The sequence below is a fragment of the Parabacteroides acidifaciens genome, from assembly GCF_003363715.1.
Lineage (GTDB): Bacteria > Bacteroidota > Bacteroidia > Bacteroidales > Tannerellaceae > Parabacteroides > Parabacteroides acidifaciens.
In genome coordinates, this window is the sequence record NZ_QREV01000034.1 from 1 (window position 1) to 51826 (window position 51826).

Here is a 51826-nt window from a genome sequence, read left to right on the forward strand (position 1 = left end):
AAATGACTAAAATAAACGTACGTTTTCATTCGTCATTTTAAAAGTGCTTCCCAGCCCTTATCAATAGAGGGTTACAGCCCTTCCACAGTACCTCTTTTGAAGGGTAATTGCAGTTTCGTAACAGCCTGATAATGAACCTATCCTTTTGTCGTATTTTGGGCTTTTTTACGTTTCGGGCAGATTTGGGGGTTTCGGGAGGTACGTGTTTTTTTGTATCTTTGTGCACAAAATGATACAAAAATGTATAGGCTAATTCATTTATTGGTACTTTTAGGGGTTACCTCTTTCATTTCATGCAATAGTAAAAAGCAATATTTCGAAGAGAGCGGCACTGTGTTTCATACCTTATACAACATCAAGTATGAGGCGCCGCAGATCCTGACAGACAAAATCGACGCAGAGTTGCAACAATTTAACCTGTCTCTTAATCCGTTCAATCCCAATTCGATCATCGCAAAGGTCAATAACAACGACACGGTGGAGGTGGACGATTGGTTTACGGAAGTGTTCAACAAATCGATGGAAGTTTCGCGCAACTCGGATGGCGTTTTCGACATCACCTGCGCCCCATTAGTCAACGTCTGGGGATTCGGGTTCAGCAAGAAAGAGAGCGTGACGCCGGAGATGATCGACAGCCTGCGGGCGTTCGTCGGTTACCAAAAGGTGCATCTGGACGGCCGGCGGGTGGTGAAAGACGACCCGAGGCTGCTGCTCAACTGTTCCGCCATCGCCAAGGGGTATTCGTGCGACGTGATCGCCCGCCTGCTCGAACGTGAGGGGGTGGAGAATTACATGGTCGACATAGGCGGCGAGGTGATGATGAAGGGCGTCAACCAGAATGGCGCGTGCTGGCGTGTCGGTATCAACCTGCCGGAAGACGACTCGACGGGCGTCGTGAACAAGTACGACGAGGTCATCCAGTTGTGCCGGAAAGGGGCGATCGCCACTTCGGGCAACTACCGCAACTTCTACATCAAAGATGGCAAGAAATATGCCCATACGATCGATCCGCGAACCGGCTATCCCGCCCAGCAGAGTGTGTTGAGCGCAACAATCGTTGCCGACGACTGCATGACCGCCGACGCCTATGCAACGGCTTTCATGGCGATGGGATTGGAGAAGGCACGGCAGATGGCTGCCTCGTTGCCGGATATCGAATACTACGTAATCTATGCTGATGATAATGGAAAGCACCAGATTGAATATTCAAAAGGGATGCTCCAGTATCTGCCCAAACGAAAAGCGATGCTTAGCTCGGATAAACCCTGATTGATTAAATATGATAAAACACTTCCCTAACCAGTTCGAATGTAGAATGGCAAAGGCAGGCGAGGTTTTATGCAATACCGAAGACACCGGCAATGTGTTACTGTTTGTTTCGTCCGGAAAGGTGGCTGTCCTTAGCAGGGAACAGGCCCCGGTCATAGAAGTAGACGAAGGATATTTTGTATTATTACCTGCCGAAAAAAGCTTTATTGCCACAGCTGTTACCCCGGCGCAGACCGTGCTTATGCAGGCCGGTCCGCTTTCTGAAATAATAACGGACGACCCGGAATGGGATCCGGATCGTCCTGTGATACTCCCTATATTCCCATCTCTTGCCAAAACCTTATATCTGATCGAACATTATCATAAGGAGGAACGGAACAGGTTGAATTGAATGATGTGCTAAATCATCATTTAATTTATGATGCAACTGACCTTGTCTGTTATGTTATCCTGGTGCAGGGTGACGAGCACCTTGTTGTTGTCGCTGTACTGCCAGTCGGTTACGGGGACGTTGTTTACCTGTACTTGGGTGGGGCGCTGCGGGGCGTCGATCTCCAGTTCGTATGTCCGCGACCGGTATATGCCGTCGTATGAGCCTTCGACGGGGAAGACGGTGAACTCGATCTTTTGCCCGCTTTGCTTGCATTCGAAGCGGGTGGCGGCGATGGCGCCCGTTTCGAAGTTGTAGGTGAGGCCGTCGTCTTCATACATCGTGTAGGAAGTGGTTCCTTTGGGGAAGACTTTCACCATTAATGTGTCCAGGGGCTTCTCGCCGATATACTGCATTTCCTTCTGGAACGGGATGATGGCGCCTTCGCGGACAAACAACAGGCCGGCCCTGTTGTCGGGAACCGTATGCTGCACCTCGCGGCCTCCGGCGAGCTTCTCGCCTGTCCAGTAGTCGATCCAGTTGCCTTTCGGCAGGTAGATAGAGTCGCTGAATATACCGACAAGGAAGTTCTCGCCGAACATATATTGATAGACCATATCGTCCGTCTTGCGGTCGTCTGGGAACATCAGCGGCATGGAGCGGACGATCGGCATACCGGTCTGTGCGCCTTCCAGGGCTGCCGAATAGATATAGGGCATGAGGGAATAGCGCAACTTCACATAGTCGCGGTACATCTTCTTTTCCTTTTCCGGGAAGTAGAAGGGCTGGTGCAACGAGTACCAGCTGTTGATCTGCACCCAGGGCAGGAAGAGGCCGAAATGCAGGCTCTGCAATTCTTCGTCCTTATTCACATTCATCACGTCGCAGGATGTGTTCATGAAACCGCTCATCCCGAGGTTCAACTGGTCGAAGAGGGCGGTGCGCCCGCCTCCGTTATCGCCGCTGGTCGAGGCGCTCCAATGCTGGGTTCCGGCCCAGCCGGCGGTGTAATGATGCCAGGAACGGCGTCCGGTATGCTTGCGGGTCATCTTGTACATTTGTTTCGGGAGAAGGACCTGGTTCAGGTTGTGCATTTCCTTATCCGTACGTCCGTTATAGTATTGGAAGTTCGGGTGTTCGTCGATCGTGCGGGCGGGGTCCAGCTTGAAGCCGTCTACGCCGTTGTCCATGAAGTGGGTCAGGTGGTCCATCCAATGTTCCAGCCCGGAAGTGTCTTTTCCGGCTGCGGCGGTCAATGCGTCCTCTTCGGCGATGCTCAGGTCATATTCTTCGCACAGCCAAAGCCCCAGGTGATAGCCCATCCCATGCAGGCGGCCGATGAGGAGGCGGTGGTTCTCCTTCTTCGGATAGCGGGTCGAATCCCAATAGGCTTCTGCCGAGAACAACTTATAGTTCCATTTCTTCTTGGTCGAGAAGTCATAGCGTTTCTCCATCCACTGGGGTTCGAGCCAGAAGAGGTCGCAGGGTACGCCCATGTCGCGGAACCGGACGGCATCGTTCAGGATATCGAACTGGTTTTCGAGCATGTTCGGGCCGAAGCATAAGCCGTACGCCCATTTCGGAAGCAGGTAGGGCTTGCCGGTAATAGTCGTGTAATGGTTGATCACGTCGGGCATCGAGTTACCGAACATCAGGTAGAAGTCTGCCTCGTCCGTCGTGTTATAGATGGAGAAGACATCCGGCTGGTAGCTGCCGATATCGAAGAAGTTCTTGCGTGTCGTATTGTTGAAGACGCCCCAGTTTTCGGAGCTGATCATAAAGGGCATCGGTATCTCGGTATGCTGGTAGGTGGTCCACATGCGGAGCAGTTCGCCGCGGTGCTGGATATGGTCGCGGCTCGTGCTGCCGCCGCCATAAAAACGTTCGCCGTCTTTGAGGGAGATGGAAAGGATGCTGGTGTTTTTATAGTCACCGGTTTCCGCCATGTCCTTGGATGATCCTTTGCTGCTGTCGTCGCCGATGATCGTACCGTTGTTCGGCACTTTCATATCCTTATATTTGGCGTTGATGACTTTGCCTAAGTTCGTACAGAGCGGATCGGCGGAGGTCAGGAAGACGGCTTTTTCGATAATCACCCGGCCCTTGCGGTCGGCGACGGTGATGGCACCGGTCTTTTTATCGACTTTCAACCGGTAGGCGCCGGTCGATACTTCAAACTGCTGTTTGTTGTCTTTCGGGGAGACCGCTACGGGTTCCCAATCCGTTTTAATGATGCCGTAGCGTTGCATCAATGACTCTGAAAAGGCTGGACGAGGCGTAATCCGTATCCGGAATATTCCATCCGTGCATACCTCCACATTCATATTCAGCCCGTTCTGCAGGCGGACGTCAAAGGTCTGTTTTCCATTCGCCGCAAAGACGGACTGCAGGAAAAACAGGCTTACAAGCAAATAGTAGATCTTTTTCATGATACTCAAAAGTTAATATCACAAAAGTACAGACTTCCTATTTGCCTTACCTTCAATAAATCACCTTAAAACATAGAATTTTGTCAATTCTTTACAGCTTCTTCAACTCCTGGTAGAGAAGCCGGACGGGCAGGCCCATGACATTGTAGAAGCTGCCGTTGATAGCTTCGACCGCCACATACCCGATCCATTCCTGTATGCCGTAGCTGCCGGCTTTGTCGAAGGGATGGTATTTATCTACATAATATAGGATTTCCTCGTCGTCCAACTCGGCAAAGCAGACTGCCGACGCGGCGGAGAAGGAGATGGTTTTCTCCTTTGTCGTGATGCAGACACCCGTTACGACCTCATGGACACGGCCGGAGAGTTTCCTCAGCATGGCGATAGCGTCTTCACGGTCTTTCGGCTTCCCCAGTATCTCATCAAAGGTCCACACAATCGTATCGGCCGTTATCAACAGCTCGTTGTCGGGCATTGTTTGCAGATAGGCTTCCGCCTTTTTCCGGGCCAGATAGACAGGGATGTCTTCCGCCTTTAATGTCTCCGGGTATGATTCGTCTATGCCGGGGATCACCTGCACTTCAAAATCAATATCCAATCCCGCCAGTAACTCACGCCGGCGGGGGGAGTTGGAGCCCAGGACGATCTTATATTTCTTTAAATTAGGTAATACCATATCTCATAATTCATAATTAATATCTCTCCTTTTCCTCTCTTACCAACCGAACGCCTCATCCCCCATCCAGTGCCCCTGTGCCTTCATCGTCTGTTCGATGATATCGCGGGCAACACCTTCTCCTCCGTTTTTATGGGAGATATACTTGGCTATGCGTTTAATCTCCGGTGCGGCATCGGCAGGCGCCACAGGCAAACCGACTAACTGCATCACTTCGTAGTCGGGGATATCGTCACCCGCATACATCACCTCTTCGGGTTGCAACCCTGTCTTTTCGAGGAAATCCCGGTAGTCATGGACCTTGACGGCGCTCTTCATATATATATGGGTAATGCCGAGACGGGAGAAACGAATCTTCACTGCCTCCGTATAACCGCCGGTAATGATCGCTACCTGGTATCCCTTCTTGACGGCAAGCTGCAAGGCGTAACCATCCTTTATATTGACAGTGCGCATGGGATCGCCGTTGGGATGCAACGAGACTACGTCGCACGACAGGACACCGTCCACATCAAAGACAAATGCCTTTATCTTATTCAGGTCATAATTGATACTGCTCATATTTGTGCCTCCTTATGTATGCTTTGGCTGATCAGCTGGTAGACAGACCGCATATCGGGGTCGTCCAGCATGGCCAGGTGTTTATTGATTACATTCTCGTCATAGCGGATAGCCGGACCGGTCTGCGCCTCGGCGGGCGTCATCGTATGCACCTTGGCTGCCGTCTCGTCGATAAGCGGCAGCAGGACATCGGCCGGTATCTCCTGCCCCTGTAATATTTTAACAGCTAACGCATAAATATGGTTGGTGAAATTACAGGCAAAGACGGCGGCCAGATGGAGGCTTTTACGTTTGTCGGACGACAGGAAACGGACATTCCCGGAAAGCGCTCCGGCTATCTGTTGCAGTTTGCCGGCGTTCTCCGGCGTATTGGCCTCCAGGAAAAAGGGGATCACGCTAAAGTCTACGGGACGCACTTTGCTGAAGGTTTGCATGGGATACATGACTCCATAATCGGCTGTATATCCGCTGAAGACATCCATCGGCATACTGCCTGCCGTATGCACCCACAACCCGTTGTTCGGCCTGATCCGGGCGATCACGTCTGCCAGTACCGTGTCTTTCAGGGAAAAGACATACAGGTCGGCGTCCGTATCGACCTCTTCAGGAACGGTTGTCCAGGGACAGCCCAACTGCGCTGCCAGTCGCTCGGCGTTTTCCGGTGTATGGCTATATACCTGCCCGATCCGCATTCCTTTCCGGTGCATTTCGAGCGACAGGCGGGTCGCCAGGTTGCCGGAACCTAAAAAGATGATCTTCATGCTTCTTCCGGTCCGTTTTCGCCCGGCATGGGATATGAGCCTAAATGTATCTTTTCCCATTGCAGGTGGGATTCGTCAAACGGTTTCCGTTCCTGGTCCTTATATCCGAAACCGATAATGGAAAGAACTTCTAACTGGTACGGGATATTCAACAGGCCGCGTACATACTGGGCGGCATCCGCATCGTCTTCCGTCTGGCGGTTCCGGATCTGACACCAGCAGCTGCCCAACCCGAGGTCTTCGGCCTGCAACTGCATATAGATGGAGGCGACGGAAGCGTCTTCCACCCAAACATCGCTTTCCATCACATTCGCCAGCACCACGACAGCCAGCGCGCAATCTTTCAGGAAGGCGGCGCCCACCGGTTTGCATTCCGACAGCTTTGCCAACATATCCTTGTCTTCCACGACAACGAACTGCCAGGGGTTCTTCCGCTTGGAAGCGGGTGCCATAAGGGCGGCTTTCAATATCATTTCCACCTGTTCCGGATTCAATAACCGGTCCGTAAACTTACGGGTACTTCTTCTGTTTTTTATCAGTGTTGCGAAACTTTCCATTTATATCTTACTTTATATATATTGCTAAACAGATAACAAAGGTAATTATTTAGCTGATAAAGAACAAAAGAATGAACAAGTTTGGGGCATACGGAAAATAAATCCTTATTTCCTGCGTTAGTAAAGCTATAACTATAATAGATTATGAAGATTCGTGCAATAGCTGCGCTACTATTTATATTATTTTCGATACCTGCTTTCGGACAGGGACGTGCAAAAATCAGCGGTTATGTCCGCGATGCAGACGGAAACCCGCTCGAGCTGGTCAATATCCGGGTGAAGAATACGTTGAACGGAACGATGAGTAATGAAAAAGGCCACTACTCACTCTCGGTTGCGACCGGGGATTCGGTCACGCTTATCTATTCATGCCTCGGCTACAACAAGGCAGAACGGATTATTCCACAGGTAACTAAAGACATGCGGCTCAATGTCCAGATGAACTATACCTCCATCGAACTGGGGGAAGTCACCACCACCGCAATCCGCAAACAGACAACAACCCTTGAAACGCTGAATGCCGACCGGGTGAAGCTACTTCCCGACCCTGCCGGGGGGAGCATCGAAAGTCTGGTCGTTACGTTTGCCGGCGTCTCCTCCAACAATGAGCTTAGTTCGCAATACTCGGTCCGGGGCGGAAGCTATGACGAGAATATCGTCTATGTCAACGGCCTCGAAGTATTCCGTCCGCTCCTGATCCGTTCCGGACAGCAGGAAGGGCTCAGCTTTATCAATCCGGACCTGACGGAATCCGTCAATTTCTCCGCCGGAGGGTTCGAAGCACGTTACGGGGATAAAATGAGTTCCGTTTTGGATATCACATACAAAAAGCCCAAAATGTTTGAAGGGTCGGCTTCTGCCAGTCTGTTAGGCGCCAATGCCTATATCGGAAGTTCTTCGGGGAAATTCACACAAGTGACCGGCTTCCGTTACAAGACAGGCCGTTCGCTGTTAAAGACCACCGACACGGACGCCGAATACGACCCGAACTTCATCGACCTGCAGACCTATATGACCTACCAGCTTGCCCCTAAATGGGAAGTGAACTTCCTGGGTAACTTAGCGATCAACAAATATACATTCATCCCCCATACGCGGGAAACGTCTTTCGGTACGGCAACCAATGCAAAAAAGTTCATGGTGTATATGAACGGACAGGAACGGGACAGGTTCGAGACCCTGTTCGGGGCACTGACACTGAAACATAACCCCAACGAACATACCGAATTGGGCCTGCAAGCCTCCGCCTTTACCAGTAAAGAAGAGGAAGGGTATGACATTGCCGGTGATTACTGGTTGGGAGATGCCGCCGAAGAAAACGGCGGAGATATGCAAGAGCTGTCCGTAGCCCGCTATAACGAACATGCCCGCAACCGGTTACATTCGAATATCATGAACGTCGGCCACTATGGAGTCGCCCGCCTGAAGAACAACACCTTGAAGTGGGGCGCAACCGTACAGATGGAGAAAATCAACGATAAAATCAATGAATGGGAAAAGCGGGATTCCGCAGGTTATTCGCTCCCGCAAGGCGGCGGAACGGTTAATGTGATCGCCAACCTGTTTTCCGACAATGAACTGGAAAGCACCCGCATCTCCGGCTACCTGCAGGATATATTCAAATTCCGTACCAAGCAAGGATTATTCACGTTAGTAGGCGGTGTACGCGGCAGTTATTGGAGTTATAATAAGGAATTTATATTCAGTCCGCGTGTTTCGCTCGGGTTCATTCCGAACTTCGACCAGAACCTGACTTTCCGCCTGGCTTCCGGCTTGTACTACCAGTCTCCGTTCTATAAGGAGCTGCGCACTACCGTACAAGACGAATATGGCAACAGCATCATCCAGCTGAACGAGAATCTGAAATCCCAACGCTCCATACATGTCATTGCCGGTGGCGATTATACCTTCCGGGCATCGGGCCGTAACTTCAAGCTCAGCGCCGATATGTATTATAAAAAGCTGGACAACCTGAATCCTTACACCGTAGATAATGTAAAGATCCGTTACTATGGGGAGAACTGCGCCCAAGGCCATGCGATGGGACTCGATGTCAAATTCTTCGGAGAGTTTGTTCCGGGCACAGACTCCTGGATCAGCTTCTCGCTGATGAAGGCGGAACAGAGCATCCGGGGCAGCAAATATGTTCCGATGCCGAACAGCCAGGGATATAACGTATCGGTCTTTTTCCAGGATTATTTCCCCGGCTACAAGCGTGTCAAGCTGAATTTGAAAGGCGTATTGTCCGGCGGCCTTCCCGTCACAGCCCCACGTACAGGCTATGAAGACGGTTATTTCCGCACGCCGGCCTACAAGCGTGTAGACCTCGGTTTCTCTTATCAGCTTGCCGGAGGAACGGATGCGATCATGGACCGGGGCTTCTTCCGCAACCTGAAAAACATCTGGCTGGGACTCGATGTGTTCAACCTGTTCGACATAAAGAATACAAGCTCTTATTATTGGATCACGAACATCGACAACCATCAATACGCAATCCCGAATTACCTGACCGGGCGCCAATTGAATGTCCGTCTTATTGTAGACTTCTAAAAAAGCGCTTGGTTAGTCATTCCACAATCACCAGCACCGGGTTAGCATCTTCGACCAATGTATCGATAAACGTCGGCCTTTCCGCACCCGGGTGCTTTTCCAGCCATTCGTCAATATCCTCAATTGTCATCACGCCTACCAGCTGTCCCTTGTTGTTAGTACGTACAGGATAGAACGGTGCAAAACCGGTAAGGTCATCTTGAAAACCTTTTTCTATTTTACTCATGGCAGTGGCTCCTGTCTTTTTATTGTAGAGCCCCACATAGCCTTTGTTGCCCTCTCCAAACCAGCCATTGCTTACGGCAAACACTATTTTGTCCGTAGTTTCTGTCATATCTGTTACAAAAACGTGATCGGACGTCATTTCCGTTTTTCCTGTTTCTTCAACCGGATAGCGCCATTTGCCGGTGTCAAACACATAGGCAATGGGAGTGTTTTCGGCTGTCATATCATAAATAGAGTCGTTAAACGCCTGATGGAAGCGAATATATCCATCGGTCTGCCACATTTGGTCTGAACCTTTTATTTCCACAACCGCTCCCACATCTTCACGCCGTCCTTTAATCCTACTGTATTTTAGGCCGCTATAAGGCATCAAGCTCGGATAATTTTGTATGGATACATCAAAATACCTGACACGCGCGTTTGGGTCAATGGGCTTTCCCTGTGTTACCACTGCCGTAGAATCGATCAGGTTCCCTTCCAGATTCATGCGCAGGAGAGAAATGTATCGGTCGCCTTCAGGACTGCTACCCGACAGTACTGTTGTCATCACCGTATCGTTGATCAACGGATAAGAAGTGAGCCTGCGGTTCATTATTGTCGAATTTATCGAACCCAGAAAACGACCGTCCATACTATATTTCACAATTCCTGTCGGTTTAAAGAAATAGAGTACGTCATTCCCTGATGCATCTAAGACCGGAACACTGCTTCCGTATGCCTCCGGATCTTGCCCCGGATGCCCTATCGTGGCTATGTATTTGCCTGTATTCAGATCAAAGGTCATACATCTTTGGCTACTGCCACGCCCCACGTTGCTTACAATGACATATTTGTCGGTTACCCAAAAATCCCAATGGTCAGCCACCAAGACACTATCGCTGGTTTCCAAAGGCACAAACCTGATTTTACTTCCCAGTTGAGATACTTTTAGTTCCTGGAGGTTCTCCATGGCCCCGGCTACATCTATAGTGTTCATATTAACCGTTCTGTCTACACCCGAACATGATATGAGCAAAAGCCCGGTCAGCAAACCTGCATATTGTTTTAATCTTTTCATTTTATAATAATTCATTATACATTTAATGTTATTCTTCTTTTCTATCTCATCCTAAGCCATAAAAACCAACTACGGCTGTAAAGGTAGAGAATTAATCCGAAATACTAACAAAGGCTTGATTTCAACTTGTCATAAACCTACCCGGAAATTACAATAACCCTCATTTCAACCGTTTTTCTATTTCATCCGAAATCTTGATCGATTTTGGATTGACACTTTTCACGGTTTTTAGACTTCCCGACTGACAACAGATGGAGCGAGGTGCCGGACCCATTCCAAAAAGTATGCAATTTGATTATTGAAAACCGAAAACGCCAGCAAAGTGATAAAGCTTAACTCCCGGAGAATCGCCTGTAGCAAAACAAAGACGGGCGGTGTTCCAAATATCCCAAGGAAATTCCGGAGGCTTGTCGCCATGACGACCGTCTTCATCGCCGTCGCGACCGTGTTCATTTGAATGGCGACCGTCTTCATAGGGTATGACGACCGTCTTCAGGGCGATGAAGTTCCGGGAAAATGAAATAAAGGTTGACTTCCCGGGAGCTTATTGCCGGGAAAGAGCAAAAAGTCCCTTTTTGATGCCTGAAAAGAGGGTTAACATTTATTTGATTTCGGATACCTTTTGAGACTGAAAAATACGTTTTATACAATAAGCCCTTTGGGTATTGAAAAAAGTATCCATGCCCATCCATCCTTAATTCCATGCCCATGCAATCCGATTTCCATGGGCATTGGATCCGGTCTGTTTACATTTGCAATCGTGAATCACCCGTTTCTGACCCCAATAAAGGCTTTTAAACATATTCAAATCATGCTGATAAATATTAATGAATTATTTCTCTATTCACAAAAAGAGTGTACCTTTGCCCGCATAGAACAAAAAACAATATTAAATTACTAAATTATTATTGACATGGAACTTACACATATCGAACATCTGGGTATCGCAGTGAAGAGTATTGAAGCTTGCCTACCGTATTACGAAGAAGTATTGGGTTTGAAATGCTACAACATCGAAGAAGTAGCCGACCAAAAAGTTAAAACCGCATTCTTCAAAGTTGGTCAGACTAAAATCGAATTACTGGAACCGACCAGTGAAGACAGCACAATCGCTAAATTCATTGAAAAGAAAGGTGAAGGCATCCACCATATCGCATTTGCAGTGCCCGATGTACAGGCTGCTCTGGACGAAGCTGAATCAAAAGGCGTTAAGCTGATCGACAAAGCTCCCCGCGGAGGAGCAGAAGGCTTAAGCATTGCTTTCCTTCATCCGAAATCTACATGCAGTGTATTGACAGAACTTTGCATGCCGGGAAAGTAAAAAAAGTAGTTCATTTCTAACAACAAATCAAAAATACAATGAGTAACCAACTTGAAAAAGTAAAGGAGCTTATCGCCCTTCGCGAAACAGCTCGTTTAGGTGGTGGAGAGAAAAGAATTGAATCTCAGCACAAAAAAGGAAAATACACGGCACGCGAACGTATTGCCATGTTGCTGGATGAAGGAAGTTTTGAAGAATTCGATATGTTCGTACAACACCGTTGTACAAACTTCGGTATTGAAAAAACTAAGTATCTGGGCGACGGTATCGTAACAGGTTACGGTACGATCGACGGACGCCTGGTATATATTTATGCACAGGACTTCACCGTATTCGGTGGTGCTTTGTCTGAAGCTTTGGCCATGAAGATCTGTAAAGTAATGGACCAGGCCATGAAAATGGGTGCTCCCGTTATCGGCTTGAACGATTCTGGCGGCGCACGTATCCAGGAAGGTGTAAACGCTTTGGCCGGCTATGCCGAAATTTTCCAGCGTAACATCCTGGCTTCTGGTGTTATCCCTCAGATTTCCGGAATCTTCGGTCCGTGTGCCGGCGGTGCAGTTTACTCTCCTGCTCTGACTGACTTCAACATCATGACTCGCGGAACAAGCTATATGTTCCTGACAGGTCCGAAAGTAGTAAAGACTGTTACAGGTGAAGACGTAACCCAGGAACAACTGGGTGGTGCAAGCGTACACACGACAAAATCCGGTGTGGCTCACTTCGCTGTAGACACAGAAGAAGACGGTTTGCAGTTAATCCGCAAATTGATCAGCTTCCTGCCGCAGAACAACCTGGAAGAAACTCCGTTGATCGAATGTAAAGATCCGATCGACCGTCTGGATGACAACCTGAACGACATCATCCCTGATAATCCAAACCAGGCTTACGATATGTACGAAGTGATCGGTACGATCATCGACAACGGCGAATTCCTGGAAGTACATGCAGACTACGCTAAAAACATCATCGTAGGTTTCGCACGTTTCAACGGTCAGACAGTCGGTATAGTAGCCAACCAGCCGAAAGTTATGGCAGGATGTCTGGATAGCAACGCTTCCCGTAAGGCAGGCCGTTTCGTCCGCTTCTGCGACGCATTCAACATTCCGTTGGTAACATTGGTAGACGTACCGGGATTCTTGCCGGGTACAGGCCAGGAATACAACGGTGTGATCCTGCATGGCGCCAAATTGCTTTACGCTTACGGCGAAGCTACAGTGCCTAAGGTAACTGTTACACTGCGTAAATCTTACGGTGGTGCTTACTGTGTGATGAGTTCCAAACACCTGCGCGGTGATATGAACTATGCTTGGCCGACGGCTGAAATCGCTGTTATGGGCCCGAGCGGTGCAGTAGAAGTTATCTTTGCAAAAGAAGTGGCTGCCGCAGAAGATCCGAAAGCTTGCGCTGCAGAAAAAGAAGCCGAATACAAAAAAGCATTTGCCAACCCGTACAATGCCGCTCAATATGGTTATATCGACGATGTTATCGAACCGCGTAACACTCGTTTCCGTATTATTCGCGCTTTACAACAGTTGCAGACTAAAAAGTTAAGCAATCCTGCTAAGAAACATGACAATCTGCCTCTATAATTCTTAAAACAGGAAATGAATATGATGAATAAGAAAATAGGGGTCTTGCTGTTGTTTGCTTTGCTCGTTTCATTCGGGGCAAAAGCACAGCGTGCAACCTCCATGCGAATAAATGAAGTGTTGGTCGTCAACGAAGACAACTTCGTTGATGAATACGACAAGCGTCATGCCTGGATCGAATTATTCAATAATTCGGCCGGTTCGGTAAACATTGCGGGATGTTTTTTGACAAATGACAAAAACAATCCGAAGAAGTATCCGATTCCAAAGGGTGACGTGCTGACTATTATTCCTCCGCGCCAGCATACGTTATTCTGGGCGGACGGAGAACCTAATCGCGGTACATTCCATGTTAACTTCACTCTTGACCCGTCTAAAGAAAATTATGTGGCACTTTACGATGCCGACGGGAAAACACTGATTGACGAGATCGTTATCCCTGCTTCACAAAAAGCGGATATCAGTTACGGTCGTATTATTGACGGACAGGAAGAATGGGCACAGTTGACGAAAGTGACCCCCAGTACGAACAATAAGACGCTGGACTCAAACGAAAAGATCGACAACTTCAAGGCAAACGATGCTTGGGGTATCGGTATGACACTGACAGCTATGGCTGTTGTGTTTACCGGGCTCTTCCTGTTGTTCTTTATCTTTAAACAAATCGGTAAATTCTCTATTGCGGCCAGCAAACGTAACGCACAGAAAGCAGCAGGTTCAACAACTGTTGCAGCTAATGCAGGACAGGAATCAGGAGAAATCTTCGCGGCTATCGGTGCTGCTCTGTATGAAATGAGCGACGATAACCACGACATCGAAAATACGGTTCTTACGATCCGCAAGGTACAAAGAACTTACTCTCCTTGGAGCTCTAAGATTTACGGTCTGCGCGAAGTACCCAAAAAGTAATTATCTTTAAACATAAACAAGAATGAAAAGTTTCAAATATACTATTAACGGTAACGTATATAAAGTACATATCAATTCAGTGGTAGACGACATTGCTGAAGTGGAAGTAAACGGTACTCCCTATCAGGTTAAGATGGAGAAACCGGCAAAAAAACAGATGGTCACACTGAAACGTCCGGCCCAGGCTCCAACGACAGCAAGCGGCGAACCTGTTGTTTCACGTCCGGCTGCTTCAACAACCAAAGGAGCTGTCAAATCTCCGCTGCCAGGTGTAATCCTGCAGGTTAACTGTAAAGTCGGCGATGCTGTGAAGAGAGGCCAGAATCTGCTCGTCCTCGAAGCCATGAAGATGGAAAACAACATCAATGCCGATCGTGACGGTAAGATCATTGAAGTAAAAGTAAACAAAGGGGATTCCGTACTGGAAGGTGCTGACCTCGTCGTAATAGGATAATATTATGTTAGGATCAGTATTATTACAAGCAGCAGGCGCAGCACAGGAAAGTTTCCTCCAGTTTCTGGGAGAAAACCTGCAGTTGTTCCTCACTTATACAGGGGTTTACAACGCGACACCGGGTCATCTTGCAATGATCCTTATCGGTCTGTTGTTCATCTTCCTGGCTATTAAATATGAATTTGAACCTATGCTCCTTATCCCTATCGGATTCGGTATTCTGATCGGTAACATTCCTTTCAAAGATGCCGGATTGCAAGTAGGTATTTACGAACAAGGTTCTGTGCTCAACATCCTCTACCAGGGTGTAACCTCCGGATGGTATCCGCCGTTGATTTTCCTCGGTATCGGGGCTATGACCGACTTTTCCGCTTTGATTTCCAATCCAAAGCTGATGTTGATCGGTGCAGCTGCCCAGTTCGGTATCTTCGGTGCTTATATCATTGCTCTTCAGATGGGATTCGAACCGAACCAGGCTGGTGCTATCGGTATTATCGGTGGTGCTGACGGTCCTACGGCTATCTTCCTTTCTTCCAAACTGGCACCGAACCTGATGGGTGCGATTGCGGTATCCGCTTATTCATATATGGCGTTGGTACCTATCATCCAGCCACCGTTCATGCGTTTGCTGACTACTCAGAAAGAACGTTTGATCCGCATGAAACCGCCGAGAGCAGTTTCTTCTACGGAAAAGATCGTTTTCCCGATCGTAGGTTTGTTGCTGACTTGCTTCCTGGTTCCTTCCGGTCTGCCTCTGTTGGGTATGCTGTTCTTCGGAAACCTGTTGAAAGAAAGTGGTGTGACACGTCGTTTGGCTGAAACAGCCCGCGGTCCGCTGATCGATACGATCACAATCCTGTTGGGTGTAACAGTTGGTGCTTCCACTCAAGCAACTCAGTTCCTGACATGGAACTCTATCAAGATCTTCGGTCTGGGTGCCCTGTCATTCGTGATTGCGACTTGTGCAGGTATCCTGTTCGTGAAGTTCTTCAACCTGTTCCTGAAAGAAGGCAACAAGATCAACCCGCTTATCGGTAACTCTGGTGTATCCGCCGTACCTGACTCGGCCCGTATTTCTCAGAATGTAGGTTTGGAATATGATCCGACCAACTATCTGTTGATGCACGCTATGGGTCCGAATGTGGCCGGTGTAATCGGTTCTGCTGTTGCAGCCGGTATCTTGCTGGGATTCCTCGGATAATCGATTTTATTCTACATAAAAAGCCTCCGCATCGTCGATACGGAGGCTTTTTTATATCCGGGCCTTATCAGATATTTTGTTCTATTGTCAGTGGGTCCGTTTCCGGATTGGCCTCCTGTTCCAATGTCGTTCCTAAAAATAGCCAAATCATCAACAAGACAATCGCTATCACAACTCCAAAGATCAACAGTACATTTACATTCTTCCGTCTCATATGTATTCTTTTCCTATTTAATTTGGAAATAGAACAAGACGTTTACTTGTTTAGTTTAGCTTTCCTCTACTTTTGTTCTTTATTCAATTGAGTAAATATCTTGGAAAAAGTTTCCTGTGTCATGTCCAGATAAGAAGCGATGTTATAACGGGGAACATGTTTCATCAAATAATGTATCTCATGTGTATCCATATAATGCCGGACTCTTCCTTCAGCCTGGTTACTGCGCATCCGGAATATCTTTTCTTCACTCTCGATGGCATACATTTCAAGTATCCTGCATATAACAACGATAAACTCAGTGCTCTCATCCCACAGCCTGTCAAAATGCTCCCGGGTAAAGCAAACGGCCATCGTTTCTTCCGTTGCTTTGATATTAATCAGAGAACGCTGCTTTCCCAAAAAACTATGCCATGACGTACAAAAGTTTCCTTCCCCGGCAAATCGCATAATACATTCTTTCCCGTCTTTATTATAGAAGCAGGAACAAAACCCGCTTGCTATGAAAAACAGCACATTACACTCCCGGCTCTCGGTCAGCAACAATTCACCTTTAGAAAAATGGGACGGGACACTATTATCATAGATCATCTCACGAAGACTTTCGGAAACCGGATGGTAACGGTTCATCACGGCAAACATTTTCTCATAAGCCACATCATATAGCATCTTCCTACTATCTTCCATTTGTTTTCTTTATTTTAGTTCAATAAAAATCTTATCTCTTTTTTTATTTGAGATAAAAAGACTTTTTGTGACAGAAAAACCTCGCTGTTATTTTATGCGAAGCTAAAAAAGTCTGTACTAATTTCTATTGATGTAAAATAAGAAATGCTAATAGAGGACAAAAGAACCGTCCCCATAAAAGCAAGGAGTCTGCTCTTGATAGATTTTTTTGGAGTTTTCTGAAACATTTGAGTAAATATACCGATATAATTCATCGGCCGTCACATGCCCGTCCTGATTCATATCCGCTCTCCCACGCAACCCCATTGCCAGAAAATAAGTAAATAATCCGGTACGCGCTTCATCCAACACTAATGAAGCCTGATTGGTTGCAGACGAAGTAAACACTCTGAAATTCGGATTCCGGAGCCAAGGCTGGAAAAGCAAAGGTCTTACTTTTACCCCTTTGGTTTGCATAAGATTTAGAGGAGAACCCGCTTGCGAGAACTTACCTAACCCGCTGAAACAGGCATCAATAAAGACTGTTGTACTCTTCGTCGGCAGCTTATCCAGCTGTTCGAACAGAGCGTTCAGGCTATAACCCTGTTTCTCTATCAGCCTCATTTTGCTGTCTACAGGAAGCATATAAACATCTTTTCCATCGGCAGCCGAAACACCGTGACCCGAATAATAGACAAACAAATCGGTCTTTCCTTTTTCAATTATCCGGGATAATTCACCTTCTTCGGCATTGAATAAATTCTCAAAAAAGAACCCGGACACCTCTTTGTTTTTATGGACAATAACCTTGTCAACCCCCAATAAAGCTTTAAAATAACGGGAAATCAGTTCCGCATCATGAGCGGCATAAGGTGCAGCCGGAATAAAGTCATATTGCTCCACTCCTATTATAACCGCCACTGAATAAGGACGTACAGTCACATCTTCCGGTAATGAATCCAGGTCAGCAACCTGTATGGACGATACATAATTGTTCTTCAATGAGCCTCCCGGCACATTCGACTTTGAAGACGGTTCAACCATGCTGAACTGCACCGGAACGGAACGGCCGGATATCTTCTTTTGCGCTGTAGCTTCCGGTAAACAACCCAAACAGAGCAATAGTATAAATGATAATATTAATTTCTCCATTCTTCTTTTTCTTTCATTTGAAATACGAAACAATAACAGGCTTTAAAGAAGCACAGGCCGGTATTACTTTTCCCGGTGCAGCACCTTTATAAGAAGGGTCGCAAATCATATATTCTTTATTCCGGTACTTCAACGTCCCACCCTTATATCCGGGACGGCTTTCAACTGCAAGAGCCACATGAGCGGGATAATATAAGACCAAGACGTCACCGCCCACATACCGCCGTATCAACCACGACAAAAATACAGATAAATCTTCACAATCCGCATAGGGGTAAAAGGCTGTTTCTTCCGGAAAATAATAAACCTCCGAGCCATGTACCTCTATATCGGGTTTATGCGTAAACGTATGCTGGACAAAATTCAGCAGCCACGTAATCTGTTCCAAGCCCGGTTTTCCCTCCAAATGATTCTTGACAACCGTATCCATATATCCGGCAAAAGCTTCGGAAGGGGACGAACTGAAATAAACAGATAAATTACAGAACGGATATGTAGCATAAAAATTAAGCAGATTCCGGTTTACATGCTTTACGTTATCTTCCGGGAACACTAATGCATCCCGTATCTTCAATGATACGAGATGTTCCGCCTTCGGATAGTCGGAAGATATAGAATAAAGTTTCTTCAAATGTCCGGAACCAGCATCCAACACATAATATTTTTCTTCTCCCACCCGGATAAACGGAAGCCTGTAAACCTCTTCGGCAAAAGGAAGCAGCAAGACCAGCGAGGCTTTCCCCGTCCGGCCGATTTTTACTCTGTAACCGGCGTTGCTCAATGTATAAAATAAGAATAAGGTCCGTTCCCGTTGTGAATATGATGTATATTGTTGTTGGCTAATCTGTTTAAGCAACTGATAATTGCCCCAGTCATTCAAATGCAGTTTCCGGGAATATCCCCGATAAGTTCCAAAAAAAGAAGTAAAATCTTCTGCTGCCAGCTTCCGCCACCCGTCTGCCACTGCCTTTTCCGACAATCCGGACAGAGACAAAGACTTTGCCGGTAAAACAGGCAGTTGCAAGGTACATCCGAAAAAAGTGTTATGCGGACTACCCGCTGTTTTCTCTTCCATCACCTGAATTGATGACGGAGCAAGAGCACTCTCACCGCCTCCTGCATAAACGGGAGGTTCCGTTCCTTCATACACCGTAAACTCCTGCCACGCCTGTTCCAGATAATCGGCAAAATCACGGTTTATGCTATCTTGAAAAGTATAAAAGTCCTCTTCTATAGCAGATAAATAATTTTCAAAATCGTCCTCCGCACTCACTTGGGCAGTGAGGGAGTCCGTATGCCCGACACTCCACAAGCTAACAATCAAAAACCAGCCATATAAAGAAAGACTTTTCCCCATATCCGCACTTATTCAGAAAGAAAAGAAAAATACTGTTCGCTCTTCTGCCCTTCCGGGATACGGCGCAACCATCCCAAGACACCGCTGACTGTCATTTCACCGGTATAAGGGATATCATCCCGGGTAGCGACTACCAGCAATATATTCTGCTCATAACGGGCCGGACGATTCCCTTTCTCGACACTATAGGCGACCCACTGACTCCGTGGAAACGAATACTCCACTCCTTTCCGGAAGAGAGAACGTTCTTCATATTCACCCGGATATAACAGATCAACGCCAACAGCGTCAAAAACAAACAGATGGTAATAGCAATCCTGCCCGGCCGTCAGAGAAAAACGCAATGACTCACCCGTACGATACGTATTATTCAAACCAGTCAAAGTAAAGCTAAATGAACCGGGCTTGGAAGAACATTGTGCAGCCTCAGCCGAGATGACAGCCCAGGCAATCTCACTCGCCCACTTCCGGTCACATCCCATTACGAGCTGGACTTCCACACTTCCGTCCGAACATTCCTTATACACTTCCATAAGCGGATAGAGATTGGATAGCCGTGTCGTAACCAGGTTCTTACTGCTTGCAATCGTCTGCATCACCGTATTTCCGTCCGAAGTTTCCATGCGGTTCGTCACAAGTTGTCCGACACGCGTTTCCATCAGTCCGGCCAGCTGCACTTTTGCCAGACTTTCCGCCTGCATACGGGCAGCATCAAAACTATCGCCTTTCGACCGGACCGAGACAACAAAAAATCGAGCTTCACCCTCGGCGTCTTTTTCCCGCTGATAACGCCAGGATTCGGCCAGCTGCTCTTCCAACGGGAGCTTTCCGGCCAATGTCCGGTAACCTTCGGTCAGCAGCTGGCGACTTGCTTCCTGCAATTGCTCGTCTTTCGCAATCCGTACAGTTCCATTTTCCGGTTGCCGGGCCTTACAGGCAAACAGGCATAATAAAACGAACAGGGAAATCCATTTACTCCGCATCCTGTTCCTCCTTCTCTTTTGTTTCGACAACCGTACTGTCCGTGTCCATCACTACGGAATCGCCCGAATGAAAAACAGGCGGCTCGTTCATCTCCAAATGCAAGTCTTCATCCGATGGAATATGTGTAAAATAATAACCTCCGCCTGCCAGTAACACCAACAAGCCGGCAACAGCAGCTACACGGGTAAAGAGAGAGAAGTCTAAACGGCGTGCAGGAGAAACAACCTCTTCCTCCTCATTCGCCAGCCGTCGCATACGCTCCAGCTTTATCCGGCAAGCCTCACAATGAAGCAGATGAAACTGAAAAGATGCCGTTTCTTCCGGGCTTAACCTGTTCAGGAAATAATCCTGCAACTGCTTATCTTTATGTTCTTTACAATCATCCATGTTTTTTATTTCTTTTCAGAAGTTCGACAAAACGCAACTTTAATGTGCGGCGGGTACGGACCACATCCTGTCTCAATTTACCGGCCAGCCGATCTTGCTCTTTACCTGGCATATCTACCCCTTTTATCGCTGCAATCGCGTCATACGACAATCCTTCCACATAATGGAGAAAAATCAACTCCGTCTTTTCCTCTATATCACGGGTTAGCTCCGTATACCAAGGTTCCAGCTTATCCCACAGAATGACAGTCAGACAACGTCCGACCTCGTCTTCATTTTCGCAATCGATATCCGCAAGTCCATTCGCCAGCAAACAGGTCTCCGGAATTTCCTCTCCCGCAGATTGAAACAGATCGGCTGTCACCTCTCCCGTCTCGGTCAGCGAAATATCCGGAAGATTATGTTTCCGGAATGCTTCCCTGCACTTATTCAAGCAAATGCGAGCAATATAATTACGGAAATGGAGGGAGGTTTCAAATTCAGGAACAGTCTCTCCCATTACCTTATCATGCAATAACAAGGAAGTATCACTCCAAGTATCCTGTAAAATCTCCTTTCTATATAGTATTGATACGGATTGCCCGGATGTGACATTCTGAGCTATCTTTTTTATTTTCAGATATAAACCATTCCAGAATTCCGGATCATCTTTTTTCAACCGGACAAGCAACCCGTCCAAACCGATCGGAAAACGATTCCGGCATGATTCGCGGCACACCTCCTCCAATTGTGCCGGACTATCGGCCGAGAGAAACCAGGGATAGTCATTCCTGAACAGTTCATCATCCAGCATAGCCGATAGTTTGAAAGCAAGTGTCTCCGGCGGGACAGCCAGATCTTTATCTATCGTAGGCTCTTTGCACTGTTCACGCAGATATCCTGTAATCCGCTTCTTTAAATAAAACAGGAAACGTCTGAAAGGCGCATTCAATCCTTCCCTACGAATAAAACCGGCATAGTCCAACTGTTTATAAAACAAATGCAGCACCTCTTTACGCCAAGCAGAAAATCGGGTATAATCGTTAAAGACAAAAGAATCAACCTTTCCCAATAGTGGCAATAGCCGTTCAACCCCCTCTTCGACAGAAGAAAGCAAACCGAATCCGATCAATTGATAGGCTTCACATTCCTTTCGGATCAATTCTGTTATCACTTCCCGCTCCGTCATTCCCTGCATTAAAAAAAGAATCCGACAGCACCGTTTACTTCAAAGAAAGAAAATGCTACTGTATTCATACCCAAAGATACAGCAAGTTTCTTATACCGGAAAATACCTCCCAACTCAGCCTCAACACCTTCCGCACTGTTTTGTGTGTTGACAGCCCACAGATCACCGGTCCGCTGCTCATTCGAATAGTCGAACGTTTCCGCATGCCATATTAAGCGCCGGTATCCGTAGCCGGCTCCGGCATATAGATAAAGAAAGCCGACAGGCCGGTACAGTACCCCGCCGGTTATTCCCAAACGGCTCCGTTTCGCGGTTTTATCAACCACATAATAATCAGTTTCCCCCTTATAATTGAAAACGCCTGAATTATCACAAGTATAAGGCGCATCGTCAAAAGAGAAATTTGTTTTCCCCCTTACATAGCCACCCCAACGGGCCACACGCCCATACATCAGGCCAAAACAGGACGAACCGGAGACATTATACATCAGCAGATTTTCCATCTTCTGTTTTTCCTTTACCACTTCTCCCCTCAGTTCAAAGACAATTTGCCCCTCCAGCTGACCCATCTCGTCCATCGCCTGCCAGATAACCGTCTTCTCTCCGTTGGTCTCCACCTTCCCGATATCCCCCTGTACCTGTACCAAAGGACCGGCAAAACTCTCCCCTCCATTCGTGCTGACATACAAATTCAAAGCCGCAAACGAATCAAACGGCAGACGACCCAACGTATAATGCACCTGCACCGCCCGCCCGAAAGGCTCGAAACGGACGTTGGTAATACGTTGCGCATGAGATTGCCCCATCACAAACCAGCTAAAAAAGCAAATGATCCAAATTATCTTATTTTTCATATATTAAGAGACAAAAGTAGTGGAAATATATGAAGTTAACAAAGAGACCAATCAATCACTTACTTCTTAACAACACGTCCCATTCGGCATACAGCTGTTAAGAATCATGCAAGAGAAGCCTATTTCTTATTTTACATCAAGATTTATCCTATATATATGCCCTATTTTTGCAAATTATAATATTACAAAAAAGATGTTTTCTTTTATTGGAGATATAATCGGATGTATTGTATGGGGTATTGCGATAACAACCTTGTTGATCGGGATTGTTATCATAATACCAAACTTGCTGTACAACAGATTCCAACTATCACCAGGTAATATCGTATGTATCATTTTAGTCGCCTTTTTCTTTTTATTCCAGTCAAGCTTGCTCGTTGGCGGAGTCAAAACTAAAAAGTATATTAACACAGCAGGACTGTTCATCCAATCCTTTGCCAACGAAAACAACGTCAATTCCATATCGTCAAACGAGGTGCAACAAATCTGTCACAGGCTGACCAGTCAATATCCGGTTCTGGAAAAATATATAGAAAAGATGGAGTCCGACATTACATCTTCACAAACAATCGTTCGCAATTCTGCAGATTTCACCTATATAATATGTCACAATCTGAAAAATCAAATCAATTATTATATATGGAGAAGGATCGGGTGGATGATAATGGGCATGATAGTTTGTCTGATATTGCTATACATCAATAACAAACAGACACACTCAAGAACAACCGGACGCAGGATTTACCAACGGCAATACACCCCAAGAAGAATAAGAAAATGAATATTTAAACTTAATAATTATATCATGGAACATTTAGATCCCAAAAGTCCGAATCATATATTGATCGGTTTAGGAGGTACAGGTGGGAAAGTGCTCAAAGCCATCCGTAAAAGATTATTTCAGGAATTTCCTAATGAAGAAGATCGCAGCAAACTTTCTATCGGATTTATATATGTGGATTCCACGCGTGAGATGATGAACCCAAACGATCCTACATTCAGGGTTTTAGGAAAAGATGCATCATTTACTGAAAGTGAATTTGTGGATATCAAATCTGTCGATCTTAATCAAATACTTGACAATCTGTCTAATTATCCAGGCTTGAAATATATTGTCAAGAATGGCAATTCCATGAAAAACACATTGGGAGAAGTCGGTAAAGCGGCAGGCCAGAAACGACGTGCCGGACGCATTTTGTTTGCAGCCAACTGCAATAAATTTCTTTCCGCACTGAACGCGCAATATAACAAAGTTGTAAATATTTCAAAAGACAATAAAGTCAACCTCCATGTATTTACAGGATTAGCCGGAGGGACCGGCTCAGGTGCCATTATTGACGTCATAGCCCAAATCAGAGCGCAACAAGTATTTAAGCATGCGGAACTGACAGTCTATGCAATGGTACCCGAACTTACTATTCCGGAAGGATGTCAGGCCGGAAGATACCATCAAAACGGATATGCCGCGCTTAAGGAGTTGAGTGCGCTCAATGCAGGCCGCTTCTTACCAAGTGACGTGATCAATGGTAATGAACATGTAAATATCGATACCACACCACTAAAGCAGTTCGGACTGGTTTTATACTCCAATATCAACGAAAACGGACTTAGCGTAAACTCTTTTACCGAACTTCCCCAGTTATTAGCAGATATGGTGTATTTCAGGCTTTTCTTAGAAGAAAAAAATACTATAACTGATGATTTCATTCATTCACTGGAATCTGAAAATTACAATGATTTCCTCATTGAATACAGCGCTAAATCAAAAGGATTGGACAAAGAGAGAGCAAGAACAAAAGGAATTAGCACCTTCGGTATCAAGCGAATCATTTATCCGGAGAAACGAATCTTGGAACATATTACTTATTCCATTGGCCAACGGATTCTTAGGCAAATGCAATACAATAACTTCAAAGAAGATTTCGGATTCGTAGCAGAAGGAAACCCTATCGATTACCGAGAAAAATATATCGACGGAAAAGAGGGAGATAGAAATCTGCGTGAATGGCTTTTAGATGACAGCCATTTACAACTGGAAGAAAAAATCTTTGACACAGACAAGAATTGTGAGAATTTCAATAATTTCTGGGCTACAGTCACAAATGACTACACGTATGAAAATGCGAAAAAAGTAGACAGCGAGCCGCTTAACTTCTTAGAGGGATATTGTGATGACATTTACAAACACCAATTCAGAAATAAAAAAGGAGTCGAAGAGTATTTCAAAGACAAGAGCGATGACAAACTACTTAAAGAACAAGCCGGATTTATTGTAGAACGAATCGAAAGACACCTCTACACACAATGGTTTGAGGGGCAGTTATCCATGTTCGATCTTTTGAATATCTGCGAAGTCATCCTCAATTACATTAAAAAGAAATTGAAGGAAATGGAAGGCCGCATTTCCGAATGTGACGATAAAATCAAAAACGGCATACTGGATGCAGACGATATAAAAAGCGAATTCAATAATCTTGGATTATTACAACGGGCCGCCGGTAAATCGTCGAAGTTATATTCGGAATTCCAAACTGCGCTTAAAGACATTTATACCATCCGCACACATCGCGTGGCCATGCAGTTCGAGGGACGCCTTTTGAGTAAATTAAAAGTCGCTTTCGAAGATTTCAGTACAGAGGTCAGTGAGTTTATCGGTAAACTGCTTAGCTCTATGGAAACAGCAGAAATTCGTATTTCAGATCGAAACAAAAATATAAAGGGAATCGCAGACCTCTCACAGGTGATTGTAGAAGTGAGTGAGGACGACAAAATGCTCCGTATAGAGAAAGAGCTTATGCTTGATAGAAGCGTACAAGACACATGGGCGGGATTAGTCAGAAAAGCGATTGCCGGACAACGCACATTCGCACACTTCAATGAATTAGCGAACGCAACAGACGATAACACCATATTTGAAATTTTCGATACTGTTTTAAGTCCTGTGATTAAAGTCAAACACGATGAGAATTATAAGAATGACCGTGTTTTAGGGCTCAATGTACTACAACAGCTTCAGAAAGTACTCACAACGGAAGCTGACATTAAGAAGTTTGCACTTAATGTAATAAACCAAAGTGGAACATTCTTGAAACTTGATGATGGCCAATTAAGTAAGTATATCAAAAACAACCCAAACCCTGTCAGTGAGCCTCACAGCATCAATCGGAAATCCATTCTTATTTCCATGCCATCCGATGAAGGCAACGATAGTCTGAAAGCTTTTTCTGAAAAACTAAAAGCCCAATTCAAAAGTGCTTTTGGCAACTCTACAGCGGGATACAACCTGAAATTCGATACTTCAAGTGAACGTAAAAACGAAATCACGATTGCTTCCGTCAAATGTTGCTTCCCGATACGCGCCATCGAATGGTTGCCGGACTACGAACGGGAATACAACAATATGGTCGACAACCCCAACCCTACAGAAGCAAAAGAGGCTCGCATCTTGTTGCACTGTGAAGGAGACGGATCGCTACTGCCGGATTTGATGGGAGAGAAAAAAGTTACAGCCAATGAAATGATCTCTTATCTTTTTGTAGCTGCCGCTATTAATCTGATCGGTATCAAAGAAAACGAACAAGAAGAACGAGGCTGGTGTATTGTCAACAAAGACAAATGGGGATCAGAAATTATCACTTTACTATCGCCACACTTCACGGAAATCATCAATAGCGAAGAGATAGATGAAGATATTCTGGACAACATCAAAGAGAAAGTTGATGAAGTTTTAAAGAATCCTGATTTGAAAATGAGTGAACGTAAAGAAATGGCAGACCGCATCATCGTCATTATGCGCGATCATGTCAGCAAAGAATGTTCCAGCCCAACATCTCCTAAATATAACCAGTATGGCAAAGAGGCTGATAAAGCATTAGATATGATCAACAAAAAATAAACAAAAATATGGATAGAAAAAACGATAGAAGCAGATACAAATATGGTATTTGCACCAATAGAGAAAATAGAGAAAACGGACAACCCTGCCCAAAATATAAAAATAAAGAAGTCCAACAAATCAGAGCCGGACAAGATTTCATTTGCGAAGAGTGCAAAGAACCTCTACGCGAAGTTCCTGCCCCACCTGCAAAAGTAAACAAAAAGCTCATCGGCACGGTGGTAGCCGTTATTGTTTTCGGCAGTATCGGCACCTATTTCTTACTGCCCAAAGAACCGTCCTTGACTGACATCGACCTCAGCCAAACCACAGTCGAACAAACCGCCCCCAGCACAGATACCCTGCAGGTAACATCTGAGCCTCAAGAAGTAAAGCCTGAAATACAACAACAGCTTACTTCTGATCCTGACAGTGAAACACTAAATGGTAAAGGGACTATCGATCTGGGGTACGGGATCTATACCGGTGAATTAAAAAATGGCAAGCCACACGGATATGGCAAAATCACCTATAAGACTAAAAGTAAGATTATCTCTTCAAAAGATTTTATCGCAAATCCGGGTGACACCTTTGAAGGAGATTTCCGGGACGGCAAAATCAGCGGCTTAGGTTATTGGGATCATGATGGAAATAAAACAGCTGTAAAACCATGATCCGATGCATCCTCATAGTCATGATAACGATGACAGCATTCACATTGGGTGTGGATGCTGCTACATCATTTCGTACCCATTGCCTGGAAGCTCTCTCTAAAGCAGTCAAGATCGACCTGCCCGAACGTATCGATAAAAACATTGATAATGATTCGACTTGGAGTTTTGCAGGCAAACAGTTGCGCGTACGAACCAATGCCTATGGAGATGTATCGCACATCGGATACAAATTATTCGACAGCCATTGGATAAAGGACTATGAAGCACTACCGCTTCTTGACTTCATAGAACGTTATGCATTAGAACAAGATGTGCATATAGAGAACGTTGACAAAACAGAAGAAGCAAGCAGAAAGAACGTAACATTTATTGAAGGTAATGCCTCCATGCTACGATTGCGAACCCCTGATATTCCATTCACAATCAATGAAAAGGAACGTCGCGAGTACAGCGTAAAGTGGGGCAAGGGTGGCAATAAAGTCTGTATGATAATACCGGCAGACTACCAGCTTATCACCGGTACTAACGCAATAGAATTGGAAAACATTTTCGAACGCGATGTACGCCGTTTAAGTTCAGTCTTAATAGCCGACACATTACCGAACGGCTGGAATGATAGCGAAATATCCCGTTCTGACAGTTTAGTCATTGCAAGCAATGGCTATTACCTTAGTCAAATGATACGTTCCGATTTATACATGTACGAAGTATCAGGAAAAAGTCACATTTCATTAGATACGTCAAAGCCCCTTCAAAGCGTCAACAACATCCTGCTTACAGGATGTTGCAACAAAGAAATACCGGTTGAACTGACTATAGACAAATATGGCTATATAAAAACTGATATTGAAATATCCTGGCAGCAATTCATGCTCTATTGCCAACAAGAAAATTGTAAATTTTATCTTGGCATAAAGAGCTTTACCGAAGAAACAATTACTGCCACTCTTTTTGCCGTAAACTACAAGATGGCATATAACCATATGATTAGCCTCAAATTTCCTCTCAGTATCCTTTATAAAGGTGAAGGGAAAATGAAAGGAACATTATATGCTTATACGCCTCTACATAATATTTCCGAACAATTTTTCTTTAACAATCTAAATCAAGATGACAGTGAACATTAAACTTTTATTATCCGTCATTTTATCTTGCTTACCATGGGGCATGCTACTTGCCGACCAAAAAGAAGATGTAAAAATGCAGATTAACAAAATAAAAAAAAGTACACAGTACATTTATGCTGAATCGACAGCTTCTTCAGAAGAGGAAGCAAGAAATTACGCGGAAGAAAAACTATATGAAGAGATTAATGCATGGGTTGCAACACAAAAGAGAATCAAAAAAAGTAGCAACTTGGTAGTGAACAACACGAAAGAACTTTGGAGCACCTTGTCTATGCCACGGGGAAACAATATGTTCCGATTTTTTATCTATCTGAAAAAGAGTGATATTATACCGACAGATAATGTCGTCATAATATCGAATACAAATTTACCTCCGGTAGAAGAAACTATCCACGCATCCATCCCCGAAGCAATAAAGACGATCGCTCCATTGACTGAATATGCCGATATGGCTGCAAAAATAAAGGAACTAAAAACGGAGGAAAAAATTAAAAGCTATTCCCGGTATGCATCTTTAAACAATCCCGAAAAATGTTATTTGGTAATTTATAACAGAGAAGGAAAAATTGTAGCGATACTAACGCCCGGAATAAAAAGACGAAATATAAAAAACAACAAAGCAGACGGTATAGAAAATTATAGTGGATGCGGAGCCATCGGAATTGAATTATAAACAATAATCTATAAATCAGGTGTAATGAAAACAAAAATATCATATATACTTATTTCCATTGTTTGTATGCTTATGCTAAATATGCCGAAAGGCATAGCAGTAACAGTAACGTTGACGGTTGATGAATACACAGATCGCCCGGCAGCCTTGAACAATGCAGCCAACAATTTAGCGATCATATTGACAGAGATCAACCGTGCTCAACAAGCAAAAAGCATCCTAACAACCAAACATTTACCAATGGATGAGTTTTCGCTTAAATCTTTACTGCGTTTATGGGCCGTAACTCCATTCTATTGCGATGACGAAGAAGTCGTAGATCGCTGCTGGGTATTCAAAGATGGAACTATGATGGTCAGCCATATTCCACTTATTATCACTCCCGAAAACGAAAATTTCGGTGTTGGAGCTTATCAAGAGGCAGTGGTAGAGTTTGATCCAAAAGGAAATATTACAGATTTTCGTTTAGCTCTCGATGCACATACCGCTGAAAGTATGGAACGATGCGGAAGTGTGGTTGAAAAAGAAAAACAAATGATCATCATGCAATATATCGAACGTTTCCGGACGGCCTATAATCAACGCGACTCCAATTATATCGAAAAGATTTTCAGTGACGATGCATTGATTATCACGGGGAAAGTCGTTATTACCCGGACGCATAGCGACTTAGGCAAGATGCGTCAGAAAGTCGAATACACCAAACAAACCAAAGAACAATACATACGAAACCTAAAAAAAGCATTCAAACGTAACAAGTGGATTGATGTAAAGTTTAGCGAAATAGGCGAATACGGTGAAAGTGGAGGATGTGCCGGAATCACGCGATCAACTATTGATCCTACCAAATATGGTGTACGCTTACGTCAAGAATGGAATTCAAGCAATTATAGTGATAAAGGTTACCTATTTCTTTTATGGGAGTTCCCTGAAGATGGTAAGGATCCCATTATTCACGTACGTACATGGCAGCCAGAATGGGTTGGAGGTACTCTTCAACAACCGGACGATAATATTTCCACACTGGGAGCATTCGATTTGTAAGATTAAAGCGGGTTAAGACAAATAGCATAAATAATATGAAACGATTAGTTTGGATTTTGCTCATAACATGGGCAACATTGCCTTTGTGGGCGCAATCAGAATATATTTCGAACAGCCGTTATATAGAAGCTGACCGTATTGAAAACCTCAGTGGAAATAGCGGCCTCCTATTACTATCTAAGCATAATGACTTGATCATCAGTATTACCAATTCAGCCAAGAAGGTGTCTATTTATCCGAAAGGTGAACGCCCTGACGGATACTATGAGTATTGTGTCATTATTGATGCCGAAGACACGCGTACCCCAAAGGTAGAAGTAAGCCGGCGGGGAAGTGTATATAAAACAGAATTGACACAAACAGTCAAACCAGACTTTTTAATCGCCTACCGTATAGAAGAAGTACAAAAACCTATTCGTATGGACGATCAGACAACCAGCAGCGATGTACATTTAAATGCAGAGGAGGCAAAAATAGAATTCACCACGACAATAAAAAATTTAAAAGTGGAGTGTTCGCCAAAATTGGAGGCGAAAGTAAGCACTCATATCAGTCGTTCCGATCCCAATATATCCATAACAACAGTTGTGATTCCCGTCAGTGTACTTCAGAAAGCCCAAAAGATGATCGAATCCACTCACAAAAAACATGATGAGTTGGACAACAAACCTGAACATTCAGAAGAAGAATGGGAAAGATTAGATTCACTCCAAAATGAAGTAGACAAAGCAAAAGCCTTTTTTGAAGAACTGGTCTATGTCACAATTTATGCAGAGAGCACCAACCAGCTTGCAATAGACATCAGAGATATGGGACCACGCTCCAAAAAATGTTATGCTGTATTGCCACTTATTATTGAGAAAAATGTATTTGTAACGGAATGTAGCATGTTTATGAGTGAAGGCGGGAAATTGTTTGGTATGCGTAAATACAAAGATGCACGCATTGCTTACGAAAATGCCTTAAAATCAAAGGACGTAGTTGTGAATATGCGTCCTAATATCCAAGAATCGATCACACAATGTGACACTTGCATCCTGTATGAGAGCTTAGCTGCGATGGCAATCAAAAAGATTTCTGAAATGAAGAAAAATGGAACTGCGACACAAGACGAAGTCGCAAAATATGCTTCAGCCGCAATCGAATTCATGCAAGTACTCAATACCTACAATCCTGATGAGTTCTATATCACACGTATTAAAAACATGAAAAATATGCTCACGGATATGCCTCTGAAAATCAAATTTGCCATTGTAGAATGGAAAACCTTACATGAAGGCAGCTATATACCCAATGTGGAAGTATGGGGATATTACGGTACTCCATATGTTTCATCAAACACGTTTTCATCGGATAAGAAATTCAAAAAAATATTATCCAAGGAAGGATTCAATTACAAGCAAATAGGGGTGTCAAACAAACAAGGTATTGTAGAAATAGAACTGGATAGGACCAATCTGCCCGAAGGAATTCTATTTCGACCGGATAGCGAAAGTAATATTAAGATTGCATATATGAGTATAGCCGATTTATTGCGTCAAGCACACGGGACATATATGGAGAAACAATTCCGCTTAAGGATGTACACCAAATAAAAACTTATCAATCATTTAATATAATATCAACATGAAGAAAATGCTTTTAAAAAAAATCACTATTGCCATTGCAATAGCATTTTGCGCCACAAACATTTCTGCTCAAGGTTTTTTTAAGAAACTGGAGAAAGTCACAAACAAAGTGGAGTCTGCTACAAAAGTTTTAGATTCCACCGCCGAATCGGAATCGGCCAACCAACAACCTACAGACAGCATTTCCCCACAAGATTTTTTAAAAGACGCCCCTTCTTACACTGTGAGTAAAGTAATCGTAACCGATTCTTTAGGTAATTCTCTGAATGAAGATGGAACGACAAGAGTTCGCTACTTGCTGATCGACAAAGATGGAAAAGTATGTGAATCCAATGCTGCCAAAAAACATTTGAATTCTGCATTGAAGTCAGGAGGACTCATTTTATTAAAAGTAGGTGGAGGAGCTACCGCAGGTGCTTTAATTGGCAAAAAAGTAGGAGGTTCCAAAAAAGGTGCTTGGATCGGAGCCGGAGTTGGTGCCGCTGCAGGTTTATTAGGTTCTTCTAAAGACATCAAGAAAGTAAAAGAGCAAGTAAAGCTTATGAAAGAATGTAAGAAGCTTTTGGCTACTTATGAAAAAACTTTTACAGAAGAAGGCATTCCTACAGACGCATCGATAGACCTTACGGACGTAGATGGCATCAACTTTACTGCATGCGAAGAAATCACAAAGAGTGCAGACGATGTAAAAAACGAGTTCTTGACATCTAAGACTAATGGTGAATCATTGGAAGATGTGGAATTACCGGATGACTTAAAAGTTTAATACCAATTTCTTTTTGAGTTTTGCAAATGGAATCACCTTCATTTGCAAAACTCAAATAAATAAAAAAACTATAATCAGTTCCCCAACACCTTATTCTTCGCAACCGTCGCCTGGAATTCCTTCAGGTAGAACGGTTCGAAGTAGGCGGTATCCTCAAACTTGCCGGCGGCAAAAGTCTCCTCCGCCAAGGGGATCATATTAACAGCCAATGGATGGATATCTTCCATAAACAGAGCATTCGGAGAAGCGATAACCGGTTTACATTTCGCAGCACCGTTACCGAAGAAGCATACTTTTCCTTTTTCCAGATAGGAAGCATATGTTTCTGCCTCCACTATGTCGGCAGTCGTTTCGCGGACAAGCTTTAATGATGCACCATAGATAGCCGCATACACTTCCATCCGGCGGGCATCCAACATCGCACAATAAAGGAAATCGGTCGCAGCTTTATTTTGTTTGATAGCAGTAGCTGCCATGATATCTAATGTATGGATACCGATCAAAGGAATACCGAAGCCGAAACACAAGCCTTTGGCAACGGATACACCGATACGCAACCCGGTATAAGAACCGGGACCGCTGCTGACAGCAACCGCATCCAGCTTCCCTCCTCTTTCTTTCAACACGGAAAGGGCTTCTTCTACAAATACGCCTAACAAAGCGGCATGTGAAGGGCCTTCGAAAGAGGCCTTCTCAAAAAGGACTTCCCCATTCGCAGACAAAGCGACCGAACAGACGGAAGTAGATGTTTCTATATTTAAAATGCAAGACATGATTTCACTTATTTATGGCCGCAAAAATACTATATTTTTACAGAACAATGCCTATATTATGATTATTTCATTATCCGATAACTCTTACCATTCAACAACAACACATAAACACCTTTAGGCCAGCCAGACACAGGTATTGAGCACTGAGTTCCCGAAACACCAGACTGATACCTGATCCTTCCATCTACAGAAAACACAGTAATCCAACCTGAAGCTTCCATCCCGGTCAGAACAAACACATCTCTTGTCCGATCATAATAGTATCGAATCGTTTTTTGGGGTATAGGGGTATTAGCTACTTGACTTTTCTGCAAAACGGCATAATTACGGCAAAAATAATCATCAATCTTTACAAAATCAAGACTTCCCGTCTGCCGTCCTTTTAATTCCAACTTGACAGGAAAAAACATTCCGGACAGATCCAAACGAATAGTTCCGGTTTTCCGTTCAGCCCTTTCCCCCTTTATCATTACGGGAACGGGCTGAGAAACTTGTTTATCGTTTAAAAACAACGCTAATTCACCAATATAATCCAGCTTAGTCAAATTACTAAGACAATAACGGAACGAAAAGAATGAACCATCATATCCCTCTGCCTCATTGGATGGTATGCTATATTCCTCCCCGTCCACTATCGAATAATCAGCAGACAACGATATGACAGGAGGAAGTACCGTTATGGGATAAGTGTGAACCACTCCATCCATTGCCGGCATTTCTTTCCATTCCGGACTATTTTTACTACGATAGCAAATCTTTCCATCGTATCTACCTTCCGGAAGCGTACTATATAACGAATGATTGCCTGCATAGCCAGTTCCTTTCTGCAAGGTTATATCCTGCATAAGATCTTCCGTTCCAACCAATATTCCGTTTTGATACAAAAATAGACGAAAACTACCGCTCCATGTCGATTCTGTCAGAGAAGAAGCATCCACACTAATACCCAGAGAGGTATCTGTGAGACGGGGAAATTCATTTATCAAATCACCACAGTTAATTCCTCCACTCGCTAAAAAGACAACCTGATCATCGTCTTTTCTATCTAATAAACGAATAGAATAATGATACTCAGATGAATTAGGCATCGTCAAATCATAATCTTTTCCATCATTTGTTTTCCAATAAGGAGTTAATGACATCCATTCATTATCACCTTCATCTGCTTTTACTTGAAATGAAATCGTTTCACTACTCCCGATCGGGATACGAACTCGTTCTGAAAACAACACCTTACTTCCATGTAAGACCAAACTTCCCTCAATATTCCTCTCGCTATCGTTCCGCAAAACAAACGTTCCGGTAAATTGATTTCCTCTAATTTCTTCATACACCCCATTGCCAAACCCCGAATTCATATTTAAAGAGGTATTTATTTTTGCAAAAGAAATTACCGGAACAGACTTCCGTTCTGTTACATTAATTTTTTCTATGTTTTCCAACTGAATAAGCCGCCCCTTTTCTTTAACTGATACCCGACACATGTACTCTCCCGCTTTACGAAACATATACGGAATACTAAATTCGTTATCATTTTGAGAACTATTTTCAGGACTGGAAAGTTCACTTTCAATCACATCATATATTTTACCGGACGAATCTATCAACTCTATTTTTATATAGCCCTGATAAGGGGTCATTCCATTATTCGCAATATTAACAGACAATGTTGATTCTTGATTATCAAAGATCCATTTAGGATACCAAACCGAACAATAGCCCGTCAACTCCACAGGTGTCAAGGCCTTTGGAGACAGCTCGACAGAAACGTTTTTATCCGGACTTATCACCTGCCAACTACCTTTTTCTTTTTTTACCGGAGTAAATGTATAGATAGTCTTTGCTGTAACAGGTTCCAATATTTTAAAACGATAATAAGAATTACTGCTATATACCATCGGTGAAATCTTTTTAACACCATACACTTCCAATATTTCATTTGTTGAAGGTTCAATCCATGCTATTCCGTATTCCAAAGTATCACCACCTAAAATATTCATCCCATAACTGTAAGAGATTTCAATATCGTCTCCTATATACTCCGGTTGCGAATTCAATGTCAGGCTTTCCGATTGAAACCTGACCGGTGCGACCGCTTCTCCCTCTACATTATTAGGAATAATGCCGGTAATGACGCTTAATTCATGAGGGCCAATATGTGCATGATCTCCATTTATTTTGAAAAACCCGTTATCATAACCATATTCTCCCCAATCAAAATGGAAATAATCATTACTGTCGTAACCGTCACAAACAAATTCATGCCCACCACCTGCAGACAAAACAGGACGTTTCATATCCAGTTCTTTCTTTAGCAGAGATATAAACTGATCCTCATCCATTTCTGATGTAGAAAAAGAGCGTAAAGTAGTTTGTTTGTAATCAAAATATCGAGCCATTCCAAGTACCGCATCTGAGGGAGAAGCACCACTGCCAAACGTTGTGTAATCCATCTCCGAAATGATACCGCATTGTTGTAACAGATATGAAATCTCATCTACCTCTTCGTAAGAGATTCCTTCTTTATCATCTCTATTGTAAAAATCCCTCATGCGATCCCAACGAAAAGGACGGCTAAAATCCGATTTCAAACTTATTTTATGCGTTTTCGAAATATATTCTTTTTCACCATGTCCCTGCTCCGGCCATTCCCAGTAATACATAATTTGCGCCATAGCCGTAGCCACACAACCACAGGCAGTCGATCGTCCCTCTACAATCGGTGTTTCATTCGAAAAAGGAAAAGCTTGTCCCCACCTACTCTTTAAAAGAGGAGAAACAATCTCCGCAATCCCCTCTATCGATTTTAATTCGATATTCGTATGAGCAGCATTATCCACATATCTTTTCAAAAACCACCGCAAAGCCTCAGGTACAACGTCCGTATTAAACAGTTCTTCTTGATTATATCCGACAACTTCTTGATTTGAAATAATTACAAACCCCCTTTCTCCTACATTATAGACATAATATAAAGCATTATCCACACTCTTCGTATTCACTACTCCTGCGTCAGTATAAACCAGCCTTAGATGGTTTTCACCTGCACTTTTTAAATTAGAGAAAGAGAAATTCTTTGAAACAAAAGCTGATGCAGCTAAAAATGCTTGTTTCTCATGCGCATGAACCGACACAGAAAAACAGACTGATACGATCAGAAAATAAAAAACAATCTTCATAATTGTATTATATAAATAGAATTTGTTCAAAGATAAACATAATAAAAGCATTCACTCCAAAGACTTTCCAATTATTTTCTGTAAGTTTGCAATCTAATTCTCAGAATAATGATACAATCAATGACAGGATTCGGTAAGGTTACAGCCGAACTTCCTTCAAAAAAAGTAACCGTAGAAATAAAGGCTCTGAACAGTAAACAGCTGGATTTGTCAACGCGTATTCCTTCTATTTTTAAAGATAAGGAAATGCAGATACGCAGTTTGTTACTCCAGTCATTGGAACGTGGGAAAGTCGAATTCAATATATTCATCGAATATATCGGAAAAGACATCCCCACCCAAATCAACCTGCCTGCGGTGGAAAACTACTACAACCAGATCAAAGATATTTCCGACAAACTGAATATCGCGCTTCCTTCAGACTGGTTCCAGACATTACTTCGCATGCCGGACGTAATCAAGACAGAGGCGCAGGAAGTAAACGAGGAAGAATGGACAGTCGTAGAGGGTGCGATCAAAGAGGCAATCAAGCATCTTTGCGATTTCCGCATCCAGGAAGGCGCCATGTTGCAAAAGCTGTTTGAACAGAAAATTGCCAACATCGCACGTCTGCTTTCGGAAGTAGAACTCTATGAAAAGGAACGGATCGAAAAGGTAAAGACCCGCATCATGGACAACCTCGAAAAGATTGCCGGACAGGACTACGACAAGAACCGTTTCGAACAGGAAATGATCTATTACATCGAAAAGCTGGATGTAAACGAAGAAAAGAACCGCCTGGACAACCACCTGAAATACTATATCAGCACAATGGAAAGCGGACACGGACAAGGCAAAAAGCTTGGTTTCATCGCCCAAGAAATAGGACGTGAAATCAATACGCTCGGTTCGAAAAGTAACCATGCGGAAATGCAAAAGATCGTCGTTCAGATGAAAGACGAACTGGAACAGATCAAGGAACAAGTATTAAATGTATTATAAAACAAGCATATGGCCGGCAAATTGATCATATTCTCCGCACCGTCTGGTTCGGGCAAATCAACTATCATTAATTTCCTGCTGAAGCAGAACCTGAACCTGCATTTCTCCATCTCGGCAACAAGCCGGGCCCCGCGCGGAACGGAAAAAGACGGAGTGGAATATTATTTCCTTACTCCGAACGAATTTCGCAGCCGTATCGCAGCCGGGGATTTTCTGGAATACGAAGAAGTCTATACAGATAAATATTACGGCACGCTGAAAAGCGAAGTCGAAAGAAGACTCAATAACGGCGATAACGTGATATTCGACGTCGACGTGGTTGGCGGGTGTAACATCAAGAAATTCTACGGCGACCGCGCATTGTCGGTTTTCATCCAACCTCCTTGCATCGCAGACCTGCGGAAACGCCTCGAAGGTCGTGGGACGGATACCCCGGAAGTGATCGAAAGCCGCATCGCAAAAGCTGAATACGAACTCAGCTTTGCAGACAAATTCGATGTAATCGTGGTTAATGACAAGCTGGAAAAAGCACAGGACGAAGCATTGAAGGTGATAAAAGAATTCCTAAAAAAGGCATGAGTAATAAGAGTTTATCCAAAAAGTGGCTGTACACCTTTATAGTAATAGCAATCCTGGCACTTGTCACCTGTGCGTTCGCCCTTTATTATAAGGAATATATAATCGCAACCGGTACCGGACTGGTATTTGGCATACAGGCCATTAATATTTTCAAGTGGAAACGAAACTGATACAGGACGCAACCGGGAAACGCAAAACCGGCATCTATTCCGGTTCATTCAATCCGGTTCACATCGGCCATTTGGCATTAGCCAACTGGCTGTGTGAATTTACGGAATTGGATGAATTGTGGTTCTTGATCACTCCACATAATCCGTTAAAGGCAAAAGGAGAGTTGATGGATGACCGGCTTCGCTACGAACTGGTGAAAAAATCCATTGCCGGTTATCCCAAATTCCAGGCAAGCGACTTCGAGTTTTCACTTCCGCAACCCACTTACACCATCCATACCCTCCGGGCATTAGAAAAAAATTATCCGGACAGGGAATTTTATTTTATCATGGGAGCTGACAACTGGAAATACATCACCAGGTGGGTGGAATATGAATCCATCGTTTCCAATTATCCTATCTTCATCTATCCCCGTAAAGGTTTCGATGTCGAAATACCAGCACAATATCCTCATATTAAATTAGTAGACGCCCCTTTAATCGAAATATCCTCCTCTTTCATCCGCCAGGCATATGAAGCAGGGAAAGACGTCCGTTTCTTCCTGCCCGAAGCCATACGAAACCTGCCTTTCTGATTACAAAACAATACCTTTTAAGAACATAAAGCGTAAAGTCGCACCCGTTTTTAGGGGATAAGTAAGAAAAGTTTTGTACTTTTGCGCCGTATTATACAAAATAATAGCATAATGAATCTATTAGAACTGAGTGAACAGGAAATCATAAGACGTAACAGCATGGAGCAGTTGCGCCAGATGGGGATAGAGCCTTATCCCGCCGCTGAGTACGTAACAAACGCATTTTCCAAAGAAATAAAAGAGAATTTTAAAGACGACGCGGAGCCTCGTCCTGTCAGCATTGCAGGCCGTATCATGAGCCGCCGTATTATGGGTAAGGCTTCCTTTATGGAGCTGCAGGATTCCGAAGGCAGAATACAGGTTTATATCTCTCGCGATGATATCTGTCCGGAAGAAAACAAAGACTTGTACAACGTCGTTTTCAAAAAGTTACTGGATATCGGCGACTTCGTCGGAATCAAAGGTTTTGTATTCCGTACACAGATGGGCGAAATTTCCGTTCATGCACAGGAACTGACCGTATTATCCAAATCACTCAAACCGCTGCCGGTCGTTAAATATAAAGACGGCGTAGCATACGACGGATTTAACGATGCAGAATTGCGCTATCGCCAGCGTTATGTCGACCTGGTAGTAAACGATGGCGTAAAGGATATTTTCATGAAACGCGCAAAAGTCATCAAAACAATGCGTACTGCGCTGGATGAAGCCGGATATACGGAAGTAGAAACTCCTATTTTGCAATCGATCCCCGGAGGGGCAAGTGCACGTCCGTTTATCACACATCACAATTCATTGGATATCGGTCTCTATCTGCGTATCGCAACTGAGCTTTACCTGAAAAGACTGATCGTCGGAGGGTTCGAAGGCGTCTACGAAATCGGCAAGAATTTCCGTAACGAAGGTATGGACCGGACGCACAATCCGGAATTTACATGTATGGAGCTTTATGTCCAATATAAGGATTATAACTGGATGATGAGTTTCACCGAGCAACTGCTGGAACGGATCTGCATCGCAGTCAATGGCACGAGCGAAAGCACTGTCGACGGTAAGACTATCAGCTTTAAAGCACCCTACCGCCGCTTACCGATATTGGATGCCATCAAAGAAAAAACAGGTTACGACCTGAACGGCAAAAGCGAAGATGAAATCCGTTCGATCTGCAAAGAATTGAAACTGGAAATCGACGATACAATGGGCAAAGGTAAGCTGATCGATGAAATATTCGGTGAATTCTGCGAAGGCACATTCATCCAGCCGACCTTCATCATCGACTACCCTGTCGAAATGAGCCCGCTTACAAAGATGCACCGAAGCAAACCGGGACTGACCGAACGATTCGAGCTGATGGTCAACGGTAAAGAATTGGCCAACGCCTATAGCGAGCTGAACGACCCGATCGACCAGGAAGAACGCTTCAAAGAACAATTGCGCCTGAGCGAAAAGGGAGATGACGAAGCGATGTTTATCGACCAGGATTTCCTGCGTGCCCTGCAATTCGGTATGCCTCCTACGTCCGGTATCGGTATCGGCATCGACCGCTTGGTGATGTTGATGACAGGCCAGACAACCATCCAGGAAGTATTGCTCTTCCCGCAAATGCGTCCGGAAAAGACAGCCAAGAAAGATGCAGCCGATAAGTATGTAGCTTTAGGCATCGACGAAGCTTGGGTTCCCGCCCTGCAGAAAGCCGGATATATAACAGTCGACATGCTGGCTGATGTAAATCCCAACAAGCTGAGACAGGAGCTCTGCGAAATGAATAAGAAATATAAGTTGGAATTGCAAAACCCAACTGCCGAAGAAGTTGAGGCATGGATTGCCAAAGTTGTCAAATAATAGATAATACTATGAAGTTGCCCGGAAAAATTGCAATAATGGGTGGTGGTAGCTGGGCTACCGCCTTGGCCAAGATTGTACTTTCTACACAAGATAGTATTAACTGGTATATGCGTCGACCAGACCAGGTGGAAGAGTTTATGCTGTTGGGGCATAACCCCAGCTATCTCTCTGCTATTAAATTCGATACTGACAAAATCAAATTCTACACAGATATAAACGAGGTAATAAAAGAGTCGAATACATTAATTTTCGCCACCCCGTCCCCATTCCTGAAACAGCATCTGATGAAGGTGACCACTTCGATGAAGGACAAATTCATCATCTCAGCCATCAAGGGAATCGTACCGGACGAAAATATGCTTGTAGCCGACTACTTTGCCGAGTATTACGATGTACCGATTGATAATATCGCCGTTATCGGTGGACCGTGCCACGCCGAAGAGATCGCACTCGAACGGTTGTCCTACATTACGCTGGCTTGCCCGAATATCGAGAATGCGAAAGCAATCGCCCCCGTATTCAAAAACCAATATCTGAACAACTCCTGTTGCAAGGATGTTACAGGTATTGAATATGCATCCGTTTTGAAAAACGTATATGCTATCGTTGCCGGTATCTGCCACGGTATGAAATACGGAGATAACTTCCTGGCGGTTTTCATCTGCAACGCGATTGAAGAGATGCGAAACTTCCTCAATGCCGTACATGGTTTGGAACGGGATGTGACCGACTCCGTATATCTCGGCGATTTGTTGGTGACCGCTTATTCCCGGTTCAGCCGGAACCGTACATTCGGTACCATGATCGGGAAAGGTTATTCCGTCAAAATAGCCCAGCTTGAAATGGAAATGATCGCAGAAGGCTATTACGGGACCAAATGTATCCGCGAGATAAACGAGAAATATAAGGTAAACATGCCGATCTTAGATACTCTATACAGTATTTTATACGAAAAGAAATCGCCGACTACCGCGATACGGCAGTTGACCGAAACATTTAAATAATAATGTGAATATGAAGAACATCAGTCTTAACATTGACAAGGCACTGGGTACTGTTACAAAAGAACAGGTGTATGCTCAGGCTGCAAAGGCTAACGAATGTAATGCCACTTTACAAAATGGTAATGGAGCAGGTAACGACTTTTTAGGTTGGTTGCATCTCCCCTCTTCTATTACAGATGCTGAACTTACAGACATCGAAAATACGGCTAACGTACTTCGCTCTAAATGTGAAGTCGTTGTTGCCATCGGTATCGGCGGTAGCTATCTGGGAACAAAAGCAGTGGTAGAAGCCCTGAACAATAGCTTCGACTGGTTGCATACAGACCGTAAAAACCCGGTTCTGGTATATGCCGGACACAATATCGGCGAAGACTACCTGTATGAACTTTGCGAAATCCTGAAAGGTAAACAGTTCGGCCTGATCAATATTTCCAAATCCGGAACGACTACCGAACCGGCCTTAGCTTTCCGTATGTTGAAGAAACAGCTGGAAGATGTAGTCGGCAAAGAAGAGGCCAAACACCGCATCGTTGCCATCACAGATGCCAAGAGAGGTGCGCTCCGTACATTGGCAGATCAGGAAGGTTATAAGACATTTATCATTCCTGACAATGTAGGCGGCCGTTTCTCCGTACTGACTCCGGTTGGTTTGTTGCCTATCGCAGTTGCAGGTATCAATATCCGCGATCTGGTCGCTGGAGCTGTTTCAATGGAAAAAGCGACAGACGTAAGCGTACCTTTCGCCGATAATATGGCTGAAATCTATGCTGCAACGCGTAATGAATTATATAAGAGCGGTAAGAAAGTTGAAATCCTCGCAAACTTCCACCCGAAACTCCACTACATCGCAGAATGGTGGAAACAGTTGTACGGCGAAAGCGAAGGTAAGAACGGCAAAGGTATTTTCCCGGCTTCCGTAGACCTGACAACCGACCTGCACTCTATGGGCCAGTGGATTCAGGATGGCGAACGCACCATCTTCGAAACGGTCATTTCTGTAGAAGAGCCGACCCATAAAGTACTTGTTCCGACAGACGAAGCAAACTTGGACGGTTTGAACTTCCTTGCCGGCAAACGCGTAGATGAAGTAAACAAGATGGCAGAATTAGGTACCCAGCTGGCTCACGTAGACGGCGGTGTTCCCAACCTCAAGATCACAATGCCGGAAGTAAGCGCTTACTACATTGGCCAGTTGTTCTATTTCTTCGAAAGAGCTTGCGGCATCAGCGGTTATATGTTAGGTGTAAATCCGTTCGACCAGCCGGGTGTTGAAGCATACAAGAAAAACATGTTCGCCCTGCTGAACAAACCGGGATACGAAAAGGAAAGCGAAGCGATCCGCGCCCGATTGTAATTAAGTCGGTACATAACATAAATAAAAAGGTGAAAGTAGGAGTCCGATATCTCCCTACTTTCACCTTTTATTTTTAAGAAGATATCTCTATACTAAAGAGTTTTCTTGTATCTTTGTTTTTAGAATGTAAAAGAAAGGAGGAACCTATGTCCCGAACAGAAAAGAACAAACTGGATTTTACCATAGCTCTGATTGCAGAATTTGCCGCAACCTATAAGCTCAAGCAGAAACAAGCGTTCAATTATCTGAATCGTTTTAAAGGCATGCAATTCCTCCACAAGCATTACGATGTATTGCACACCCAATCATTCGAAGATGTCATAGAAAATCTGGCAATGGTCTGCCGCAATAATGGAGGGGAGTTGGCATGAAACTCTATCACGGCTCTAATATGGAAATTTCTTTTCCTGATTTATCACGTTCAAAGCCTTTCAAAGACTTTGGACAAGGCTTTTATCTGTCACATGATTATGAACAAGCGCAAGCTTTAGCTAAGCAAAAAGCGGAACAATTACAAACAGAAACTCCATACATAACGACCTTCGAATGGGATGAGGGAATCCTAAACGCTTCGACATTACAGACAAAAGTATTCGAAGATTATTGTGAAGAATGGGCAGAATTCGTTTTCATGAATCGTGACCGTAAACGTGTTCACCCCATACATTCTTACGATATCGTAATCGGCCCGATTGCAGATGATGGAGTCACCTATCAATTACGCCGATTTCAAATGGGAATCATTCCAATGGATAAATTGATAGAAGAACTAAAATATTCAAAAGGATTGACCATACAATATTATTTTGGGACAGAACGTGCCCTTTCTTATTTAAAGAAATTATGAAACTGACAAATGAACAAATAGAATTTTTAATCGAGGACCTAAGTAGCGAAATCATACAGATCCTTATGGAAGAATGGGAATATGATATGACACAAGCAATGGATGTCTATTATAATTCGGATACCTTCGAGCGATTAAGTAATCCGGCAACCGGATTATACTATCAAAGTGCCGGTTACGTATATGACTTTTTAAAAAGGGAAATAACAACGGGTCGGGTGGCATAACACCACCCTTTTTAGCCTATCTTATAATTAATCTCACATCCGGTAACGCAATCCCGCCATTGCCGTACCCATATGGCCGAAACCGACCTCGACAAAGCCGGCGATCTGTTTGCCGACTTCTATTCCTATCGGAGACACCTGGTACATAAAGAAGGCTTTTGTCGCCGTTTTTTCCTCCGGTAACGATTCCTTATTGATAAAGGAAGACTTCGTGGTCGCAATAGCGATACCTGCATTTATACGGGAATAAAGCGTTATAAAATTATAGTTATACCAGTTATACTTGATGGAGGGGCAAACAGAATGGAAAGAGTTATAGAAATCCCCGACCAACTTATCATTGCGAATAATCCGCTTATCACTGTTCGTATAAGAATAAACAACCCCGAAACCCAGATTTTCATCCGGATAAAAAAGATAGCTGATATTCAAGGCTCCAAACTTACCTTTATCGTCAAACAAGTCCGCATCGGCCGATGCAGGCGGATTAAAGTAGTTTTCATAATGGTCCAGCAAATCCACTACCGGCAGACCACCATAACTCAACGATACCTCATGCTGCAAATCTGTCCAATGCTGGGCTTTCGCCTGATAGCTCAGGGTACACAGCAGCGCTGCTAACAACAATAAACCCTTTTTCATACTCTTCTGATTTTATTGGTAATTATTATGGCCCGGACGCCGGGATACGTTGAACCAAAGATAAAAAAATCTACAGGATTTTAGTAACTTTGCGGAAGTTTTTTTAAGCGTAAAAAAAGATATGATTCAAGAAGCGATCACCCGATATCTGCAAAAGCAGAAACAAACTGCACTTTCTCCTAAAGCCGTGCTATTCGATATGGACGGCGTTCTATACGACTCCATGCGTTTCCACGCCCGTTCCTGGTACGAAACGGCTACCAGCCATCAGTTGATATCCACACCGGAAATTTTCTATCTGTATGAAGGACGGACAGGCGAAAGTACCATCAACGAACTGTATCAAAAGACCTTCCACCGGGATGCGACCGACGAGGAAAAGAAATCCATTTACGAAGAGAAGGCTACCTTATTCAATAAATATAATGACGGAAAGGCGATGCAGGGAGCCGCAGAGGTCTTACAGGCAGTCAAAGCGTCCAACCTGCAAACGCTCGTCGTCACCGGTTCCGGACAACACAGCCTGATAAATAAACTGGAACATACCTATCCAGGATGCTTCCAACGTGACAAGATGGTAACGGCCTTCGACGTAAAATACGGCAAACCCCATCCCGAACCCTACCTGATGGGATTGAAGAAAGCAGGTGTGCAAGCCAATGAAGCTTTCGTCGTAGAGAATGCCCCGATGGGCGTGCAGGCAGGCGTTGCAGCCGGAATTTTCACGATAGCAGTCAACACCGGACCACTCGACGACCGGGTATTGCTGGATGCCGGCGCCGACCTGCTCTATCCGAGTATGACCGCCTTAGCGGAAGATTGGAAGAATATCATGAATGCGGTCAGAAGCAACTGACATAATAAAATTAGGCACGGATTACTTTTTTTCATCCGTGCCTAAAAATTTCATAACATAAGAGAGAAGCACAGCCGTGCGTCTCTACTACTTCACGTAATCTGCGTTGTTCAGGTAATCATAACTCTGCTGACAGCTGGCAACGGGATCGTTCTGCGTGTACTGTTCGACTTCAACATACCAGTCTTTGATGTTATTTGCATACATCTGGTCGAAGATAGGTTTGAAATCCATCTTACCGCTGGCGCCGATTTCCTTCTCATCTTTGATATGGATCGCCTTGAACTGGCTCGGACGGTTCTTCAGGTAGGCAACGGGATCTCCACCACCTTCTTGCACCCAATACACATCCATTTCGAAGAATACATGGTTCGGGCTTACGTTATCCAACAAGAAGTCATAAATCAACTGATCTTCTATCTTGCGGAATTCGAAGTCATGGTTATGATAACCAAAGGCGATACTTGCAGCAGCAGCCTTATAACCGACCGTGTTGAAATAGTCGCAATACATCTTCAGGTCATCCAGCGTGGTCTTGTCATTAACCGGCATCCAGGGCTGAACCATATATTTAACGCCTAATTCGTTGTGAGCAGCAATAGCCTGGTCCCACCAACTCATCACCTCAGCTTCTTTTTCTTTCGTGAACTCCTGTCCCAAGTGGGCGCTCGTACATTTCATACCCAGGTCGTTCACCATTTTCTTAAATTCGGCAGGAGCCATACCGTAGACCTTACCATTATCGTAGCCGGCCGTTTCAAGGTTCTTATACCCCATCTTGGAAGCGGTTTCCAACACTTTCTGAATTCCTTCTTCTTTTACAAGGTCTCTTAAAGAATACAACTGAAGCCCAATATACTTGGACGAGTCGGCAGCGGCAGCTTTACCGGCACAAGAAGATAACAACTGAGGCATCACCACACCCCCCGCGAGCAATAATGATGCTTGCTTTAAAAAGTCACGTCTGTTTTGCATAGTACTAAAAAATTAAGTTTGCTTGAGAATTTCTACAAAAATAAAACTATATTTGATGTTTCCTTACATAATAACGTTAAAATCCTCAAATTTCTTTCTGCGCCGGATCTGGAACCGGTAAATAATACATGCTAAGACGAAATAGACACCTGCCTGTATCCATAACGTGTGGTATTCATGCACCACTTCGTTCAAAGTCGCCCCACTGGTATTGATACGGATAAACCCCTGAATCCCAGGTGTAGAAGGAAAAGCATATCCGACCACCTGCCAGAAAGGAGGAATCGCCTCTTTCGGCCAGGAAACGCCGGAGATGAACAACAGGATCACCGAGGTAAAGACAAACAGCAACATAGGAGCTTCACGGTTAGTCATAAAGCCGGATAAAGTCATCGCAAAAAAGATGCAGGCAAACAGATACGGCAGAAGAAACAGCAAAATCGTCATAGGATCTCCCACCTGTGGCAAAGAGAACAGTTTCGGTACAACCGCCACTACCCAGATACAGACCACCACATAAATCAAGATATACGTCAAAGACTTGCCGAACACAACCCGCAACGTCCCGTTAAAATGAGGGCTGACCGGTACAAGGTTATGGAGACTGTTCTTCTCTCGTGCCGTCCCTCCCAACATACCGATACCTAAGACCAGCGTTTGCTGAATCACTAAGATCAGGATAGCCGGAACCAGGAAACTGGCAAAGCCATTCTGCGAATTGAAGATCGTCACAGACTCATAAGGCACGGGATCGACTGTGATCTGTTCCTGCTTGTCCGATGCACCCGGCGAATTATGTCGCCGAAGCTCTTTTCCCAGATCCAGCGACACTTCCGTTGCCGACAACAAGAAAGCCTTATAGAACAGCAGGCTGCTCATATCACAATACAAAGGGACGGTCGTCTGCTTGCCCCTATGCAAATCTTTGCTGAACTCCGTCGGGAAATAGAGAATCCCGTATGCCTTCTTTTCGTCCAGCATCCGCTTTGCCTCTTCCATATCCGTACAGACGGCAATCACCTCCACATCCGGCGTTGCATTCACCCGGCGGGTAAACTCGCGGCTCAGATACGAGTCGGACTGGTCCACAACCACCATCTTGGCCTCGTGTACCACCTCGTTGTTGTAGATGAAAGAATACAGCAATGGATAGGCAAACGGCACCAGGAAGAAGAAGATCAGCACCCCTTCGTCCCGGAACACATTCTTCAGTTCATCCTTCCAGATATAAAAGGTATCCAGAATTCCCTGCTTGATTATATATCGTAAACGATGTTCTTTTTTCATCACTTTCTGTTTTACGGAATATATTTAAAGTACAACAGCGCTTTCTTCAACTGTTTTCCGATCAGGAAAGGCAGGATAAGGAATCCTAACAGCCAGGCATATTCGGTCCAACTGTAAAAGAAAGCCCTTCCGTTCAAAGCCTGATCTACATAGATCAGGAAATAATGGCGAAGCGGGAACATATTGCTTAAAGCCTGCAAGGTCGGGTCCATCCCTAACACCGGAAACGAGAAACCCACAATCGAAAAAGCGAGCATCCCGAACAGACTGGCAAAGCTCAACCCCATACGGAAAGTCGGTAACACCCCGATCATAAAGATCCCGACAGCCTGCGAAGCAATCACCAACAGGAATAGCGCCGACAACATCGGCAGCCAGCCGCTACTCAGCGGGAATGAATTGAAGCCATACAAAGCCGCACCATACAGGAACGCCACAACCGTAAAGACCACCGTATAAGGCAATACCTTTCCGATCAAACTGACCGTAAGCGAATTATTCCCCATCTGCAACCACTGGCGTGCCGTAGAATATTTGATCTCGGAACCGATACTGAGCACCGTCACCAGAAAAATCATCAACTGCAAGACACCCGGCAGCAACGTGTTATTCAGGTAAACCGAATAGTTCAGCCAGGGATTCCCGAGCGCATGCGTATCGATCACAATCGGCTGAAGCTGCGCCATAATCTGGTCTTCAGTATAGCCATGCGCCAATCCGGTCTGCAAACCGACCGAAGCACCCGCCAGCACGGACATCGTCTTCATATCCCGGAACAAAAGGGAAGCGCCGATCAGGTACGTGCCATTCGTATAGAACGACAACTTCGGCTGGCGTCCGGCCACCGCATCCACCCCGAAATCTTTCGGAATATAGAAAATACCGTAGACCTTCCCTTCCTGCATCGCCTGGCGGGCTTCCTCGAAAGAGACGGTCGTCAGCACCACCTCCGTCTGCTCGAAGGCATCCAGTTGGCGCGACAGGTTACGCGAATTGGATGAACCGTCCATGTCCACAACAGCAATCGGCATATCGGTCGGCAACCCGTCTTTCATCAGCGACAGGAAAAACACGACACAGATAGTCGGAGCCACCAACATACAGAAGAAGTAGACCGGTTTCTTCCCGATCCGCTGTATCTCCCGCCGGGCTATCATCCAGATGCTATGTAAACACTGTTTACCCATTATTCATTTCCTTTTTTCTTCATGATAACAGACATTCCGGGACGCAAGTCAGCAACCTTTTCCTGCGGACGGGCGCGCACCTCGAACGTCTTGTAATCGAACTGTCCGTTTGTCTTGGTCGCTTTCCAAGCGGCATACGTCCCCATATCTTTCATATAATAGACTTTCAGCTTGACAGGGCGACTATCCAACGCCGGGATGAAAGCATTCAGTTCGGAACCGATTTTAATATCTTTCAGGAGGTCTTCACGGATACTGAATGTCACCCACATATCGTTCAGGTCGGTGATATTCATAATCGGCGCACCCGTCCCCACCAGTTCGCCCACTTCGGGAAAACGTTCGGACACCTCGCCGTCGATCGGAGAAAGCAAAACCGCCTCTTTCAGATAAGATTCCACTTCGGCAACAGCCCCGCCGGCCTGCTGGACAAGTGCGGATGCAGCTGCCTTATCTTCCACCCGGGCACCATCCATCGCCATATCATATTGCGACTTGGCGGCTTTTTCCGTAGCTGCCATCGCCTTATAGTTGGCTTCCGCCTCATCGCGCTTCTGCGCGGACATCACGCCTTTCTCGAAAAGGTTCTGCACACGCGTATATGATTTATGGGCAATCTCCAAACCTGCCTTAGCCTTCTGCCACATTTCATAAGCGCCGGCTATTTCCTGCGCACGCGCTCCTTTGATAGCCTTTGCGTTTTGGGCTTCGGCGGCACGGCGCACGGCTTCCGCCTGCTGTAGTTTGGCCAACACCTCGGGTGTATCGAGGAATACGAGCGTGTCGCCCGCCTTCACCCTGTCGCCCTCACCGAAACGGTAGGCTTCGATACGGCCGGGCACTTTGCCGGAAATACGCACCTCGGTTGCTTCCGCCTGTCCCATAATGATATCGTCCGGCGGCGTCAACAGAAAGAAACCCGTTAAAGCTACTAATCCTACCACACCTAAAAACGCGATAAATGCCAGCAGCATGTTATTGATCGAAAACTTCTTATTCTCGTCCATCTCTATTTTGTTTTTATCGTTATTATTCTTGTTCGTTTACGGAAAGCTTACCCATCGCCTTGGTCAGGTAAACTTCGGTCAGTTTGACTTCTATCTGTGCGTCGATCAGGCTGGAACGAGCCGAAACCCACGCCGTCTGCGCCTGCATCAGGTTCAGGGCGGGAATCACCCCTTCTTCGAAACCCAGGTTGGCATGGCGGAGGTTCTCTTCGGCATTCTCCATATTGCGGGAAGAGGCAATCAGCTTCTTGCTTGCTTCGTTCACCTTATAAACGGATTGATTGACCTGCAATTCGATCTTTTCGCGGGCATCCTGCAATTCCAACGACTTGATACGCGTCTCGGCACGGGCGGAATTGCGTTTATAACTTCCCTCCCACCAGCCGGAAAGCGGCACTTTCACCATCACGCCGACATTGAACATCCCGGCAAATTCATTCTTAAAGCCGTTCATCGCATTGGGATTGGTAACCAGGTAGTTCGCCATGAAAGCGACGTTGGGCAACATATCCGCCAACACGATCCGCTCCTTACGTTTATATATCTTTGTAGCCAGGTCGAGGCTTTTCAACTCGTTACGGTTCAGGAACGCTTCGTTTACATCGGCAGCCGTCAGGACCGGTTCAGTCGGGAAATCCTCGATATCCTCATCAGCTAAGGCAAGCGGATCTTCGAGCGGCAATCCACATATCTGCGCCAGCAACATACGGGAAAGAGCCAAGCCGTTGTTGACTTTTGTCTGCGCCATCTCCGCCTCGTTCAGTTTGACTTTGACCGACAGGCCGTCAGCCTCGGTGGCAACACCTTCGGTTATCATAGCGGTAATATCGTGGTCGGTCTTACGGAGCAAGTCCACATAAGCATCGGCTAACTTCTTTTTATTGACCAGAGAGATCACCTGCCAATAGGTTTCATCGGTCTTATAAATGACATCCTGCAACTGCTGGTCGTTCATCGACTCGGCCAGTTGTTTGGCATACTTGGTGATCTGATTGTAATTGATGATCTTACCACCCATAAAGACAGGCTGCACAAGCGAAACGCTTCCCACCCAGATATTCTGGATATCGAGGTGTTGCATATCCCCCACCCCTTCCATCAGTTGGCCGAACACCGGCAATTGGGCAATCGGCCCGAGCGCGCCACCTATGGACGTACTCAACGCTCCCATATCCAGCAGGTTAATATCCTTCTGGTTCCACAGATACGCACCTGTAGCGGAAAGTTGCGGGAAATATTTGGTAAAAGCGGCGTTCTTCTCGTCACCTGCCATTTTGATCTTTTCGCCTGAAATCTTCAACTCTTTATTGTTTTGAATCGCCAAGTGACGGCATTGCTCCAACGTCAGCGCCTGCTGCGCATTCGCATAGCCCGACGAGACCAGCAATGCGACTAATACGACAAATCTTTTCATCTCTATCTCTTTTTATTCGGTTCCTATTCTGAACTATTCCAACCCCTTACTATTATATATTCAGCAAATATAAGAAATACGGTGCAAAAATACTGGTTCGGTTTAAATATAAAATTGAACTAATTCAATTAACGATACACAAAAGAGATAGAGATTACAGAAAAGGGGCACGCTTTATCAATTCCCGGCAACCCCTCGGCGGGCTCATTGTTTGCCAGTTTTGAGCTATCCCGTTCCCGCGCTCCGACGCGGGATCGCAAAGGAACAGGTTTTATCCTAAACTGGTAAATGATTCAGGATGCGGCAGGCTGTTTTGCGATCCCGCGTCGGAGCGCGGGAACAAGGCGGTTCACTTTTTCTTAGTTTTGGACCTTCTGCAAATTGAAAAATATACATTAACCCCCTGTTTCGACTGTTTTTCTAT

General features: G+C 44.8%; 49 protein-coding genes. 26 read left to right on the forward strand and 23 right to left on the reverse strand.

Features of this window, described 5'->3' with window-relative positions; genetic code table 11:
* Positions 1-240 precede the first annotated feature (240 nt).
* On the forward strand, positions 241-1269 hold the full coding sequence (locus tag DWU89_RS13520) for an FAD:protein FMN transferase (protein ID WP_115500162.1): 1029 nt from the start codon (positions 241-243) through the stop codon (positions 1267-1269).
* Positions 1270-1279: 10 nt separating this feature from the next.
* Complete coding sequence (locus DWU89_RS13525; RefSeq protein WP_115500163.1) at positions 1280-1660, forward strand: cyclic nucleotide-binding domain-containing protein; 381 nt, start codon at positions 1280-1282, stop codon at positions 1658-1660.
* 20 nt (positions 1661-1680) lie between these two features.
* Here DWU89_RS13525 and DWU89_RS13530 read toward each other — a convergent pair whose 3' ends face one another.
* The 5 genes from DWU89_RS13530 to DWU89_RS13550 all read right to left on the reverse strand — a co-directional run bounded on the left by DWU89_RS13530 (position 1681) and on the right by DWU89_RS13550 (position 6623).
* Positions 1681-4068, reverse strand: coding sequence for a glycoside hydrolase family 31 protein (locus DWU89_RS13530; RefSeq protein ID WP_115500205.1), 2388 nt, complete (start codon positions 4066-4068; stop codon positions 1681-1683).
* Positions 4069-4159: 91 nt separating this feature from the next.
* Entirely contained in the window at positions 4160-4744 is a 585-nt protein-coding gene (locus tag DWU89_RS13535; RefSeq protein ID WP_115500164.1) for a Maf-like protein, read from the reverse strand.
* Between the two features lie 39 nt (positions 4745-4783).
* Entirely contained in the window at positions 4784-5305 is a 522-nt protein-coding gene (locus DWU89_RS13540) for a KdsC family phosphatase (RefSeq protein WP_115500165.1), read from the reverse strand.
* The gene (locus DWU89_RS13545) at positions 5302-6066 is read right to left on the reverse strand and encodes a Rossmann-like and DUF2520 domain-containing protein (RefSeq protein ID WP_115500166.1); all 765 of its coding nucleotides are present in this window, start codon (positions 6064-6066) and stop codon (positions 5302-5304) included. The genes DWU89_RS13540 and DWU89_RS13545 overlap by 4 nt, the downstream gene beginning before the upstream one ends.
* Positions 6063-6623 carry a nitroreductase family protein gene (locus DWU89_RS13550; RefSeq protein ID WP_115500167.1) on the reverse strand — a complete coding sequence of 187 codons (561 nt, stop codon included), beginning with the start codon at positions 6621-6623 and terminating at the stop codon, positions 6063-6065. The genes DWU89_RS13545 and DWU89_RS13550 overlap by 4 nt, the downstream gene beginning before the upstream one ends.
* Before the next feature lie 144 nt (positions 6624-6767).
* Here DWU89_RS13550 and DWU89_RS13555 point away from each other — a divergent pair, with 144 nt between their 5' ends.
* Entirely contained in the window at positions 6768-9173 is a 2406-nt protein-coding gene (locus DWU89_RS13555) for a TonB-dependent receptor (protein ID WP_115500168.1), read from the forward strand.
* Positions 9174-9189: 16 nt separating this feature from the next.
* On the opposite strand, the gene DWU89_RS13560 is transcribed toward DWU89_RS13555, so the two are convergent.
* Both DWU89_RS13560 and DWU89_RS20645 read right to left on the reverse strand, forming a co-directional pair.
* Positions 9190-10455 (reverse strand): DUF4934 domain-containing protein, encoded by a 1266-nt coding sequence (locus DWU89_RS13560; RefSeq protein ID WP_115500206.1) that lies wholly within the window; start codon positions 10453-10455, stop codon positions 9190-9192.
* Positions 10456-10683: 228 nt separating this feature from the next.
* Positions 10684-10929, reverse strand: a complete 246-nt coding sequence (locus tag DWU89_RS20645; protein WP_115500169.1) for a hypothetical protein — start codon at positions 10927-10929, stop codon at positions 10684-10686.
* A 439-nt stretch (positions 10930-11368) separates the two neighbouring features.
* Between DWU89_RS20645 and mce the strand changes: the two genes are divergently transcribed.
* The 5 genes from mce to DWU89_RS13595 are packed head-to-tail and all read left to right on the forward strand — an operon-like array spanning position 11369 to position 15932.
* A complete protein-coding gene (mce, locus tag DWU89_RS13575) occupies positions 11369-11776 on the forward strand; it encodes a methylmalonyl-CoA epimerase (protein ID WP_115500171.1) in 408 nt (135 codons plus the stop codon).
* Positions 11777-11814: 38 nt separating this feature from the next.
* Entirely contained in the window at positions 11815-13368 is a 1554-nt protein-coding gene (locus DWU89_RS13580; RefSeq protein WP_115500172.1) for an acyl-CoA carboxylase subunit beta, read from the forward strand.
* 21 nt (positions 13369-13389) lie between these two features.
* Positions 13390-14277: an OadG family transporter subunit gene (locus DWU89_RS13585; RefSeq protein WP_115500207.1), complete on the forward strand. Its 888-nt coding sequence runs from the start codon at positions 13390-13392 to the stop codon at positions 14275-14277.
* 22 nt (positions 14278-14299) lie between these two features.
* Positions 14300-14731, forward strand: coding sequence for a biotin/lipoyl-containing protein (locus tag DWU89_RS13590; protein WP_115500173.1), 432 nt, complete (start codon positions 14300-14302; stop codon positions 14729-14731).
* A 4-nt stretch (positions 14732-14735) separates the two neighbouring features.
* The gene (locus DWU89_RS13595; RefSeq protein WP_115500174.1) at positions 14736-15932 is read left to right on the forward strand and encodes a sodium ion-translocating decarboxylase subunit beta; all 1197 of its coding nucleotides are present in this window, start codon (positions 14736-14738) and stop codon (positions 15930-15932) included.
* Between the two features lie 67 nt (positions 15933-15999).
* On the opposite strand, the gene DWU89_RS20800 is transcribed toward DWU89_RS13595, so the two are convergent.
* The 8 genes from DWU89_RS20800 to DWU89_RS13630 form a co-directional block, all read right to left on the reverse strand.
* Positions 16000-16146 carry a hypothetical protein gene (locus DWU89_RS20800; protein ID WP_167451685.1) on the reverse strand — a complete coding sequence of 49 codons (147 nt, stop codon included), beginning with the start codon at positions 16144-16146 and terminating at the stop codon, positions 16000-16002.
* Between the two features lie 66 nt (positions 16147-16212).
* Positions 16213-16833: a Crp/Fnr family transcriptional regulator gene (locus DWU89_RS13600; protein WP_115500175.1), complete on the reverse strand. Its 621-nt coding sequence runs from the start codon at positions 16831-16833 to the stop codon at positions 16213-16215.
* Positions 16834-16980: 147 nt separating this feature from the next.
* Entirely contained in the window at positions 16981-17964 is a 984-nt protein-coding gene (locus DWU89_RS13605; protein ID WP_115500176.1) for a caspase family protein, read from the reverse strand.
* A gap of 13 nt (positions 17965-17977) precedes the next feature.
* A complete protein-coding gene (locus DWU89_RS13610; RefSeq protein WP_115500177.1) occupies positions 17978-19321 on the reverse strand; it encodes a hypothetical protein in 1344 nt (447 codons plus the stop codon).
* 8 nt (positions 19322-19329) lie between these two features.
* Positions 19330-20304 carry a DUF4384 domain-containing protein gene (locus DWU89_RS13615; protein WP_115500178.1) on the reverse strand — a complete coding sequence of 325 codons (975 nt, stop codon included), beginning with the start codon at positions 20302-20304 and terminating at the stop codon, positions 19330-19332.
* Positions 20294-20692 carry an anti-sigma factor family protein gene (locus DWU89_RS13620; protein WP_115500179.1) on the reverse strand — a complete coding sequence of 133 codons (399 nt, stop codon included), beginning with the start codon at positions 20690-20692 and terminating at the stop codon, positions 20294-20296. The genes DWU89_RS13615 and DWU89_RS13620 overlap by 11 nt, the downstream gene beginning before the upstream one ends.
* Positions 20685-21860 carry an RNA polymerase sigma factor gene (locus DWU89_RS13625; protein ID WP_147292117.1) on the reverse strand — a complete coding sequence of 392 codons (1176 nt, stop codon included), beginning with the start codon at positions 21858-21860 and terminating at the stop codon, positions 20685-20687. The genes DWU89_RS13620 and DWU89_RS13625 overlap by 8 nt, the downstream gene beginning before the upstream one ends.
* An 8-nt stretch (positions 21861-21868) precedes the next feature.
* Complete coding sequence (locus DWU89_RS13630) at positions 21869-22714, reverse strand: hypothetical protein (protein WP_147292118.1); 846 nt, start codon at positions 22712-22714, stop codon at positions 21869-21871.
* Positions 22715-23519: 805 nt separating this feature from the next.
* Between DWU89_RS13630 and DWU89_RS13640 the strand changes: the two genes are divergently transcribed.
* The 7 genes from DWU89_RS13640 to DWU89_RS13670 are packed head-to-tail and all read left to right on the forward strand — an operon-like array spanning position 23520 to position 32500.
* Positions 23520-26609 (forward strand): tubulin-like doman-containing protein, encoded by a 3090-nt coding sequence (locus DWU89_RS13640; protein ID WP_115500183.1) that lies wholly within the window; start codon positions 23520-23522, stop codon positions 26607-26609.
* An 8-nt stretch (positions 26610-26617) separates the two neighbouring features.
* Positions 26618-27262, forward strand: coding sequence for a hypothetical protein (locus DWU89_RS21110; RefSeq protein ID WP_244205910.1), 645 nt, complete (start codon positions 26618-26620; stop codon positions 27260-27262).
* A 29-nt stretch (positions 27263-27291) separates the two neighbouring features.
* Positions 27292-28389: a hypothetical protein gene (locus DWU89_RS13650; RefSeq protein ID WP_244205911.1), complete on the forward strand. Its 1098-nt coding sequence runs from the start codon at positions 27292-27294 to the stop codon at positions 28387-28389.
* Positions 28373-29062, forward strand: a complete 690-nt coding sequence (locus tag DWU89_RS13655) for a hypothetical protein (RefSeq protein WP_244205912.1) — start codon at positions 28373-28375, stop codon at positions 29060-29062. Before DWU89_RS13650 ends, DWU89_RS13655 begins: the two co-directional genes overlap by 17 nt.
* Before the next feature lie 24 nt (positions 29063-29086).
* A complete protein-coding gene (locus DWU89_RS13660) occupies positions 29087-30106 on the forward strand; it encodes a hypothetical protein (RefSeq protein WP_115500184.1) in 1020 nt (339 codons plus the stop codon).
* 35 nt (positions 30107-30141) lie between these two features.
* Positions 30142-31701, forward strand: a complete 1560-nt coding sequence (locus DWU89_RS13665; protein ID WP_115500185.1) for a hypothetical protein — start codon at positions 30142-30144, stop codon at positions 31699-31701.
* A gap of 31 nt (positions 31702-31732) precedes the next feature.
* Complete coding sequence (locus DWU89_RS13670; RefSeq protein WP_115500186.1) at positions 31733-32500, forward strand: hypothetical protein; 768 nt, start codon at positions 31733-31735, stop codon at positions 32498-32500.
* A 74-nt stretch (positions 32501-32574) separates the two neighbouring features.
* On the opposite strand, the gene tsaB is transcribed toward DWU89_RS13670, so the two are convergent.
* On the reverse strand, positions 32575-33273 hold the full coding sequence (tsaB, locus tag DWU89_RS13675; RefSeq protein ID WP_115500187.1) for a tRNA (adenosine(37)-N6)-threonylcarbamoyltransferase complex dimerization subunit type 1 TsaB: 699 nt from the start codon (positions 33271-33273) through the stop codon (positions 32575-32577).
* 62 nt (positions 33274-33335) lie between these two features.
* Positions 33336-36452 (reverse strand): C10 family peptidase, encoded by a 3117-nt coding sequence (locus tag DWU89_RS13680; protein ID WP_158543383.1) that lies wholly within the window; start codon positions 36450-36452, stop codon positions 33336-33338.
* 108 nt (positions 36453-36560) lie between these two features.
* Between DWU89_RS13680 and DWU89_RS13685 the strand changes: the two genes are divergently transcribed.
* The 10 genes from DWU89_RS13685 to DWU89_RS13725 all read left to right on the forward strand — a co-directional run bounded on the left by DWU89_RS13685 (position 36561) and on the right by DWU89_RS13725 (position 44034).
* On the forward strand, positions 36561-37433 hold the full coding sequence (locus DWU89_RS13685; protein ID WP_167451687.1) for a YicC/YloC family endoribonuclease: 873 nt from the start codon (positions 36561-36563) through the stop codon (positions 37431-37433).
* Between the two features lie 9 nt (positions 37434-37442).
* Positions 37443-38012, forward strand: coding sequence for a guanylate kinase (gmk, locus tag DWU89_RS13690; RefSeq protein WP_115500190.1), 570 nt, complete (start codon positions 37443-37445; stop codon positions 38010-38012).
* Complete coding sequence (locus DWU89_RS20805; RefSeq protein WP_167451689.1) at positions 38009-38182, forward strand: hypothetical protein; 174 nt, start codon at positions 38009-38011, stop codon at positions 38180-38182. Before gmk ends, DWU89_RS20805 begins: the two co-directional genes overlap by 4 nt.
* On the forward strand, positions 38167-38757 hold the full coding sequence (gene nadD, locus DWU89_RS13695; RefSeq protein ID WP_115500191.1) for a nicotinate (nicotinamide) nucleotide adenylyltransferase: 591 nt from the start codon (positions 38167-38169) through the stop codon (positions 38755-38757). Before DWU89_RS20805 ends, nadD begins: the two co-directional genes overlap by 16 nt.
* A 111-nt stretch (positions 38758-38868) precedes the next feature.
* Entirely contained in the window at positions 38869-40599 is a 1731-nt protein-coding gene (gene lysS, locus DWU89_RS13700) for a lysine--tRNA ligase (RefSeq protein ID WP_115500192.1), read from the forward strand.
* Positions 40600-40610: 11 nt separating this feature from the next.
* The gene (locus DWU89_RS13705; protein ID WP_115500193.1) at positions 40611-41606 is read left to right on the forward strand and encodes an NAD(P)H-dependent glycerol-3-phosphate dehydrogenase; all 996 of its coding nucleotides are present in this window, start codon (positions 40611-40613) and stop codon (positions 41604-41606) included.
* Positions 41607-41616: 10 nt separating this feature from the next.
* The gene (locus tag DWU89_RS13710; protein ID WP_115500194.1) at positions 41617-42960 is read left to right on the forward strand and encodes a glucose-6-phosphate isomerase; all 1344 of its coding nucleotides are present in this window, start codon (positions 41617-41619) and stop codon (positions 42958-42960) included.
* Positions 42961-43106: 146 nt separating this feature from the next.
* Positions 43107-43331 carry a DUF3791 domain-containing protein gene (locus DWU89_RS13715; RefSeq protein WP_115500195.1) on the forward strand — a complete coding sequence of 75 codons (225 nt, stop codon included), beginning with the start codon at positions 43107-43109 and terminating at the stop codon, positions 43329-43331.
* On the forward strand, positions 43328-43807 hold the full coding sequence (locus tag DWU89_RS13720) for a DUF3990 domain-containing protein (protein WP_115500196.1): 480 nt from the start codon (positions 43328-43330) through the stop codon (positions 43805-43807). The genes DWU89_RS13715 and DWU89_RS13720 overlap by 4 nt, the downstream gene beginning before the upstream one ends.
* On the forward strand, positions 43804-44034 hold the full coding sequence (locus tag DWU89_RS13725; protein ID WP_115500197.1) for a hypothetical protein: 231 nt from the start codon (positions 43804-43806) through the stop codon (positions 44032-44034). The genes DWU89_RS13720 and DWU89_RS13725 overlap by 4 nt, the downstream gene beginning before the upstream one ends.
* A 33-nt stretch (positions 44035-44067) precedes the next feature.
* Here the strand turns inward: DWU89_RS13725 and DWU89_RS13730 are convergent, their stop codons facing one another.
* Positions 44068-44676 (reverse strand): hypothetical protein, encoded by a 609-nt coding sequence (locus tag DWU89_RS13730; RefSeq protein WP_115500198.1) that lies wholly within the window; start codon positions 44674-44676, stop codon positions 44068-44070.
* Positions 44677-44797: 121 nt separating this feature from the next.
* Here DWU89_RS13730 and DWU89_RS13735 point away from each other — a divergent pair, with 121 nt between their 5' ends.
* Entirely contained in the window at positions 44798-45532 is a 735-nt protein-coding gene (locus DWU89_RS13735; RefSeq protein WP_115500199.1) for an HAD-IA family hydrolase, read from the forward strand.
* An 87-nt stretch (positions 45533-45619) separates the two neighbouring features.
* Here DWU89_RS13735 and DWU89_RS13740 read toward each other — a convergent pair whose 3' ends face one another.
* The 5 genes from DWU89_RS13740 to DWU89_RS13760 all read right to left on the reverse strand — a co-directional run bounded on the left by DWU89_RS13740 (position 45620) and on the right by DWU89_RS13760 (position 51402).
* Positions 45620-46507, reverse strand: a complete 888-nt coding sequence (locus DWU89_RS13740) for a sugar phosphate isomerase/epimerase family protein (protein WP_115500200.1) — start codon at positions 46505-46507, stop codon at positions 45620-45622.
* Between the two features lie 63 nt (positions 46508-46570).
* Positions 46571-47794, reverse strand: coding sequence for an ABC transporter permease (locus DWU89_RS13745; protein WP_115500201.1), 1224 nt, complete (start codon positions 47792-47794; stop codon positions 46571-46573).
* An 11-nt stretch (positions 47795-47805) separates the two neighbouring features.
* On the reverse strand, positions 47806-48981 hold the full coding sequence (locus DWU89_RS13750) for an ABC transporter permease (protein WP_115500202.1): 1176 nt from the start codon (positions 48979-48981) through the stop codon (positions 47806-47808).
* Complete coding sequence (locus DWU89_RS13755; RefSeq protein WP_115500203.1) at positions 48981-49988, reverse strand: HlyD family secretion protein; 1008 nt, start codon at positions 49986-49988, stop codon at positions 48981-48983. Before DWU89_RS13755 ends, DWU89_RS13750 begins: the two co-directional genes overlap by 1 nt.
* Before the next feature lie 22 nt (positions 49989-50010).
* A complete protein-coding gene (locus DWU89_RS13760; protein WP_115500204.1) occupies positions 50011-51402 on the reverse strand; it encodes a TolC family protein in 1392 nt (463 codons plus the stop codon).
* Positions 51403-51826: the final 424 nt, after the last annotated feature.

Bases quoted from the DNA above. Each gene is read 5' to 3' on its own strand.
- lysS (WP_115500192.1), top strand. From the start codon at position 38,869: ATGAATCTATTAGAACTGAGTGAACAGGAAATCATAAGACGTAACAGC.
- DWU89_RS13660 (WP_115500184.1), top strand. From the start codon at position 29,087: ATGAAAACAAAAATATCATATATACTTATTTCCATTGTTTGTATGCTT.
- DWU89_RS13680 (WP_158543383.1), bottom strand. From the start codon at position 36,452: ATGAAGATTGTTTTTTATTTTCTGATCGTATCAGTCTGTTTTTCTGTG.
- DWU89_RS13650 (WP_244205911.1), top strand. From the start codon at position 27,292: ATGACAGCATTCACATTGGGTGTGGATGCTGCTACATCATTTCGTACC.
- DWU89_RS13520 (WP_115500162.1), top strand. From the start codon at position 241: ATGTATAGGCTAATTCATTTATTGGTACTTTTAGGGGTTACCTCTTTC.
- DWU89_RS13550 (WP_115500167.1), bottom strand. From the start codon at position 6,623: ATGGAAAGTTTCGCAACACTGATAAAAAACAGAAGAAGTACCCGTAAG.
- DWU89_RS13715 (WP_115500195.1), top strand. From the start codon at position 43,107: ATGTCCCGAACAGAAAAGAACAAACTGGATTTTACCATAGCTCTGATT.
- DWU89_RS13640 (WP_115500183.1), top strand. From the start codon at position 23,520: ATGGAACATTTAGATCCCAAAAGTCCGAATCATATATTGATCGGTTTA.
- DWU89_RS13735 (WP_115500199.1), top strand. From the start codon at position 44,798: ATGATTCAAGAAGCGATCACCCGATATCTGCAAAAGCAGAAACAAACT.
- DWU89_RS13750 (WP_115500202.1), bottom strand. From the start codon at position 48,981: ATGGGTAAACAGTGTTTACATAGCATCTGGATGATAGCCCGGCGGGAG.
- DWU89_RS13585 (WP_115500207.1), top strand. From the start codon at position 13,390: ATGATGAATAAGAAAATAGGGGTCTTGCTGTTGTTTGCTTTGCTCGTT.
- DWU89_RS13705 (WP_115500193.1), top strand. From the start codon at position 40,611: ATGAAGTTGCCCGGAAAAATTGCAATAATGGGTGGTGGTAGCTGGGCT.
- DWU89_RS13755 (WP_115500203.1), bottom strand. From the start codon at position 49,988: ATGGACGAGAATAAGAAGTTTTCGATCAATAACATGCTGCTGGCATTT.
- DWU89_RS13610 (WP_115500177.1), bottom strand. From the start codon at position 19,321: ATGGGGAAAAGTCTTTCTTTATATGGCTGGTTTTTGATTGTTAGCTTG.
- DWU89_RS20800 (WP_167451685.1), bottom strand. From the start codon at position 16,146: ATGAGACGGAAGAATGTAAATGTACTGTTGATCTTTGGAGTTGTGATA.
- DWU89_RS13665 (WP_115500185.1), top strand. From the start codon at position 30,142: ATGAAACGATTAGTTTGGATTTTGCTCATAACATGGGCAACATTGCCT.
- DWU89_RS13745 (WP_115500201.1), bottom strand. From the start codon at position 47,794: ATGAAAAAAGAACATCGTTTACGATATATAATCAAGCAGGGAATTCTG.
- DWU89_RS13630 (WP_147292118.1), bottom strand. From the start codon at position 22,714: ATGAAAAATAAGATAATTTGGATCATTTGCTTTTTTAGCTGGTTTGTG.
- gmk (WP_115500190.1), top strand. From the start codon at position 37,443: ATGGCCGGCAAATTGATCATATTCTCCGCACCGTCTGGTTCGGGCAAA.
- DWU89_RS13615 (WP_115500178.1), bottom strand. From the start codon at position 20,304: ATGCGGAGTAAATGGATTTCCCTGTTCGTTTTATTATGCCTGTTTGCC.
- DWU89_RS13625 (WP_147292117.1), bottom strand. From the start codon at position 21,860: ATGACGGAGCGGGAAGTGATAACAGAATTGATCCGAAAGGAATGTGAA.
- DWU89_RS13740 (WP_115500200.1), bottom strand. From the start codon at position 46,507: ATGCAAAACAGACGTGACTTTTTAAAGCAAGCATCATTATTGCTCGCG.
- DWU89_RS20805 (WP_167451689.1), top strand. From the start codon at position 38,009: ATGAGTAATAAGAGTTTATCCAAAAAGTGGCTGTACACCTTTATAGTA.
- DWU89_RS13620 (WP_115500179.1), bottom strand. From the start codon at position 20,692: ATGGATGATTGTAAAGAACATAAAGATAAGCAGTTGCAGGATTATTTC.
- DWU89_RS13760 (WP_115500204.1), bottom strand. From the start codon at position 51,402: ATGAAAAGATTTGTCGTATTAGTCGCATTGCTGGTCTCGTCGGGCTAT.
- DWU89_RS13525 (WP_115500163.1), top strand. From the start codon at position 1,280: ATGATAAAACACTTCCCTAACCAGTTCGAATGTAGAATGGCAAAGGCA.
- DWU89_RS13720 (WP_115500196.1), top strand. From the start codon at position 43,328: ATGAAACTCTATCACGGCTCTAATATGGAAATTTCTTTTCCTGATTTA.
- DWU89_RS13730 (WP_115500198.1), bottom strand. From the start codon at position 44,676: ATGAAAAAGGGTTTATTGTTGTTAGCAGCGCTGCTGTGTACCCTGAGC.
- DWU89_RS20645 (WP_115500169.1), bottom strand. From the start codon at position 10,929: ATGAAGACGGTCGCCATTCAAATGAACACGGTCGCGACGGCGATGAAG.
- DWU89_RS13600 (WP_115500175.1), bottom strand. From the start codon at position 16,833: ATGGAAGATAGTAGGAAGATGCTATATGATGTGGCTTATGAGAAAATG.
- DWU89_RS13540 (WP_115500165.1), bottom strand. From the start codon at position 5,305: ATGAGCAGTATCAATTATGACCTGAATAAGATAAAGGCATTTGTCTTT.
- DWU89_RS13555 (WP_115500168.1), top strand. From the start codon at position 6,768: ATGAAGATTCGTGCAATAGCTGCGCTACTATTTATATTATTTTCGATA.
- DWU89_RS13685 (WP_167451687.1), top strand. From the start codon at position 36,561: ATGATACAATCAATGACAGGATTCGGTAAGGTTACAGCCGAACTTCCT.
- DWU89_RS13595 (WP_115500174.1), top strand. From the start codon at position 14,736: ATGTTAGGATCAGTATTATTACAAGCAGCAGGCGCAGCACAGGAAAGT.
- DWU89_RS13590 (WP_115500173.1), top strand. From the start codon at position 14,300: ATGAAAAGTTTCAAATATACTATTAACGGTAACGTATATAAAGTACAT.
- DWU89_RS13535 (WP_115500164.1), bottom strand. From the start codon at position 4,744: ATGGTATTACCTAATTTAAAGAAATATAAGATCGTCCTGGGCTCCAAC.
- DWU89_RS13580 (WP_115500172.1), top strand. From the start codon at position 11,815: ATGAGTAACCAACTTGAAAAAGTAAAGGAGCTTATCGCCCTTCGCGAA.
- DWU89_RS13725 (WP_115500197.1), top strand. From the start codon at position 43,804: ATGAAACTGACAAATGAACAAATAGAATTTTTAATCGAGGACCTAAGT.
- mce (WP_115500171.1), top strand. From the start codon at position 11,369: ATGGAACTTACACATATCGAACATCTGGGTATCGCAGTGAAGAGTATT.
- DWU89_RS21110 (WP_244205910.1), top strand. From the start codon at position 26,618: ATGGATAGAAAAAACGATAGAAGCAGATACAAATATGGTATTTGCACC.
- DWU89_RS13655 (WP_244205912.1), top strand. From the start codon at position 28,373: ATGACAGTGAACATTAAACTTTTATTATCCGTCATTTTATCTTGCTTA.
- DWU89_RS13545 (WP_115500166.1), bottom strand. From the start codon at position 6,066: ATGAAGATCATCTTTTTAGGTTCCGGCAACCTGGCGACCCGCCTGTCG.
- DWU89_RS13530 (WP_115500205.1), bottom strand. From the start codon at position 4,068: ATGAAAAAGATCTACTATTTGCTTGTAAGCCTGTTTTTCCTGCAGTCC.
- tsaB (WP_115500187.1), bottom strand. From the start codon at position 33,273: ATGTCTTGCATTTTAAATATAGAAACATCTACTTCCGTCTGTTCGGTC.
- DWU89_RS13605 (WP_115500176.1), bottom strand. From the start codon at position 17,964: ATGGAGAAATTAATATTATCATTTATACTATTGCTCTGTTTGGGTTGT.
- DWU89_RS13670 (WP_115500186.1), top strand. From the start codon at position 31,733: ATGAAGAAAATGCTTTTAAAAAAAATCACTATTGCCATTGCAATAGCA.
- DWU89_RS13560 (WP_115500206.1), bottom strand. From the start codon at position 10,455: ATGAAAAGATTAAAACAATATGCAGGTTTGCTGACCGGGCTTTTGCTC.
- DWU89_RS13710 (WP_115500194.1), top strand. From the start codon at position 41,617: ATGAAGAACATCAGTCTTAACATTGACAAGGCACTGGGTACTGTTACA.